The 54,959-nt window shown below is 73.8% G+C and carries 62 protein-coding genes and 1 pseudogene (2 of these 63 running past the window's edge); 35 read left to right on the top strand and 28 right to left on the bottom strand.

The features are described 5' to 3' along the window. Positions 1–395, top strand: the 3' portion of a protein-coding gene (locus tag ACIQ87_RS10100) for a sigma factor-like helix-turn-helix DNA-binding protein (protein WP_402404304.1). It extends 16 nt beyond the left edge of the window; only the last 395 of its 411 coding nucleotides appear in the window; the start codon falls outside the window, past its left edge; the stop codon is at positions 393–395. A gap of 57 nt (positions 396–452) precedes the next feature. Here the strand turns inward: ACIQ87_RS10100 and cynR are convergent, their stop codons facing one another. Then, on the bottom strand, positions 453–1,361 hold the full coding sequence (cynR, locus tag ACIQ87_RS10095) for a transcriptional regulator CynR (RefSeq protein WP_402404301.1): 909 nt from the start codon (positions 1,359–1,361) through the stop codon (positions 453–455). A 135-nt stretch (positions 1,362–1,496) separates the two neighbouring features. Between cynR and ACIQ87_RS10090 the strand changes: the two genes are divergently transcribed. The 6 genes from ACIQ87_RS10090 to ACIQ87_RS10065 all read left to right on the top strand — a co-directional run bounded on the left by ACIQ87_RS10090 (position 1,497) and on the right by ACIQ87_RS10065 (position 5,392). Continuing rightward, positions 1,497–2,081 (top strand): carbonic anhydrase, encoded by a 585-nt coding sequence (locus ACIQ87_RS10090; protein WP_402404299.1) that lies wholly within the window; start codon positions 1,497–1,499, stop codon positions 2,079–2,081. Between the two features lie 79 nt (positions 2,082–2,160). After that, entirely contained in the window at positions 2,161–2,631 is a 471-nt protein-coding gene (gene cynS, locus ACIQ87_RS10085; RefSeq protein ID WP_402404296.1) for a cyanase, read from the top strand. Between the two features lie 108 nt (positions 2,632–2,739). Next, the gene (locus ACIQ87_RS10080) at positions 2,740–3,240 is read left to right on the top strand and encodes a nucleoside deaminase (RefSeq protein ID WP_402404294.1); all 501 of its coding nucleotides are present in this window, start codon (positions 2,740–2,742) and stop codon (positions 3,238–3,240) included. Between the two features lie 194 nt (positions 3,241–3,434). Continuing rightward, the gene (locus tag ACIQ87_RS10075; RefSeq protein WP_402404291.1) at positions 3,435–3,857 is read left to right on the top strand and encodes a hypothetical protein; all 423 of its coding nucleotides are present in this window, start codon (positions 3,435–3,437) and stop codon (positions 3,855–3,857) included. Between the two features lie 78 nt (positions 3,858–3,935). Beyond that, complete coding sequence (locus ACIQ87_RS10070) at positions 3,936–4,946, top strand: aldo/keto reductase (protein ID WP_402404288.1); 1,011 nt, start codon at positions 3,936–3,938, stop codon at positions 4,944–4,946. Between the two features lie 107 nt (positions 4,947–5,053). After that, positions 5,054–5,392 carry a hypothetical protein gene (locus ACIQ87_RS10065; RefSeq protein ID WP_402404286.1) on the top strand — a complete coding sequence of 113 codons (339 nt, stop codon included), beginning with the start codon at positions 5,054–5,056 and terminating at the stop codon, positions 5,390–5,392. 20 nt (positions 5,393–5,412) lie between these two features. Here the strand turns inward: ACIQ87_RS10065 and ACIQ87_RS10060 are convergent, their stop codons facing one another. After that, positions 5,413–5,907, bottom strand: coding sequence for a DUF4265 domain-containing protein (locus ACIQ87_RS10060; RefSeq protein WP_402404551.1), 495 nt, complete (start codon positions 5,905–5,907; stop codon positions 5,413–5,415). Between the two features lie 215 nt (positions 5,908–6,122). Beyond that, positions 6,123–6,512 (bottom strand): hypothetical protein, encoded by a 390-nt coding sequence (locus ACIQ87_RS10055; RefSeq protein ID WP_402404284.1) that lies wholly within the window; start codon positions 6,510–6,512, stop codon positions 6,123–6,125. Positions 6,513–7,159: 647 nt separating this feature from the next. Here ACIQ87_RS10055 and ACIQ87_RS10050 point away from each other — a divergent pair. Together ACIQ87_RS10050 and ACIQ87_RS10045 are read left to right on the top strand one after the other, a co-directional pair. Beyond that, complete coding sequence (locus tag ACIQ87_RS10050) at positions 7,160–7,981, top strand: DUF4253 domain-containing protein (RefSeq protein ID WP_402404281.1); 822 nt, start codon at positions 7,160–7,162, stop codon at positions 7,979–7,981. A 152-nt stretch (positions 7,982–8,133) separates the two neighbouring features. Beyond that, a complete protein-coding gene (locus tag ACIQ87_RS10045; RefSeq protein ID WP_402404548.1) occupies positions 8,134–9,393 on the top strand; it encodes an SLC13 family permease in 1,260 nt (419 codons plus the stop codon). 433 nt (positions 9,394–9,826) lie between these two features. On the opposite strand, the gene ACIQ87_RS10040 is transcribed toward ACIQ87_RS10045, so the two are convergent. The 5 genes from ACIQ87_RS10040 to ACIQ87_RS10020 form a co-directional block, all read right to left on the bottom strand. Next, positions 9,827–11,626, bottom strand: a complete 1,800-nt coding sequence (locus tag ACIQ87_RS10040) for a beta-galactosidase family protein (protein ID WP_402404279.1) — start codon at positions 11,624–11,626, stop codon at positions 9,827–9,829. A gap of 96 nt (positions 11,627–11,722) precedes the next feature. Then, on the bottom strand, positions 11,723–12,187 hold the full coding sequence (locus tag ACIQ87_RS10035; RefSeq protein WP_402404276.1) for a hypothetical protein: 465 nt from the start codon (positions 12,185–12,187) through the stop codon (positions 11,723–11,725). Positions 12,188–12,251: 64 nt separating this feature from the next. Next, on the bottom strand, positions 12,252–12,959 hold the full coding sequence (locus tag ACIQ87_RS10030) for a hypothetical protein (protein ID WP_402404274.1): 708 nt from the start codon (positions 12,957–12,959) through the stop codon (positions 12,252–12,254). Between the two features lie 180 nt (positions 12,960–13,139). Continuing rightward, positions 13,140–14,216: a LuxR C-terminal-related transcriptional regulator gene (locus ACIQ87_RS10025; protein WP_402404271.1), complete on the bottom strand. Its 1,077-nt coding sequence runs from the start codon at positions 14,214–14,216 to the stop codon at positions 13,140–13,142. A gap of 118 nt (positions 14,217–14,334) precedes the next feature. Next, a complete protein-coding gene (locus ACIQ87_RS10020) occupies positions 14,335–15,273 on the bottom strand; it encodes an NAD-dependent epimerase/dehydratase family protein (RefSeq protein WP_402404269.1) in 939 nt (312 codons plus the stop codon). A gap of 122 nt (positions 15,274–15,395) precedes the next feature. On the opposite strand from ACIQ87_RS10020, the gene ACIQ87_RS10015 reads away from it, so the two are divergent. Then, positions 15,396–16,778: an ALF repeat-containing protein gene (locus ACIQ87_RS10015; RefSeq protein WP_402404266.1), complete on the top strand. Its 1,383-nt coding sequence runs from the start codon at positions 15,396–15,398 to the stop codon at positions 16,776–16,778. Positions 16,779–16,878: 100 nt separating this feature from the next. On the opposite strand, the gene ACIQ87_RS10010 is transcribed toward ACIQ87_RS10015, so the two are convergent. Next, positions 16,879–17,079 carry a hypothetical protein gene (locus ACIQ87_RS10010; protein WP_402404263.1) on the bottom strand — a complete coding sequence of 67 codons (201 nt, stop codon included), beginning with the start codon at positions 17,077–17,079 and terminating at the stop codon, positions 16,879–16,881. Between the two features lie 185 nt (positions 17,080–17,264). On the opposite strand from ACIQ87_RS10010, the gene ACIQ87_RS10005 reads away from it, so the two are divergent. Then, the gene (locus ACIQ87_RS10005; RefSeq protein WP_402404260.1) at positions 17,265–17,786 is read left to right on the top strand and encodes a peptidylprolyl isomerase; all 522 of its coding nucleotides are present in this window, start codon (positions 17,265–17,267) and stop codon (positions 17,784–17,786) included. A gap of 105 nt (positions 17,787–17,891) precedes the next feature. On the opposite strand, the gene ACIQ87_RS10000 is transcribed toward ACIQ87_RS10005, so the two are convergent. From ACIQ87_RS10000 to ACIQ87_RS09965, 8 genes are all read right to left on the bottom strand, one after another. Beyond that, on the bottom strand, positions 17,892–18,032 hold the full coding sequence (locus tag ACIQ87_RS10000) for a hypothetical protein (protein ID WP_402404258.1): 141 nt from the start codon (positions 18,030–18,032) through the stop codon (positions 17,892–17,894). 192 nt (positions 18,033–18,224) lie between these two features. Further along, a complete protein-coding gene (locus ACIQ87_RS09995) occupies positions 18,225–18,758 on the bottom strand; it encodes a ricin-type beta-trefoil lectin domain protein (RefSeq protein ID WP_402404256.1) in 534 nt (177 codons plus the stop codon). A gap of 322 nt (positions 18,759–19,080) precedes the next feature. Then, positions 19,081–19,620: an RICIN domain-containing protein gene (locus tag ACIQ87_RS09990; RefSeq protein WP_402404253.1), complete on the bottom strand. Its 540-nt coding sequence runs from the start codon at positions 19,618–19,620 to the stop codon at positions 19,081–19,083. A gap of 266 nt (positions 19,621–19,886) precedes the next feature. Continuing rightward, positions 19,887–20,441 (bottom strand): hypothetical protein, encoded by a 555-nt coding sequence (locus ACIQ87_RS09985; protein ID WP_402404249.1) that lies wholly within the window; start codon positions 20,439–20,441, stop codon positions 19,887–19,889. 114 nt (positions 20,442–20,555) lie between these two features. After that, positions 20,556–20,942, bottom strand: a complete 387-nt coding sequence (locus ACIQ87_RS09980; protein ID WP_402404247.1) for an SH3 domain-containing protein — start codon at positions 20,940–20,942, stop codon at positions 20,556–20,558. Positions 20,943–21,295: 353 nt separating this feature from the next. Beyond that, a complete protein-coding gene (locus tag ACIQ87_RS09975; RefSeq protein WP_402404244.1) occupies positions 21,296–22,318 on the bottom strand; it encodes an ArsR/SmtB family transcription factor in 1,023 nt (340 codons plus the stop codon). A gap of 143 nt (positions 22,319–22,461) precedes the next feature. Next, complete coding sequence (locus ACIQ87_RS09970; RefSeq protein ID WP_402404241.1) at positions 22,462–22,719, bottom strand: hypothetical protein; 258 nt, start codon at positions 22,717–22,719, stop codon at positions 22,462–22,464. After that, positions 22,716–23,138 carry an ATP-binding protein gene (locus tag ACIQ87_RS09965; protein ID WP_402404238.1) on the bottom strand — a complete coding sequence of 141 codons (423 nt, stop codon included), beginning with the start codon at positions 23,136–23,138 and terminating at the stop codon, positions 22,716–22,718. Before ACIQ87_RS09965 ends, ACIQ87_RS09970 begins: the two co-directional genes overlap by 4 nt. 247 nt (positions 23,139–23,385) lie before the next feature. Between ACIQ87_RS09965 and ACIQ87_RS09960 the strand changes: the two genes are divergently transcribed. The 9 genes from ACIQ87_RS09960 to ACIQ87_RS09920 all read left to right on the top strand — a co-directional run bounded on the left by ACIQ87_RS09960 (position 23,386) and on the right by ACIQ87_RS09920 (position 29,977). Beyond that, a complete protein-coding gene (locus tag ACIQ87_RS09960; protein ID WP_402404235.1) occupies positions 23,386–24,240 on the top strand; it encodes a helix-turn-helix domain-containing protein in 855 nt (284 codons plus the stop codon). Further along, positions 24,237–24,446: a DUF397 domain-containing protein gene (locus tag ACIQ87_RS09955; RefSeq protein WP_402404232.1), complete on the top strand. Its 210-nt coding sequence runs from the start codon at positions 24,237–24,239 to the stop codon at positions 24,444–24,446. Before ACIQ87_RS09960 ends, ACIQ87_RS09955 begins: the two co-directional genes overlap by 4 nt. A gap of 194 nt (positions 24,447–24,640) precedes the next feature. After that, a complete protein-coding gene (locus tag ACIQ87_RS09950; RefSeq protein WP_402404230.1) occupies positions 24,641–24,952 on the top strand; it encodes a hypothetical protein in 312 nt (103 codons plus the stop codon). Continuing rightward, positions 24,876–25,406 carry a DUF6879 family protein gene (locus tag ACIQ87_RS09945; protein ID WP_402404227.1) on the top strand — a complete coding sequence of 177 codons (531 nt, stop codon included), beginning with the start codon at positions 24,876–24,878 and terminating at the stop codon, positions 25,404–25,406. The genes ACIQ87_RS09950 and ACIQ87_RS09945 overlap by 77 nt, the downstream gene beginning before the upstream one ends. 31 nt (positions 25,407–25,437) lie before the next feature. After that, the gene (locus ACIQ87_RS09940; RefSeq protein WP_402404226.1) at positions 25,438–26,286 is read left to right on the top strand and encodes a helix-turn-helix domain-containing protein; all 849 of its coding nucleotides are present in this window, start codon (positions 25,438–25,440) and stop codon (positions 26,284–26,286) included. Positions 26,287–26,420: 134 nt separating this feature from the next. Further along, positions 26,421–27,875 (top strand): ASCH domain-containing protein, encoded by a 1,455-nt coding sequence (locus tag ACIQ87_RS09935; RefSeq protein WP_402404223.1) that lies wholly within the window; start codon positions 26,421–26,423, stop codon positions 27,873–27,875. Continuing rightward, positions 27,872–28,297 (top strand): low molecular weight phosphotyrosine protein phosphatase, encoded by a 426-nt coding sequence (locus ACIQ87_RS09930; protein WP_402404220.1) that lies wholly within the window; start codon positions 27,872–27,874, stop codon positions 28,295–28,297. Before ACIQ87_RS09935 ends, ACIQ87_RS09930 begins: the two co-directional genes overlap by 4 nt. 156 nt (positions 28,298–28,453) lie before the next feature. Beyond that, entirely contained in the window at positions 28,454–29,218 is a 765-nt protein-coding gene (locus ACIQ87_RS09925) for a lysostaphin resistance A-like protein (protein ID WP_402404217.1), read from the top strand. 99 nt (positions 29,219–29,317) lie between these two features. Continuing rightward, positions 29,318–29,977 carry a class I SAM-dependent methyltransferase gene (locus tag ACIQ87_RS09920; RefSeq protein WP_402404214.1) on the top strand — a complete coding sequence of 220 codons (660 nt, stop codon included), beginning with the start codon at positions 29,318–29,320 and terminating at the stop codon, positions 29,975–29,977. On the opposite strand, the gene ACIQ87_RS09915 is transcribed toward ACIQ87_RS09920, so the two are convergent. Further along, on the bottom strand, positions 29,950–30,687 hold the full coding sequence (locus ACIQ87_RS09915) for a helix-turn-helix domain-containing protein (protein ID WP_402404212.1): 738 nt from the start codon (positions 30,685–30,687) through the stop codon (positions 29,950–29,952). The genes ACIQ87_RS09920 and ACIQ87_RS09915 overlap by 28 nt on opposite strands. Further along, complete coding sequence (locus ACIQ87_RS09910; RefSeq protein WP_402404210.1) at positions 30,684–31,325, bottom strand: hypothetical protein; 642 nt, start codon at positions 31,323–31,325, stop codon at positions 30,684–30,686. Before ACIQ87_RS09910 ends, ACIQ87_RS09915 begins: the two co-directional genes overlap by 4 nt. 363 nt (positions 31,326–31,688) lie before the next feature. Between ACIQ87_RS09910 and ACIQ87_RS09905 the strand changes: the two genes are divergently transcribed. The 6 genes from ACIQ87_RS09905 (at position 31,689) to ACIQ87_RS09880 (ending at position 36,685) form a co-directional block, all read left to right on the top strand. Further along, a complete protein-coding gene (locus ACIQ87_RS09905) occupies positions 31,689–32,648 on the top strand; it encodes a hypothetical protein (RefSeq protein WP_402404207.1) in 960 nt (319 codons plus the stop codon). A gap of 55 nt (positions 32,649–32,703) precedes the next feature. Further along, positions 32,704–33,600: a hypothetical protein gene (locus ACIQ87_RS09900; protein WP_402404204.1), complete on the top strand. Its 897-nt coding sequence runs from the start codon at positions 32,704–32,706 to the stop codon at positions 33,598–33,600. Then, positions 33,597–34,460: a hypothetical protein gene (locus ACIQ87_RS09895; protein WP_402404201.1), complete on the top strand. Its 864-nt coding sequence runs from the start codon at positions 33,597–33,599 to the stop codon at positions 34,458–34,460. The genes ACIQ87_RS09900 and ACIQ87_RS09895 overlap by 4 nt, the downstream gene beginning before the upstream one ends. After that, a complete protein-coding gene (locus tag ACIQ87_RS09890; protein ID WP_402404199.1) occupies positions 34,457–35,497 on the top strand; it encodes a hypothetical protein in 1,041 nt (346 codons plus the stop codon). The genes ACIQ87_RS09895 and ACIQ87_RS09890 overlap by 4 nt, the downstream gene beginning before the upstream one ends. 126 nt (positions 35,498–35,623) lie before the next feature. Continuing rightward, entirely contained in the window at positions 35,624–36,337 is a 714-nt protein-coding gene (locus tag ACIQ87_RS09885; RefSeq protein WP_402404196.1) for a hypothetical protein, read from the top strand. Positions 36,338–36,376: 39 nt separating this feature from the next. Next, entirely contained in the window at positions 36,377–36,685 is a 309-nt protein-coding gene (locus ACIQ87_RS09880) for a hypothetical protein (protein WP_402404193.1), read from the top strand. A gap of 28 nt (positions 36,686–36,713) precedes the next feature. On the opposite strand, the gene ACIQ87_RS09875 is transcribed toward ACIQ87_RS09880, so the two are convergent. Both ACIQ87_RS09875 and ACIQ87_RS09870 read right to left on the bottom strand, forming a co-directional pair. After that, entirely contained in the window at positions 36,714–37,811 is a 1,098-nt protein-coding gene (locus ACIQ87_RS09875) for an endonuclease/exonuclease/phosphatase family protein (protein ID WP_402404190.1), read from the bottom strand. 11 nt (positions 37,812–37,822) lie between these two features. Next, positions 37,823–38,503: a M15 family metallopeptidase gene (locus ACIQ87_RS09870; protein WP_402404187.1), complete on the bottom strand. Its 681-nt coding sequence runs from the start codon at positions 38,501–38,503 to the stop codon at positions 37,823–37,825. A gap of 142 nt (positions 38,504–38,645) precedes the next feature. Here ACIQ87_RS09870 and ACIQ87_RS09865 point away from each other — a divergent pair, with 142 nt between their 5' ends. Together ACIQ87_RS09865 and ACIQ87_RS09860 are read left to right on the top strand one after the other, a co-directional pair. Further along, entirely contained in the window at positions 38,646–39,347 is a 702-nt protein-coding gene (locus ACIQ87_RS09865; RefSeq protein ID WP_402404545.1) for a response regulator transcription factor, read from the top strand. After that, entirely contained in the window at positions 39,344–40,474 is a 1,131-nt protein-coding gene (locus ACIQ87_RS09860) for a sensor histidine kinase (RefSeq protein WP_402404184.1), read from the top strand. Before ACIQ87_RS09865 ends, ACIQ87_RS09860 begins: the two co-directional genes overlap by 4 nt. 761 nt (positions 40,475–41,235) lie before the next feature. On the opposite strand, the gene ACIQ87_RS09855 is transcribed toward ACIQ87_RS09860, so the two are convergent. Then, on the bottom strand, positions 41,236–44,115 hold the full coding sequence (locus ACIQ87_RS09855) for an AfsR/SARP family transcriptional regulator (protein WP_402404181.1): 2,880 nt from the start codon (positions 44,113–44,115) through the stop codon (positions 41,236–41,238). 359 nt (positions 44,116–44,474) lie between these two features. Between ACIQ87_RS09855 and ACIQ87_RS09850 the strand changes: the two genes are divergently transcribed. Next, entirely contained in the window at positions 44,475–45,140 is a 666-nt protein-coding gene (locus ACIQ87_RS09850) for a hypothetical protein (protein ID WP_402404178.1), read from the top strand. A gap of 50 nt (positions 45,141–45,190) precedes the next feature. Continuing rightward, entirely contained in the window at positions 45,191–45,805 is a 615-nt protein-coding gene (locus ACIQ87_RS09845; RefSeq protein WP_402404175.1) for an RICIN domain-containing protein, read from the top strand. Positions 45,806–45,903: 98 nt separating this feature from the next. Here ACIQ87_RS09845 and ACIQ87_RS09840 read toward each other — a convergent pair whose 3' ends face one another. Next, positions 45,904–46,329 carry a winged helix-turn-helix transcriptional regulator gene (locus ACIQ87_RS09840; RefSeq protein WP_402404173.1) on the bottom strand — a complete coding sequence of 142 codons (426 nt, stop codon included), beginning with the start codon at positions 46,327–46,329 and terminating at the stop codon, positions 45,904–45,906. 138 nt (positions 46,330–46,467) lie between these two features. Between ACIQ87_RS09840 and ACIQ87_RS09835 the strand changes: the two genes are divergently transcribed. The 3 genes from ACIQ87_RS09835 to ACIQ87_RS09825 all read left to right on the top strand — a co-directional run bounded on the left by ACIQ87_RS09835 (position 46,468) and on the right by ACIQ87_RS09825 (position 48,154). Next, positions 46,468–47,508 carry a zinc-binding alcohol dehydrogenase family protein gene (locus tag ACIQ87_RS09835; RefSeq protein WP_402404170.1) on the top strand — a complete coding sequence of 347 codons (1,041 nt, stop codon included), beginning with the start codon at positions 46,468–46,470 and terminating at the stop codon, positions 47,506–47,508. A gap of 4 nt (positions 47,509–47,512) precedes the next feature. Beyond that, entirely contained in the window at positions 47,513–47,719 is a 207-nt protein-coding gene (locus ACIQ87_RS09830; RefSeq protein ID WP_402404167.1) for a hypothetical protein, read from the top strand. A 279-nt stretch (positions 47,720–47,998) separates the two neighbouring features. Beyond that, positions 47,999–48,154, top strand: a complete 156-nt coding sequence (locus ACIQ87_RS09825; RefSeq protein ID WP_402404165.1) for a hypothetical protein — start codon at positions 47,999–48,001, stop codon at positions 48,152–48,154. Between the two features lie 6 nt (positions 48,155–48,160). Here the strand turns inward: ACIQ87_RS09825 and ACIQ87_RS09820 are convergent, their stop codons facing one another. The 3 genes and pseudogenes from ACIQ87_RS09820 to ACIQ87_RS09810 all read right to left on the bottom strand — a co-directional run. Then, positions 48,161–49,054, bottom strand: coding sequence for a helix-turn-helix domain-containing protein (locus ACIQ87_RS09820; protein WP_402404163.1), 894 nt, complete (start codon positions 49,052–49,054; stop codon positions 48,161–48,163). 10 nt (positions 49,055–49,064) lie between these two features. Further along, positions 49,065–49,307 (bottom strand): hypothetical protein, encoded by a 243-nt coding sequence (locus tag ACIQ87_RS09815; protein WP_402404160.1) that lies wholly within the window; start codon positions 49,305–49,307, stop codon positions 49,065–49,067. Between the two features lie 542 nt (positions 49,308–49,849). Further along, a pseudogene (locus ACIQ87_RS09810) lies at positions 49,850–50,032 on the bottom strand (carboxymuconolactone decarboxylase family protein); the annotation flags it as partial. 134 nt (positions 50,033–50,166) lie between these two features. On the opposite strand from ACIQ87_RS09810, the gene ACIQ87_RS09805 reads away from it, so the two are divergent. Then, positions 50,167–51,411, top strand: a complete 1,245-nt coding sequence (locus ACIQ87_RS09805) for an RNA-guided endonuclease InsQ/TnpB family protein (protein WP_402404158.1) — start codon at positions 50,167–50,169, stop codon at positions 51,409–51,411. 698 nt (positions 51,412–52,109) lie between these two features. Here the strand turns inward: ACIQ87_RS09805 and ACIQ87_RS09800 are convergent. Next, positions 52,110–53,213, bottom strand: a complete 1,104-nt coding sequence (locus tag ACIQ87_RS09800) for an NADH:flavin oxidoreductase/NADH oxidase (RefSeq protein ID WP_402404155.1) — start codon at positions 53,211–53,213, stop codon at positions 52,110–52,112. 149 nt (positions 53,214–53,362) lie between these two features. On the opposite strand from ACIQ87_RS09800, the gene ACIQ87_RS09795 reads away from it, so the two are divergent. Then, positions 53,363–53,797, top strand: coding sequence for an NUDIX domain-containing protein (locus ACIQ87_RS09795; protein ID WP_402404152.1), 435 nt, complete (start codon positions 53,363–53,365; stop codon positions 53,795–53,797). Between the two features lie 248 nt (positions 53,798–54,045). Here ACIQ87_RS09795 and ACIQ87_RS09790 read toward each other — a convergent pair whose 3' ends face one another. Next, positions 54,046–54,959: the 3' portion of an MFS transporter gene (locus ACIQ87_RS09790; RefSeq protein ID WP_402404149.1), read on the bottom strand. 502 nt of this gene lie beyond the right edge of the window; 914 of the gene's 1,416 nt are visible here — the last part of the coding sequence; the start codon falls outside the window, past its right edge; its stop codon occupies positions 54,046–54,048.

Raw genomic sequence — 54,959 nt, 5'->3', positions numbered from 1 at the left:
GCCGTTCGGCCGCCCCCGGGCCCGCCCTGGGCCTGTGGGCGCTGCACGACCTCCACCTGCGCCACTACCTCGACTACGCCGGACTGCTCCTGCCGCCCGCCGACGCGCCTCTGGCCGTCCGCGCCGCCTTCGAGGAACTCGGCGACCACTGGCTCGACGCCCTGGCCACCGCCAGCCCCACCGCCTGCGCCTGGCAGGCGGTGCGCCGCCGCGTCTGCGCCCAGGCCGGCCCCCGGCCGCTGGGCCCGGTCGCCCACCTGACCGCCGCCCAGCAGGACGTCCTGCTGCTGCACCTGGTCCTCGACCTGTCCGCCGCCGAGGTCGCCGCCCTCACCGGCACCGAACCCGGCGCCGTCCACGTCCAGCTCCGTTCCCTGGCCGCCGCCCGCCGCTGACCCCCGAAGCCGTACGGCCCGGGAGCGGCCGGCAGGGAGGCCGCGCCGTAGCGGCCGCTACGGCGCGGGCGCGTACCCGCGGGCGCGGACCAGGTCGTGGGTGAGCCGGGTGAAGGCGCGGGCGGCGGCGCGGCGGTAGGCGCCCTCGCGGTGCAGGAGGACGACGGTGCGGGCGGGCAGCGGCGGGTCGAGGGGGACGGGGGCGAGGTGGGGGTGGTCGTGGGCGATGGCATCGGGCAGGACGGTGGCCAGGCCGGTGCGCCGGACGATCTCGGTGAGCGCCTGGATCGAGTTGGCCTCGACCGCGATGCGCGGGACGGCCCGGTGACGCTCGAAGTAGGCGTCGATGTGGCCACGGGTGGCGAATCCGCCGGTGAGCAAGGCGAGTTGCTCGTCCTGGAGGGCGCGGACCGGGAGCGGCGTGGGCATCGCCGCGGCGCGCGCCGTGCCGGTGACGAGGCTGAGCGTCTCGGTGAACAGCCCGGTGGCGGCGATACCGGGCAGGTGGGCGCCGGCGAACGCGATGCCGACGTCGAGGTCGTCGGCGAGCAGGGCCGCTTCGACGCGCTCCTGGGTCATCTCCGCGAGGGTGAGGCCGACGCCGGGGTGGCGGGCGTACAGCTCGGCGGTGAGCGGCCCGACCAGGTAGGCGGTGAAGGTGGGGGTGACGCCCAGGCGCAGGTGGCCGCGGGTGAGGTCCTGGACGTCGTGGACGGCGCGCTCGGCGGCGGCCAGGTCGCGCAGCGCGCGCCGGGCGTGGTCGGTGTAGACGGCGCCGGCGTCGGTCAGCCGCACGGCGCGGCCGGTGCGGTCCAGCAGCTGCACGCCCAGGGTCCGCTCCAGTTGTTTGATCTGCTGGGAGAGCGTGGGCTGGGAGACGTGCAGCTCCTCGGCGGCGCGGGTGAAGCTGCCGTGTTCGGCGACGGCGAGCAGGTAGCGCAGGTGACGCAGTTCGAGAGCGGCCATGGCACCACTGTAACCACACCTATAGATGAGGCCAATGGCTCCCATGGTCAACGGCTCTTGGACACTATAGGAGCAGGTCATGCATGGTGGATCTCACCAGCCCACAGGGCCGATCACCACCCGAAGGGAGTGACCGTGCAGGACCTCACCGACGGCGTCGCCCGTTTCCAGCGGGACGTCTTCCCGGCCAAGGCGCAACTCTTCGCGCACCTCGCCACCCACCACACCCCGGACACCCTGTTCATCAGCTGCTCCGACGCCCGCGTCGTCCCCGAGCTGATCACCGGCACCGAACCCGGCGACCTGTTCGTCATCCGCACCGCCGGCAACCTCGTACCCGCCCACAGCCCCGAGGCCGACGGCGTCGCCGCCAGCATCGAGTACGCCGTCGCCGCGCTGGGCGTCAAGGACATCGTCGTCTGCGGCCACTCCGCCTGCGGCGCGATGACCGCCCTCGCCCAGGGCCACGACCTCAGCGCCGCCCCCGCGGTCGCCACCTGGCTGCGCCACGCGGACGCCTCCGTGGCCCGCACCGCCGCCGACGGCGACGTCCCCGCGCTGGTACGCCAGAACGTGCTCGCCCAGCTGGCGAATCTGGCCACCCACCCCTCGGTCGCCCGCGCCCTCGCCGAGGGCAAGGTCGCCCTCCACGGCTGGGTCTACGACATCCCCACCGGCCGCGTCGAGGACCTCACCGCCGCCCCCACGCTCGCCGCCTGACCACCACACCCCTTCCCCCTCTTCTCACGTCGCCCCGTCCGCGGGCGACGTACCCCCCCTCCGAAAGGACGTATCGATCATGGTGCACGCCCAGGCCGGCCAGACCGCCCGCGAGGCCCTGGCCGACAAGGCCGTCGAGGCCAAGATTCGCAAGGACCTGTCCTGGAAGCAGATCGCCGAGGCCTCCGGCCTGTCGGTGGCCTTCACCACCGCCGCCGTCCTCGGCCAGCACCCGCTGCCGGAGCAGTCCGCGAAGGCCGTGGCCGAGCTGCTGGGCCTGGACGACGACGCGGCGCTGCTGCTGAAGACCATCCCGGTGCGCGGCTCGATGCCCAACCGCATCCCGACCGACCCGACGATGTACCGCTTCTACGAGATGCTCCAGGTCTACGGCACCACCCTCAAGGCCCTGGTCCACGAGGAGTTCGGCGACGGCATCATCTCCGCGATCAACTTCCGGCTCGACGTGAAGAAGGTCGCCGACCCGGACGGCGGCGAGCGCGCCGTCATCACCCTCGACGGCAAGTACCTGCCGACCAAGCCGTTCTGACACACCGACAGGACGGCACGCGACACGCCAGTCGGCACCGGGCGGGCCGGGAGCACAGCCCTCCGGCCCGCCCCTCCGCCCCTCTTCACTCAACTCCCGAGGAAAACCGTGGACTTCGCCCAGCGCACCATCGACATCGCCCGCCAGAACGTCGCCGAAGGCGGCCGCCCGTTCGCGACCGTCATCGTCAAGGACGGCAGGATCCTCGCGGAGAGCCCCAACAAGGTCGCCCAGACCAACGACCCCACCGCCCACGCGGAGATCCTCGCCATCCGCGAGGCCTGCACCAAGCTGGGCACCGAACACCTGACCGGCACCACCATCTACGTGCTCGCCCATCCCTGCCCGATGTGCCTGGGCTCGCTGTACTACTGCTCGCCGGACGAGGTCGTCTTCCTCACCACCCGCGACGCCTACGAACCCCACTACGTCGACGACCGCAAGTACTTCGAACTGGACAGCTTCTACGCCGAGTTCGCCAAGCCCTACCAGGAACGCCGGATGCCGATGCGCCACGAGCAGCGCGACGCCGCCGTCGAGGTGTACCGCTTCTGGCAGGAGCACAACGGCGGCGAGCGCCGCGTCGCGGGCGCCCCGACCGCCGTATGACGTGGGCGCCCCGACCGCCGTATGACGCGGGCGACCCGACCGCCGTGTGGCGCGGGCGACCGAGAAGCCGGCCCGGCGCCGCCCGGACAACCCGCCGGGCTCGGCGAGCGCACTGAGCCCGGCAGCGGTCCGCAGCCGTAGACGTGGAAGGGCGCCCTCTGCCGGAGCGGGCGCCGCGGCGTCAGGAGGCAGGCGTGCTCAGGTTCCACGGCGCATGGCGGATCACCGTCGTCGGCAGGAGCGCCGACTTCGACCAGCGGGCGGTCGTCCGCGGCGCACACGGACTGCGGGTGCTGCCCGGGCGGGTCGGCGCCACCATCCAGATGGACGAGGACAGCTGGACGCTCTCCCTCGAACACCACCTACGCGGCCGCGGCTGGCAGCCCAACCTGCGCACCACCCCCGGGCCCGTCACCGAACACGGCGGCCTGCGCAGCCAACTGCTCACCAGCAACGACCGCCACTGGCCGGGCAAGCCGCTCGACTACGTCAACTTCGTGCTGCGCCTGGACCAGGGCGCCGCCCGTGCGGCGCTGCGGTCTTCGCCGCTGTCGCCGCTGTCGCCGCTGTCTTCACCGTCTTCGCTGTCGGAGGGAAGCGGGTGGGCCTCCTGGTAGCCCGCCGGCACCACCTGCGGCCGCGGCGGCACGACTAAAGTCCCAGGTGAGAACCACCGCGCCCGAGGAGACCCCACCATGCCGACCGACCCCGCCGCCACCCCGACCCCCGCCCCCGCCGCCGCGCGCCCGCACCCCGCGCGCCTCGGCCTGGGCACGGCGGCCGTCGGCCGGCCCGGCTACATCAACCTCGGGCGCGACGCCGACCTGCCCGCCGACCGCACCGTCGACGCCCTGCGCGAGCGCACCCACACCCTGCTCGACGCCGCGTACGCCGCCGGCGTGCGCTACCTCGACACCGCCCGCTCCTACGGCCGCGCCGAGGAGTTCCTCGGCCAGTGGCTCGCCGAACACCCCGAGGCCGCGGCCGAGGTGACGGTCGGCAGCAAGTGGGGCTACACCTACACCGCCGACTGGCGCACCAGCGGAGTCGCCGCACACGAGGTCAAGGAACACTCCACGGCCGTCTACGACCGCCAGATCCGCGAGAGCCGCGCCCTGCTCGGCGACCACCTGGACGTCTACCTGGTCCACTCCGTCACCCCCGACAGCCCCGCCCTCACCGACCCCGCCCTGCACCGGCGCCTCGCCGCCCTCGCCGCCGAAGGCGTGCGCGTGGGCCTGTCCACCAGCGGCCCCGCCCAGGCCGACACCATCCGCCGGGCCCTCGCCGTCACCACCGACGGCCGCCCCCTGTTCACCGTCGTCCAGGCCACCTGGAACCTCCTGGAGACCTCCGCCGCCCCCGCCCTCGCCGAAGCCCACGCGGCCGGCTGGCTCGTCGTCGTCAAGGAGGGCATGGCCAACGGCCGCCTCGCCGGCCGCAACGCCACCGGCCCCGACACCGCCCCCCTGCGCACCCTCGCCGCCCGCACCGGCACCACCCCCGACGCCCTCGCCCTCGCCGCGGCCGCCGCCCAACCCTGGGCCGACACCGTCCTCTCCGGCGCCGCCACCCCCGTCCAACTCACCTCCAACCTCGCCGCCACCACCCTGCGCCCCGCCCCCGAGGACCTCGCCGCCCTCGCCACCATGGCGGAGCCCGCCGAGGCGTACTGGCGCACGCGGGCGGGGCTGCCCTGGTCCTGAGCGGTTGGCGGGACCGAGGCCGTCCCTCGGGTCCTCGCCGCCCGCCGGCGCCGTGGCGGAGCCGGCCGTGGCGTGCCGGCGCACGGGGGCGGGGCTCTCCTGGCCCCGTGGTGTCGTGCTTGCCGGCACCGGTCAGTCGAGGACGTCCGCGACCGGCTCCGGGACCCGGCCGCAGCCCGCGACATTCTCGACCTCGACGGCCTCGACCCCGGGTTCAGCAGATCGTCCTCAACAACCCCGGTGCCCGCGAGCTGATCGATAACCTCGCCGCCTACGCCAGCCTGCCGGCTGGCCCCCGGCGCATCGCCATCGGATGCGCCGGGGGTCGGCACAGGGCGTCCGGTCTCACCGAAATCCTCGCCAACGAACTCCGACAGCGCGGCCACCAGGTCGAGGTCGAGCACCTCCACGTCCACTTGCCCCGCGTCCTGAAGACGCCGCAGTGAGGCAGGCGCTGTCTGCTGGACTATGCCTCGCGCCATGCATCGGTGACACAGCCGACCTCGAAGTGCCACCACCCGTCCTCCACGCCGCGGACGAGCAGTGCCTTGATCCCGCTGAGATCTGCATCGGCTGGCACGTTGAAGGCGACCAAGGGGAACTCCTCGCTGAAGACCTCACCACCCAAGCCGAACGGCGACAGCCGCTCGTGAACAGCGTGAGCGCTTCGGCCCAGTGGACCGGACGGAACGGGCAGGACCCGGATGGTGCAGTTGCCCGACGCCTCCACCCGTTCCTTCGACCAGTGGAGACCGTCTGCATCCGTCACAAAGCGCACGATCTCGCCCTCGGCGACCCCGTTCTGCAGGAAGGGGACGTTCTCCACCCGGGCAGTATCGGAGCTCAGCCGCGTTGCCCACAGCCCCTCGGTGTCATGGGGAAGCCAGCCTTCACGCGGCACAAACCGGAACCACACCTTGATCCGGTTGTTCTCAGCGGCGAGGGGCTCGGACGGAGTCATCGAAGTCACGGTCCAGATGATCGCGCACTCGCCTTCACGCATCGAACGCAGGTCCGACTGCCCTTAGTCCGGAAAAGGGCGTCCGGTCTCACCGAAATCCTCGCCAACGAACTCCGACAGCGCGGCCATCAGGTCGAGGTCGAGCACCTCCACGTCCACCTGCCCCGCGTCCTGAAGCCGGCCAGCACGTGATCGGTCACCGCTTGGAACGGCCTTCAGGAATCCGGGCTCTGAGCAGGGCATTGCCAGTTAGCTGCGTCGATCGCGTCGCCCGCCATGCCACTGAGGTGGAAGCAATTGCCGTTGGCCCACACCGTCACCGAATCCCGCCGATGGTCGACCTGGAAGGGCTCGTCCCCACGCAACGTCCCGGACCAAGAGCCGTTTTCTGCTGGCGAGTGAGTGACAACGACGTAGGTCTGTCCCGGCAGGATCTGGTGGCTGTCTGCCCACGGCTCCACCGTCAGCTCCAGCGGCGCTTCACCGTCGTTTCCGACCAGCAGACGCGCAGTTCCCCCAGCGAACATCTCCAGCACCTTTCCTTGCTCCTGCGGGCGATTGCGCATGCAAGCGCCGTCCACAGACACCTGCTGCCTGATCTTCACACACGAGATCAGGCGCCAAGCGTCTGCACCGTCCGAGCCGCCGAACACCCGTGCTGGGACGAATCGCTGTCCGTAGTCCGGAAAGGTCACCGGCGACCGGCCTGCGCCCGATGCCCGGGCCTTGCCGTGGCGCCGCCGCCCTGGCTCCGGGGCGCCACCGTCCGCTCCGATGGTGCCGCCATCCGTGCCCAGCTCGCCTCCGTCGCCGCCGCCCTCTGCTTCACCCCGAGGGCCTCGCCGCCCTCGGGGTGGGACAGAGCCGGTCGATGCGTGCCGGCACGCGCGGGCGGTTGCCGTGCGGCGTGGGGTGCGCCGCGCAGGAAGTCGGCGGGGTCGACTTCTCGTGCCTGGGGGAGCCGGTCTGGCCCTGAGGGTTCGGCAGGTCGGCGCGCTGCCGGTGCCGTGGCGCGTCCCCGAGGCGCCAGGGGGCACTCGGGGCTGGTCCTGGTGGGGTGCCCGCAAGTTGGGGCCGAGGTGGGCCGGGGGTGTGCCGGCGCGCGGGCGGTTGCCGTGCGGCGTGGGGTGCGCCGCGCAGGAAGTCGGCGGGGTCGACTTCTCGTGCGCCCGGGGGCGCCCGGCTTCTGGCCTGACGGTTCGGCGCGGGAGCCCGACGGTCCTTGTCGGTGGTGGCGCCTACGGTGAGCCGCATGACCGAGCACCCGGACCTCGCCGTCGCCCTCGCCGCCCTGCCCGTCGACCTGCCGCCCGGCCGTACGGTCGCCGAGGACGAGGGGAGCCGGCCGCTGCTGTGGATCAGTGACGCCCCCGCGCCCGCCGGGCTGTGGCGGCAACTGCACCGCGCCCACCCGCAGACCGGGCTGTGGCCGCTGCTGCTCAGCCCGCTGGACCCCACCGACCCCGACTACCGGCCCTGGCTGTCCGGCGAGCTCTACCCGACCGACGCCGCCATACCCGACCTCTACGACCCGGCCGCCCTGCTGGGCACCTGGTGGAAGCAGGTCGACGAGGACGAGGATGGGGACGGAGAGACGGACGAGGACGCCGAGATCATCGACGAGACCCTCGCCCCCTACGGCCGCACCTGGCCCGGCCTCGCCCCCGCCGCCACCGTCCCGGACGGAGCCGCCGGCGCCGAGGCCCGGGAGCTGGCCGAGGTGCTGCGGTCCGTCAAGGACGTCCGTCTCGGCCTGGTGCGGGCCGACAGCGGCGCCCACGCACTCGCGGCGTGCGGCTGGAGCGGTCCCACGAACCACGAGAACGACATCGCCAAGATCGCCGCCGTGCTCGCCGACTGGGAGCGCCGCTTCGGCACCCAGGTCGTCGAAGTCGGCTTCGACACCCTGGTGTTGAGCGTTCCCGTGCCGCCCGCCACGCTCGCCGAGGCGCTCCCGCTGGCCGCCGAACACACCGCCTTCTGCCCCGACCTGGTCTTCCAGGGCTCCGGCAGCCTCACCGAGTACGCCGAGGAGCTGGTGGGCGCCCACCAGTGGTCCTTCTGGTGGGACTGACCTGACCTGCTCCCCGGGGGAGGGGAGGACGGGGTGCGGACCCGGACGCACGGACCCGCCCGGCGCCCGCCGCCGACCGGTGTGGCATGCTGCGCCGGGCCGCGAACCAGGCCCGCGCCCCCACCACCCCACCCGCCCCCGAGGAGCACCCCCTGAACACCGCCTGCGCCGAAGTCCTGTCCGCGGGCCTGCTGATACTCGTCCTGGTCTGCGCCGTCGCCCGCCCCTGGGGCTGGCCGGAGGCCGCCGCCGCCGTGCCGGCCGCCGCCCTGCTGGTGGTGACCGGCGCCGTCCCGTCGGAGCACGCGACGGCCGAGGCCGCCCGCCTCGGGCCGGTGATCGGCTTCCTGGCCGCCGTCCTGGTACTGGCCAAACTCTGCGACGACGAGGGACTGTTCCGCGCCTGCGGGGCCTGGATGGCGCGCAGCGCCGCCGGCCGCCCGCGCCGACTGCTGGCCCAGGTGTTCGCCGTCGCCTCGGTGGTCACCGCGGTGCTCAGCCTGGACGCCACCGTCGTCCTGCTCACCCCGGTCGTCCTGGCCACCGCCGCCCGCCTGGGCGCCCGGCCCGGACCACACCTGTACGCCTGCGCCCACCTGTCGAACACGGCGTCGCTGCTGCTGCCGGTCTCCAACCTGACCAACCTGCTCGCCTTCACCGCCAGCGGCCTGAGCTTCGGCCGCTTCGCCGCCCTGATGACACTGCCGTGGCTGGCGGCCGTCGGCGTCGAGTACCTGGTGCTGCGCCGCTGCTTCGCCACCGACCTGGACGCCGCCCCCACCGAGGCCCCCGACGCCGCACCGGCCCCCGCCATGCCGCTGTTCGCCCTGGTCACGGTGGGCTGCACGCTCGCCGGGTTCGGCCTCGCCTCCGCGCTGGACGTCGACCCGGCCTGGGCGGCGGCCGCCGGCGCCACCGTCCTGGCCGTCCGCGCCCTGGCCCGCGGCCACGCCACCCCCGCGACGGTGGTGCGCTCGGCGGCCCTGCCGTTCCTGGCGTTCGTCCTCGCCCTGGGCATCGTGGTGCGCGCGGTCGTCGACAACGGCCTGGCCTCCGGCCTGGCCCACCTCGTGCCCGCCGGGACCGCGCTGCCCGCCCTGCTCGGCACCGCCGCGCTGGCCGCCGTCCTCGCCAACGCCATCAACAACCTGCCCGCCACCCTGGCCCTGGTGCCGCTGGCGGCCCCGGCCGGGCCGGGCGCCGTCCTCGCGGTCCTGCTCGGGGTGAACATCGGCCCCAACCTCAGCTACGCCGGCTCGCTGGCCACCCTGCTGTGGCGCAGCATCGTCCGCGACCGCGGAGTGCCGGTCGAACTGCGCGAGTTCACCCGCCTGGGCCTGCTCGCCGTCCCGGCCACCCTCACCGCCGCCGTCCTGGCCCTGTGGGCCTCCCTGCAGCTGATCGGCACCTGACCGGAGCGCGATTCCCGACCCGACCCGACCCGGGCTCCGGCGGTGAGCGGCCGTACACCGAGCCGCGGGCTCACCGTCCGGGCTCGGGAACGGCCGGGCGCCGGGACTGCCGCGCACAGCGGGACCCGCGGCACCCGCTCAGGCCCCGGGGCGCCCGCGCGGAGGGGGAAGCCGGCGGATCCGACTTCCTGTGCTGCGCCCCTGTGCGGGCGGCTTCGTGCCGTTGCGGGTGGTGAGGCAGGGGGATTGGCGGGTTCGGGCCGGTGTGGTGGGCCTGCCGTGTGCAGTGGGATCGGGCACGCCGGTTTGGGCCCGCTCGCCTGCCGGGGCGGTGTGCGGGTGTGCGGGTGCTCCGCAGGAGGTCCGTACGGAGTGGGAAGCCGGCGGGTCCGACGTCCTGTGCCGGTGCGGAGGCCGGTGCGGCGGGCCGGGGTCAGTAGTCGGAGCTGGGCGCCGCCGTGACCGGGCCGAGGTCCGGTTCGTCGCGCAACTCCACTGCCGTGCCGTGCCGTTCGAGTTCCAGCACGACCAGGTCGTTGGTGCCGGCCCGCCACAGTGGGGCGGGGGCGTAGAGGGTGCGCTGGGGGCCGGCGGCGCAGTGGCGGCCGAGGAGGAAGCCGTTGAGCCACAGCAGGCCGCGGCCCCAGCCCGGCAGGGCGACGAACGCGTCGGCGGGGGAGGGGAGTTCAACGGTGAAGCGGTGGAAGGCCGGTTCCCCGTCGCCCTCCTCCCCGGCATCGGCGCCGTCCGTGAAGCGCAGCGCGGACAGGTCGGTCAGCGGCAGCGGGCGGATCTCCCAGCCGAAGAGCCGCTGGTGGCCGTGCGAGACACCGCGGGTGATGCCCTTGCGGTCGTCCATCTGCGGGCCGTAGTTCACCCGGCCCAGCGCCTCGACCAGGATGTCCAGCACGACCCCGTCGGGCCCGGTGGCCAGCGGCAGCGTCGCGCCGGGGGAGTTGCGCTCCAGCACCCCGAGCGGGCGGCCGTCCGCGAAGACCTGCGCCCGGTCGGCCAACCCGTCGATGCGCAGCGGGAGTTCGGGGCGCGGACCGGGCACCCGGGTGCGGTAGTGGATCAGGCCGCGGTCCTGCCCGACCTGCTCCATCGATAGCGGCGCCGCGTGCCGCCGCGGCCGCGACAGCGCGTCCAGGGCCCGCGCCAGGACCGCCCGCCCCCGCGCGGGCTCCAGCCGCTGCGGCGTCACCCGGGGCGCGGGGCCGGGCAGTTCGCCGTCCGGCAGGGGCAGGTAGCGGCCGATGACCTCGCGCAGGGCGTGGAACTTCTCGGTCAGCTCGCCGGCCTCGCCGATCGGCGCGTCGTAGTCGTAGCTGGTGACGGTCGGCTCGTAGCCGGCGTCCAACGGGTGGGCGCCGGAGTGGTTGGCGCCCGCCCACAGGCCGAAGCTGGTGCCGCCGTGCGCCATGTAGAGGCTGACGGAGGCGCCGGTGGCGAGCAGTTCGTCCAGCGAGGCGGCGGTCTCCTTCGGGTCGCGGACGTGGTGCGGCAGGCCCCACTGGTCGAACCAGCCGATCCAGAACTCCATGGCGGTCAGCGGCCCTTCGCCCTGGTGGCGGCGCAGGACCGCCAGCCGTTCGGGGGCGCGCGAGCCGAACGTGGCGGTGGCGAGGTGGCCGGGGATGGCGCCGCCCTGCTGCATGGTGTCGTGGGCGCCGTCGGCGGTGAACAGCAGGCAGTCCACGCCGCGCCGCACCAGGCCGTCGCGCAGGTGGGCGAGGTAGGCGGCGTCGTCGCCGTAACTGCCGTACTCGTTCTCCACCTGCACCGCCACCACCGGCCCGCCCCGGCTCGCCAGCAGCGGCAGCAACTCGGGCACCAGCGCGTCGAACCAGCCGTCCACCTCGGCCAGGTACGCCGGGTCCGCGCAGCGCAGCCGCAGCCCGTCCACCGCCAGCAGCCGGGCCGGCAGCCCGCCGAACTCCCACTCCGCGCAGATGTACGGGCCCGGGCGCAGGATCACGTCCAGCCCCAGGCCCCCGGCCAGCCGCACGAAGTGCGCCACGTCCCGCCAGCCGGTGAAGTCCACCGTGCCGCCGGGCAGTTCGTGGAAGTTCCACGGGACGTAGGTGTCCACCGTGTTCACTCCCAGCGCCCGCACCCGCCGCAGCCGGTCGTCCCACAGCCGCGGGTGCACCCGGAAGTAGTGCACCGCCCCGGCCACCACCCGGTGCGGTGCCCCGTCCCGGACGAACCCGTCCGCGTCGTACCCGAGCATGCGCGTACCCGCCTTCCCACCGGAGACCCCGAAGGCCCCGAGGGCCAACGGCACCGCCGAGCCTAGCGAGGAACGGGCCGCGCGCCCCGCTTGCGCTCAGGTGTCGTAGCAGCCGTCCCACGGGGCGCAGAAGCCCAGGCCGCCCGGATGGAACTCCATCCACACACCGTCCTCCTCGTCCTCCTCCACCTCCGGGACCAGGCCGAACAGGGCACCCTCGAACCGCACCTCGAACGGCGCGACGGCGATGTCTCGGTAGTGCCGCCCCGGCAGGGCGTCCAGCCACTCCTCCAGCAGCAGCCGCGCCGCCGCGACCGCCCGCTCCTCGCCGTCCGCCGTCGTGCCGGTGGACCGGATGCGCGAGTCCAGGTGCCTGCCGGCCTCGTCGAACCGGTGCAGCACGGCGTACCAGCGCTTCTGCGGCTGCCAGTCGTCGCCGCTCCACCCCTCGGGGAAGGCGGCCACGACCCACGCGAAGAACTGGCCGCCGTCGCACCGCCCGATGGTGCGGGTGTAGTGGTCGGGATCGTGTCGGATCGGGATGACCTCGGGAACGTTCACGGGCGAACCTTAGGCCCCACCTGCGACAACGCGCCCTGCGACAACGCGCCGCGGCCGCCCGGGGTCAGCCCGTCGGCCGCACCACGGGAGGGAGCGTGATGACCGGGCCGATCGGCCGGCAGCCGTCGTAGGTCATGGCCTGCAGCGGCGGGCAGTGGGCATTGGTCGGAACCGACGTGGGCGGGGCCGGCAGCTCCGGGCGCGGCGGGATCGTCCAGTACGGGGACGACTTGGCGGCCGGCGCCTGCGAGCGGCCCGCCGACTGCTCCCCGGCCGACTGCGCCCCGCTCGTACCGGCGGCCGCGGCGGTGGGCGCGGCCTGGGACCGGGGACGGGAGCCGGCCGGCCGGGCGGACGGCTCACCGGCCTCGGCGCCCTCGGCGTCCTGCGTCGCCGCGCCCGCCGCCTCGGGCGGGACGGAGGCGGGGTCGGGCGCGGGGGCCGGGTCGGTGTTCGCCGGAGCCGTCGCCTCCGGGGCGGCCGCAGGCGCGGCCTGTGCCGGGGCGCTGGGCGAGGGGTCGGCCGAAGGGCCGGCCGACGCGGCCGGGCTCGCCGCGCCGCCCGGCCCGGCCGAGGCGCCGCCCGGGGAGGAGGCCAGGAGCGCCGCGCCGATCCCGGCCGCCCCGAGGACGCACACCCCCGCCGCGACGGCGAGGGACCGCCGCCGACGGCGTGTCACCTCGCCGCCCTGCGCCGTCGACGCGTCCCGCACTGCCGCCGCGTCCTGCGCCGCCGCCGCGCCGTGCGGCTGCTCGCCGGTACCGTCCTGCATCCGGACCCCACCCTGCTTTTCCTGTGATCATGCCGCTGAACTGCGCGGATGCTAGCAGGCGCCGCGATGCGCGGACACTGGCGGGGCGCGGGCACAGCGGTTCGGCCCGGTGGCCGAGAAGGCCGACCGGACAAGGCCGACCGGACAAGGCCGACAGGAGAAGGGTGCCCGCGGGGCCCGCTACTGCGGCGGCAGGCCGAGGGTGGGGAGGTGGTCGGCCATCAGCAGGGCGACGAGTTCGCGGCGGCTGCCCACGCCGGTCTTGTGGAGGATCGCGGTGACGTGCTGCTGGACGGTCGGCACTGTCAGGTGGAGGAGGGCCGCGATGTCCTTGGTGCTGGCGCCGCGCACCGCGTGCAGGGCGACCTGCTGTTCGCGCGGGGACAGGCCGTGGGCGAGGATCGCCAGCGGCAGGCGCTGGACGGGGGAGGCCGGGGAGGCGACGACGGCGACGCCGCCGCGGCGGCCGTCCAGCGGGGAGGCGTGCAGGGCCAGCCACTGGCCGTCGGGGGTGCACACCCGCATCTCCGTGGGGCCGCCGCGGCGGGCGGCCAGGCGGGCGACGGTGAGGAAGCCGCTGGGCACCCCACCGGTGTGGGCGGTGGGTTCGGCCATCCGCCCGATCAGTTCGCGGGCCGCCGCGTCCGCCGAGCGCAGCCGCCCGTACCCGTCCAGGATCGCGACGGCCGGGGTGTGCGCGGGCTGCGGCGGGCCGGCGCTGCGCAGGGCGGCGAGGTGGGTGCCGCGCAGGGCGGCGCCGATGGGCGCGGCGACGCGTTCGGCCAGGCGCAGGTCGGACAGGTCGTAGCGGCCGCGGGCGCGTTCGCGCATGAATGCCGCGGAGCTCCAGCGGCCGCCGCCGAGGTCGAAGTTGATCCGCAGTTCGTCGCCGTAGCCGCAGGGGTTGAGCAACTCCCGGTAGCGGACGCTGCGTTCGGGGCGGCCGTCGGTGGCCCGGTCGATGGTCTGCACCCGGTGGCCGGCGGTGCGGATCGCCGCGAAGGTGGTGGCGTCCCCGCCCTGGAGCTCCAGTTGCACGGCCTGCTCGAACTGGGCGAAATCGAGGCCGTCGGCGACGGTGGAGGTCGGGAACCCGGTGACCGGGTCGTTGCCGTGCCAGCAGCCGCCGTCGAAGCCGAGCGGTTCCTGGAGCAGGGCGTGCAACTCGCGGAACAGCTCGGCGGCCGGTAACCCGGAGGACGCCAACTCACCGATGGATGCCAGGACTTCCCGCTCAACGTCACGTCGTTTGGCCACGGACGGAATACTACGGAAGCCGCGGCCCGGCGTCCGGTGAACGGACGAGGAGGACGGGTACGGGCGAGGAGACGCCGGTACGGACGAGGAGAGGCCGGTACGGACGGTGGACGCGGACCTACAGCCGCTCGCGCCACCAGGCGACCGTCGCCCGTACCTGCTCCTCCAACGGCGTCGCCCGCACCGCGAACGCCGCCTCGTACGCGGAGCAGTCCACCACGAACGACCGGTCGAACTGGTAGCGCACCTCCCACAGTTCGCGCAGCAGCGGGGAGAACAGCCCCGCCACGGCCAGCACCGCCGCCGGCAGACGGCGCACCGCGACCCGGCCGACACCCGCCTCGGCGGCCAGCCGGTCGACCATCGCCCGCACCGGCAGGGCGGGGACGGTGGGCACGTGCCAGGCCCGGCCCCAGGCCCGCTCCTCACCGGCGAGTTCGACCATCGCCCGGGCCACGTCCGGCAGGTAGGTCCAGCTGTGCACGGCGTCCGGGTCGCCGACGACGCCGAGCGGGCGGCCCTTCAGCAGATTGGGCATCACCCGCGCGCCCAGGTGGCCCCCGTCGGTGACGCCGGGGCCGAAGAAGTCCGAGGCCCGCACCTCCACCGCCCGGATCCGCCCGGCCTCGTGCAGCGCCCGCGCCCGCTCCCAGGCCGCCGCCCGCACCCGCCCCTTGGGGCCGGTCGCGGCGAGCGGCAGGTCCTCGGTCATCGGGCCGGCCACCGGCCCGTAGCCGTACAGGTTGCCGAGCATGACCAGCACCGCGCCGCTCTCCTCGGCCGCCGCGCACAGCGAGTCGGCCAGCGCCGGCCACAGCCGCGTCCAGCGCGGCAGCGGCGGCGCGGCGCAGCCGTGGACGGCGACGGCGCCGCGGGCGGCCTTCGCCAGCCGTACGGGGTCGCTCGCGTCCAGGGCGAGGTGCTCGACGCCCGGGACGGCCGGCCCGGCGGGGGCCCCGGTACGGGTGACGACCCGCACCTCGTGGCCCTGTTCGGCGAGCAGACGGGCGGTGGCGGCCCCGGCGGGCCCGTGTCCGACGACCAGGTGGAAGCTCATCCGCCACACCCTAGCCGCGTTCCAGGACAGGGCCGTGACACATAATCGGTAGGGCAATCGTAAAAGTGGATCTATGCTGTCGGGCGTTCATAACCCCTTCACACGAAGCAGGTCTGCCCTCGATGAAGTTGCCCCGGGTGTCCGCCGTCGTCGCTGCCGCCGTCCTGGCCCCCGCCGTTCTCTTCCCCACCGCGGCCTCGGCCTCCGAGGCCCCCAAGCCGACCGGCATCTCCGGCCCCGACACCGGCTCGGACTCCGCCAAGGACACCGCGCCCGAGCAGGGCGACGCGCAGGAGCAGCGCGACCGAGCCGAGGTCGAGCGCATCCTCGCCGAGTCGCCGGCGGAATCCTGGAGCAGGGTGCACGAGGGCGCCGAGAAGGCTCTCAAGGGCACCGCCGCCGACCTGCGGCACTTCCTGGAGGTCGAGCTCGACGGCCTGCGGAAGTCGGACAACCGGCTCCTGACCGCCCGGATCCACAGCGCCGGCGGCCCGGCCGTCAAGGCGGCCGCCCGTGCCGCCATCAACGGCGGCGACGACGCCATCGCCGAGTTCCTGAAGACCGGCCAGTACACGGCCCGCGCCGAGGACGAGGACCGCGCCCGGGTCGAGGCCATCCTCGCCGACCCGAAGACCGGCCCCGGCGTGCGCAAGGGCGCCGAGCAGGCCCTCCAGGGCGGCGCCGCCGAACTGCGCCACTTCCTGACCGCCGAGCTGCCCAAGCTGCGCGGCGACGACAACCGGCTCAAGCTCTCCCAGCTCATGTCCGCCGGCGGCCGGGCCGTGCGCGAGGCGGCCGGCAGGGCGCTGGACGCCGGCACGGACGAGGCCGTCGAGGCGTTCCTCAACGAGGGCTTCGCCAAGGCCCAGTTCGAGGACGACCGGGTCGACATCCTGCGCGTCATCGCCGACAAGGAGAGCAGCTCGTACACCGTCGAGGCCGCCCAGAAGGCCATGGACGGCAACGCCGAGGCCGCGCGGCACTTCATGACCGTCGAGCTGCCGCGCCTGCGCGCCGACGACAACCGGGTGAAGCTCTCCCGGCTCATGGACGCCGGCGGCCCGGCGGTGCGCGCTGCGGCCGGCAAGGCGCTGGACGCCGGTACGAACGAGGCCGTCGAGGCCTTCCTCAAGGAGGGCTGGGCCAAGGCCCGCGCCGAGGACGAGGCCGCGGCCGCCAAGCCCGGCAACGGAACCGGCAGCGGCAACGAAACCGGCAGCGGTACGGGCACCGGCACGGGCACCGACGGTTCCGGGCAGCAGCCGCAGACCGTCCAGCCCGCCGGCCTCACCGAGACCACCACCGGCACCGGCACCGGGACCACCGCCCGTACGGGCAGCACCGGCACGGGCAGCACCGGTACGGGCACCGGCACCGGCACGCTCGCCGCCACCGGCACCGACGGGCTCGGCTGGGAGGCCGGCGGCGCCGCCGCCGCCCTCGCCGCGGGCGCGGCGCTGGTCGTGGCCGCCCGCCGCCGCTCCACCGGCTCCACCGAGAGCTGACACTCCCTCGCGTCCCCGGCCGCCGCCGAGCACCACTGCGGCGGCCGGGGACGCGCCACGTCCGGCACCGCCACGTCCGGCACCGCCAAGGCCCGACGGCTCAGTCGCCGTCCCCGCCGTCCCCGCCTCCGCTCACCCGGCGGGGCCGGTTGCGCTGGTAGCCGCGCACCGCCCGCCCGGCACCGAGGGTGAGCGCCGCGACCACCCGGGCCCAGCGCGGCCCGCCCCGGTCGGCCCACACCACGCAGCCGCACCCCGCGACGACCAGGACCAGCACCCCCACCAGAACCGCGCCGACCACCACGACCACCCGCCCTCTCGCGCAAAGTCTCTCTGTCCGTGTGACGGGTGGATCGTCCCACCCGGTTCGGCCGCGCGGGCGCACGCTGTGCCAGGATGCGGTAGCCGAACGGCCCAGGTCACCGCATCGGCCGTCCGCCGCACCGCCCCGCACTGCCCGTACCAGCCGCACCCGAGGAGACACCCGTGGCCACTGCCCGGTTCGCCACCCTGCACACCACGGCGGGCCCGATCCGCCTGGAGCTGTTCCCGTTCCACGCGCCGAAGACGGTCCGCAACTTCACCGAACTCGCCGAGGGCACCCGGGAGTACACCGACCCACGCACCGGCGAGCCGGGCCAGGGCCCGTACTACGACGGCACGCTCTTCCACCGGGTGATCGCGGGCTTCATGATCCAGGGCGGCGACCCGACCGGCACCGGCACCGGCGGCCCGGGCTACACCTTCGCCGACGAGTTCCACCCGGAGCTGTTCTTCACCAAGCCCTACCTGCTCGCGATGGCCAACGCCGGCCCGGGCACCAACGGCTCCCAGTTCTTCATCACCGTCGGCACCCCCACCCACCTCAACCGCCGCCACACCATCTTCGGCCAGGTCGCCGACGCCGCCTCCAAGGCCGTCGTCGACGCGATCGCCACCACCCCCACCGCGGACGACCGCCCGCTCGAGGACGTGGTGATCACCTCGGTCGAGATCGAGCACTCCTGACCCCGGCGGCCGGTTCTTCGGGAACGCCGACGACCGGACACGATCGAGGGGCGGTCCCATGGAGACCGCCCCTCGATCGGGCATCAGCCCACTGCGCACACCGGGTCACTTCGGCGGGAGCGGGCAGGCGATCCAGTTCACGCCGATGTCGTTGGCACTGGCGAAGTCCGGTGCCAGCGCCGCCTGGTCGCTGCGGCGGACACCGGCGGTGAACCCGGTGCTCTTGGCGTTGTAGATCCCGGGCACGCACAGCTCGGCGGCTATCCCGCGGTGACCCCGGGCTTCGTGGTGCCGGGAGCCGGCGATCGGGAGGCGTCAAAGGGGGCGTCAAAGGGGGTCGTCACAGGGGGCGTTCACGCACGCGGCCCTGCCCGACCGGGGTCGGGCAGGGCCGCGGGGTGGGTCGGCGTGCCATGGGGTGGGCGCTCGTCCGGGGGATCAGAACCCCGGGGGCACCGCGGCCCAGTGCTGGGCGAAGGTCGAGGTGTAGATCCTGATGGTGACCTCGGTGCCGATGGTCGCGCCCCCGGTGAGGTAGAGGGCGGGGCGGGCCGTGAGCGAGACCGTGAACAAGCCCTGCGACCAGTAGCGCACGTTCCACTGCTGGTTCACGTTGTTCTTGTCGCAGGTCTGGAGCGTGACGCGGCTCCCGGCACCGCTGGTCGGCGCGGTCAGGCACGTGCCCGTCGCCCTGTTCTCGATGAGCTGCTTGCCGGTGGGGCCGCTCATGCTCCAGAACTGGCGGTTGTTGTTCGGCTCACGGTCGGCCATGACGACCGTGCCGCTGCTGTTGACCTCCATGGCCTTCACGACGCTGGGGGAGGTCGGCGGCAGGACTTCGAGCCGGAACCAGTTCCGGGCCTGCGGGGCCGGCGGGGCGGTCGGCGGGGTGGCTGCCGCGGCCAGGCCGGGGGTTGCGGCCAGCAGTGCGGCGGTGACGGCCGCGGTCGCGATGCGCTTGGCGGGAGACACGGTTGTCACTCTCATGTGGGTTGTCCCTTGTGGGGTGTCCGAGAGGAGTGCGGGTTCGTCGGCGGGGGATGGTGCCGGAAGCCCTGCGGTGACGGGGTCGCGCCGGGGGCCGCCCGAGCGATCCGGGCGCTGACCGCCCCGGCTGCCGGGCCTCCTGGGCCCGTGGGCACGGAGGTGCCTCGTGCCCACCCGACCAGGCTAGCCAGATGTCCGGCGGCCCGCAGCTCAGCGGGAAGGCGCAGTCGCGGGCGCGCGGGGGTGTCGAAGGGCCTGCCGGGAGCGGGGGACGTCCGGGGGCGTCCGGGGGCGTCCGGGGGGATCGCTACTTCACGGTGCGGAAGAACCACTGCTGGTTTTCCTGCGCCGCATAGGTCCGCAGGACGGCTCTGTTGCTGCCGGCTCGTGCGCCCCCGGTGAGGGCGAGGGAGGGGTGGTCCCGGGGCGAGACCCGGACCTCGCCGGGCCTCACGGAAACCAGGACCCACTGCTGGTGCGTGTTGTTCTTGTCGCAGGCCTGGACGGTGACGGGGCTCAGGGTGTCGCTCGGCGCGGTCAGGCACGTGCCCGTCGCCCTGTTCTTGATGAGCTGCCTGTTGCCGGTGCCGCTCAGGCTCCACTGCTGGTGTTGGCTCTCGGGGTCGACGGCGGACACGACGACCTTGCCGCTGCTGTCGACGTTCAGTTGCCTGGCCGGGGTGTTGTTCGGGTGGATCCTGAACTGGTGCCAGGTCTGGGCCTGCGGGGCCGGCGGGGCGGTCGGCGGGGTGGCTGCCGTGGCCAGGCCGGGGGTTGCGGCCAGCAGCGCGGCGGTGACGGCGGCGGTCGCGATGCGCTTGGCGGGAGACAGGGTGATCGCTCTCATGTGCTGTCCCTTGTGGGGTGTCCGAGAGGAGTGCGGGGCGGGATCCTCGACGGGTGGCGTCGGAAGCCCTGCGGGCCACGGGGGCGTCTGAGGGGGCGGATCGCTGACCGCCCCGGCCGTTGGGCCTCCGGGGGCCCGGCAGGCACGGCGGTGCCTCGTACCCACCCCGACGACAAGGCTAGCCAGCTGCCCGGCCGCCCGCAGCTCAGCGGGAAACCACAGGTCGCGGACGTGCGGTTTCCCGCTGAGCCGCAGGCAGCGGTCCGTCAGCAGATGGGGCAGCCGGGAACGGCCGGAATCACCGGAGGGGTGTGGTCGCCGCGGAGCCAGTCGGTGAGCCACTCCGCGAGGGTGAGGTCCTGCGGTGCCAGCCAGTGGCGGTCGCAGGCGTTCTCGTCCCCGCCCCACATGCGGCCTTCCGGGGTGCTGAGGTCGATGCACCACCAGATGACACCGCCGAGGGTCGCCAGCGGCAGCACGTTGCGCGGATGGAACCCGTCCTCCCCGGGCGGCTGGGAGAGCCACGTTCGGTAGAGGGTCGTCAGGGACACCTCGTTGCTGAACCGCTGCTTGGTGTCGGTGAGTGACACCACACCGCACGGGACGCTGCCGCGACGGCGGAGGGCGCCGCCGTAGGGGCCGAAGCCCCCGTCGGCCGCCTCGCAGTAGATCCTCCGGAGCAGCGGCTGCATCGGAAACCCGGTGAGGGCCTCGAACTCGTCCGCGGCCTGTGCCGGTGCGGGTCGGGGGAGGCGGCGGACCTTGGCGAAGTCGCGGATCCTCGCGACGATCTCGTCGTCGGTCCAGGCAGGTGAAGTCACGGAGGAACCGTAGCGGCAGCCGTCTTGCACCGCTGACGGCGCCGGCGACCGCGACCACACGTCGGGGCTCCGGCCGGCCGGAACCCCGACGCTCATGCGACGCCCCGGCTCAGGTCAGCACTCGTACAGGCTGCCGCCGTCCGGGAGCAGGGTGTCCTTCACCCAGCCCTCCAGCGAAGTGCCGCTCTTGCGCAGGTGCGTCCACGTCCCTTCGCTCTGCGTCGTCGTGTAGCAGTGGTAGAAGACCTGGTCGCCCGGGTTGAGGACGCCCACGATGCCGCACGTCGTACCGGCCGCCGCGTGCGGGCCCGAGCGGATGTTCACGCCGCTGCGCGTGATGGTCTTCGGGTTGCTGCCGTCGGGGTCCAGGTTCGACCACGCGTGAGAACAGCTGAGGAGACCGGCCTCCCCGGGGGTCCCGGCCGTGGCCACCGTCGGGGCCAGCCCCAACGCCGTGCCGGCGACCAGGGCGGCGGCCAGCAGGGCCGCGCTCTTCCTCATCGACATGTGCTCCCTCTCTCTCGCTCTCGGAACCGTGGCCGTCTGCGGTGCGTGGACGGTCACGGTTCGCGGTGGGGCGGACGCGGGGCCGTGAGGTGCGCTGCTAACCCCCGGCGCCCGGCATCCGTGTTCAGGCTGCACGCCGGCGCGTCCGCTCCCCAACGCGATTCGGTCTGGCCCGAACACCAGTTGGTCCGAACATCGGTTGGTCCGAACACCGGTGGTCCGGGCGACCGCGCGGTCCGTGGCAGCGCGGACGTGCGGAACCCGCGGAGTGCTCGGCGGCGGCCCGGGAATGTCGACGGGCGCTGTTGCGGGACCGGGACCGGGACCGGGACCGGGGCCGGGGCCGGTCAGGGTCGTGCGAAGGGCGCATTGAGCAGCGCGATGCCGGTGGGGGTGGCGACATGGGCGGTCGACTGGCGGTCCCGGTGGGTGTCGATCAGGCCCGCGTTGCGCAGTGTCGTGGCGTGCTCGCTGGCGCTGGCCTTGGCGATGCCGACGAGCGCGGCGAGTTGCTGGGTCGAGCAGCCCGGGTGACGGGCGATGGTGCTGAGCACCGCGGCCCGGGTGTGGCCCAGTACGGACCCGACGGCGTCGACCGCCGGCGCCGCCCGGCCGTCGCCGGACGGGAGGGCCGCGAACAGCGGTGTGGCCGCGCCCTCCTGGAGCTGGGCCACCGGATAGCTGAGGACGGGTTGCGGCACCGCGTCGACGTCGACGACCGGGGCCTCGACTCCGAACACCGACGGCTGGAGCAGCACCCCCTGTCCGGCCAGGTGCACGTCGGCGTCCAGGCCGGAGACCATCGCGATCTCCAGCACGGGTGCCCGCCAGCGGACCCGTCGCGGGTTGATGCGCGCGAGAACGGCTTCGACGCCGCCGCCGAGCAGCTGGCGGGAACGCACCGCGGCGTCGGCGGCGGCCATGGCCTGGACCTCCCGCCAGTGGGGGAGGAGGGCGTGGTCGGCCACGTGTTCCAGGCTGTCGCACAACTGCCGTAGCAGCAGCGGGTCGTCGGGCAGCCGGTGGGCCCAGGAGGGCATGGCCTGGTGCTGGGCGGTGTTCTCCAGGCTGGTTCGCAGGCGGTTGCGGGGCGTGGAGCGGATCTGTTCGATCAGCTCGGCGGGTGTCGCGGCGTTCGTGCCGCTCAGGAAGTCGGTGATCCGCCCGCGCGGGGGCATCAGCGCGAAGACCATGCGCGAGGCGGGACGCAGGGCGGACAGCGTGCGGTGGCGCCAGGCCCCGAGCCGTACCGGATGGGTGCGTTCCTGGAGTTGCCGTGCCGCGGTGCCCAACTCGATGCAGGGCGCGGGTCTGTCGGCGATGCGGGTGCGCGCGAGGTCCTCCACGGTGAAGTGCATGCGTAACGGCACGTCGTCGCCCTCTCCCGCTCGCCCGAAGCCTGGCCGGTCCCTGCCGGGTGTGCTGCCCGCGCTTCCGCTCCTGACGGCCATCCTCGCCGAGAGCGGGCACGTGGGCCAGAGGGGCGGGGAGGCGAATTCCCGTTCAGTGAGGGTCAGTTGGCCCAGGTGATGCGGAGTTCGCGTTCGCCGAGGGGGAGGGTGAGGACGGGGGCGTCGTCGAGGTCGCGGATGATGTCGCGGCTGGCACAGGGGCCGGTGAGGCGGCGCTCCAGGACGTGGTGCTGGAAGCGGGACATCGGCAGGCGGTGGAGGGAGTTCCAGATCCGTTCGAGGCTGTCGGCGTTGCAGGTGTGGACGGTGGGCGGGCGCAGGCCCGGGATCTCCACGCGGATGTCGTGGTCGGCCCTCACGCGGCGGTCACCTCGGACCAGACGATCTTGCCGATCGGCCGGCGCGGGGAGCAACCCGTCTCCTTGGAGAGGGACTTGACGAGGTGCAGGCCGCGTCCGGCCTCGCCGTCGAGGGTGAGGGCGCGCAGGACGGGTTCACGGTCCCGGCGGGCGTCGTGGACTTCGATGCGCAGGCAGGTGGGGGCGGGGTCGAAGTCCGGGTCGTAGTCGAGGGAGAGGGAGAGGTGGATGCGGTGGCCCGGCGGGGTGCCGTGCAGGAGGGCGTTGGTGACGAGCTCCGAGACGATCACGAGCCCCGAGTCGAGGAACTGGTCGCCGTTCGGGGCGGAGTCGAGGAGCGAGGAGAGGAGGGTGCGCCCCTCGCCGGGGGCGCGCCGGCTACGCGGCAGCCAGATGGCGGAGCAGGGGGTGGAGGACATGGCGAAGACACCTTCCGGGAACGGGGTTTGAAGCCATGCGGAGGCCGGGCGGAAGCATGGGAATGCCCGGCGGTAGGCGGTCGCGGTCACTCAGACGACCCGAAGGACTACTCCCTGTAGATTGCCCTAGTGGGGCAATTGCATGCAAGCGCTTCTGTCATGCAATTGCATGATCATGGGGTGAGACTGAGCCCCCAGGAGGGGTGGCAAACTATGCAAGGAAGCGAACGGCCAGGGAGTGTGACGCATGGGCAGTCCGACTGTGCTGCGGCGTAGGCTCGGCGGCGAGCTTGGCAAGTTGCGCGCATCGCGCGAGCTGAACGCCAAGGACGTGGCTGCCGCGCTGGGTTGGTCCGCTTCGAAGCTGAGCCGTATCGAGAGCGGCCTGGTGCCACTGCAGGAGCGGGACGCTGCGAAGCTCTTGGCGCACTACGGGGTGACTTCAGCCGATGAGGTGAAGCACTTCCTCGGCTTGACGCGCCAGAGTCGCCAGCAGGGCTGGTGGCATGCTTACGGCGATGCTCTGCCGGACTGGTTCCGCGCCTACGTGGGCTTCGAGTCGGACGCGGCGAAGATCGTGACCTATCAATGCGAGCTGGTTCCAGGACTTCTCCAGACCGAGGCCTACGCGCGAAGCGTCATCCGGGCCATGAATCCGACCGAGTCCGCCGAAGACGTCGAGAGGCGAGTTGCACTGCGGATGGATCGTCAGCAGATCCTGGATCGCCATGAGCCACCACAACTGTGGGCCATCATCGGCGAGGCCGTCATCAGGCGGCCAGTCGGCGGAAGCCAGACCATGGCTGAACAGTTGAACCACCTCGCGGCGATGGCAGACGAGCGGCCCAACATCACTATTCAGGTCCTGCCGTTCTCTGCTGGCGCGCACGCCGCTATGGGCTCCTCGTTCTCCATTCTCTCGTTCAACGACATCCCCGGCAGTGTGGCGTACTCCGAGGCGACCACCAGCAGCATCTACTCGGAACGACCTCATGAGATCGCCCGCCACCAGGATTCCTTCGACCGTCTCATGGCGTCGTCGATACAGCCTGAGAGGTCAATCGCTTGGTTGAAGGAAGTCGCAGAGGAGAACTCCCGGTGAGTCACGAGCACCACGACGCCAATTGGCGCAAAAGCACATACAGCAATGGCCAAGGTGACTGCATAGAGGTGGCCGGCGGCATTGCCGGCATCATCCCGGTTCGCGACAGCAAGGACCCCGACGGCCCGGCCCTCGTCTTCTCCCCCGAGGCGTGGTGGGCCTTCGTGGTGGGCGTTCGGGCGGGCGATTTCCCGGCCGGCTCCTGAAGTCCCTCTCACGGGCGGCGTGCTGGGTCTCCACCTTGCACGATCGCGGTGAGGAGCCGGTCTGGCCGGTCTGCTGAGCAGGCGTTTCATCGGGAGATGAAACGCCTGACAAGGCGGCCTCGAGCGCGGGATGCTGACAGGCACGTCTACTCCGGGCGCAAGGATGCGCAAGCTATGCGACAGGAGAGGTAGCCATGGGCCTGGAGTTCTTCGGAATCGACCCTGAGACCAACGAGGAAGGCTCGCCCACCGTCTGGGCGGACGTGGCTCAGCGTCGGCTCGTGATCCAGAGCGACACCGTCACCGGGGCCGAGTTCGCGGAAGTCAACGAGACCGAGTGGGTTGCCGGGCACAAGGTCGGCGTACCCGACCACGAGTCCGTGATCAGTATCCCCGAGCGAATGATCCCCATCATCAGGAAGGCTTGCGATGCCATCGAACGTGCCGGACTTCAGGACCCTGCTCCGGGAGACGAAGAAGTCGGCCGTGCATCTGGAGATGCGTGATCAGTACAGCGTCGGCGACGAGGCCGACCAGTTCGCCGCATGGAAGGCCGGACACCGGTACTCCCTGGAGAACCGGGCCGAGTGGTGGCATCCGTTCCATGACTTCGTGGTGGAGACCATCGCCCGTGGGGTGACGATCCGGCGTGCCCGGATCGTGTCGGAGCCTGTCACCGAGTACATCCGCTACGAGCACTCCCACACGTTCACCAACATCGCGGCCGGTGAGCAGATCCGATGGCTGCCCCGGAGCCGGGCGCTGGACCTTGCGTTGCCAGGAGCCGACTTCTGGTTGTTCGACAGCCGGATCGTGCGGTTCAACCTGTTCACGGGCGACGGTGAGTGGGCTACTCCCCGGAACGTGATGACCGAGGAACCGGCCACCGTGGATCTGTGCGCGAAGGCTTTCGAAGCCGTGTGGGAACGAGCGGTACCCCACGAGGACTTCGAGGTCTGAGTCAGCTCCGAACCGCCCGGGTGGACAGCACATGCCATCGTCGTCTTCGTCCAGCGTCGTCGCCGCACGGAAGGCCATCGCCGACCAACTGGTCGAGATCCGCAAGGACGCCGGACTCAAGGGGAGCGAGCTGTCCACCCTGTGCGGTTGGCATCCGGCCAAGACCTCTCGCATCCAGTCCGGCAAGGCCGCCCCGTCGGAAGACGACATAAGGGCCTGGTGCACGGCCTGCGGCGCCGGCGACCGGATCCCCGACCTGATCGCGGCATCCCGCGCCGCCGATTCGATGTACCAGGAGTGGAGGCGCCGGAACAGCTCCGGCATGAGGCTCGCGCAAGAGAAGGTCATCAGCGACTACGAGCGCACGAGGCTCTTCCGGATCTACGTCTCCAACGTGCTCCCCGGCTTCTTCCAGACCGCCGAGTACGCCACGGCGCTCATGCAGTCCATCACGGACTTCCAGGGCACCCCGAACGACGTCGCAGCGGCCGTACCGGCGCGCTTGGCGCGGGCACGGCTCATGTACACGGGGACGCGCCGGTTCGCGGTCCTGATCGAAGAGTGGGTGTTGCGAACCAGGATCGGCAGCGCGGAGGACATGGCCGCTCAGCTCCGCCACCTGCTCACGTTGATGTCGCTGCCCTCAGTCTCCATCGGGATCATCCCGGCCGGCGGCCCGCGAGCCATCTGGCCCCTTGAAGCCTTCTACCTCTTCGACGATCAGCGGGTGGCGGTGGAGACCCTGACGGCGAAGGTCAACGTGCTCCAGCCCAGAGAGATCACCGACTACATCCGGGCCTTCATGGGACTGTCGGGCATGGCCGTGTACGGGGCGCAGGCCAGGGCGCTGATCGCCGCCGCCGTTGCCTCTTTGGAGTGATGAACCGCAAGAAGGCGCAAGTTCGTTGAGAGCGCCACACCGGGGCTCCTACGGTCTGTCACGCACCCCGCCGCCGGCGGGCGCACTCGCACCACCTCACCTGCCGCACCATCCCGACCCGAGGGAGGCGCACCATGACCGCTTCGTCATTGAGGTCCCCGAACACGGTGCTCGCCAACGCCGTCGAGGACGCCGTGGACGTCCTGCGGCCGCGCATCGCGGACTCCGACATCGAGAACGTCAGCTTCTCCGTGGGCACCCAGATCAACGGGCACCCGCACCTCGGAACCCACCTCGTCCAGAGCCTCGCCTTCCTCCTCGCCGAGCGCGCCCGCGACGAATTCGGCCTCGACACCGGCGTGGAGTTCTGCGCGCTCGACAACTCCCCGGCGGAGACGACCAACGTCGGCGGGCGGTGCTACCAGCGGGCCTACGCCCACCACCTGGGCGCCGACGCGATCTCCTCGCTCGTCGCCCGGCACTACCTGCCGCTGTTCGACGCCTGCCGCGCCCGGACGAACGTGCCGTACACGGTCACGACCTACACCCGCCAGCAGGACACCCCGGCCTTCCGGGCCGAGTTCCTGCGGACGCTGGAACTCCTCGACGAGATCGGCGCCTGGCTGTCGCCGAACAGCGGCACCGCGCACATCCGGCTGCCCTGCCCCGACTGCGGGTGGGCGGAGAAGTACGCGGACCGGACGCGGCTGCTGGAACTGGACGGCGCCGGCGGCCTGTTCGAGGCACACTGCTTCGAACACGGCCCCTACGAAGCCGACATCACCCCGCTGGGCGGCGGCTACCTCGACCTCGCCACGCTCTACCGCAACGTCGTCAAGGAACGCTCCTGCCGGCCCGGCGACCGCACCCTGCACGTCATGGTCAAGGGCGGCGACTGGGCCTTCGGCTGCCAGCTCGTCGACGGCGCGCACGCCGCCCTCGGCCTGCCCGCCGGACCCCTGCCCGTCCGGATCTTCACTCCCCAGATCCTCGGCAGCGACGGCGGCAAGCTCTCGAAGAGCCTGCTGCGCGAAGCCGCCGACGCCGGATTCGCCCGGGACGACACCACCCCCGCGTGGCTGCTCGACCCCTCGGCCTGGCCCGGCACCCGAGAGGACTACGTCGAAGCGCTGACGGGCCTCGGCGAACTCGTGCTGAGCGACCCCAGGCACTTCTTCCGGTCCTACACCACAACCGCATTGGAAGACCTGATGAGCACCCGCCAGCCCGCCACGTACGACTCCCAGGCGAAGCGCCCCCGCACCATGCCGATCTACCGGCAGTACTTCGACCTGATCGCCAAGGGCGAGAAGACCGTCGAAGTCCGGGTCGCCTACGAGTCCGTGAAGCGGATCAGGGTCGGAGACCTGATCAACTTCACCTGCCGCGAGTCGAGTTGCCTGACCAGGGTCACGCGGATCGGGAAGTACCGTACCTTCAGGGAGATGTTCGGCACCGAGCGGGTGGAAGCCGTCAACCCCCACGCCACCGAGGCCGAACAGCTCGAAGCGATCCACGCCATCTTCCCGCCCCACAAGGAGGCGCTGGGCGTGCTCACCTTCGAGATCGAACGGGTGGACCCCCGGTGAGCTCCCCGCGCCGCCGCAATGTCCTGGTGATCTGCAAGGGCAACCACTGCCGGTCCCCGATCGCCGCGCTGATCATCGCCCAGCAGGCCGGGGGCACCCTCCACGTGCGCTCGGCCGGTACCAGGGACTGGCATGTCGGCAAGCCTGCCCACCCGCTGATGATCCAGGCCGCCGCCGGCTTCGGCTACGACCTGACCGCGCACCGCGGCATCCTCCTCGACCGGCATCAGCTCGACTGGGCGCACGACCTGCTCGCCATTGACGACGAGACCGCCGACACCGTCCGGGCCCTCGCCGGACCCGACCGCCCGGTGCACGTCCTCGGCGCCGGCATCACCGACCCGTGGGGCGGCGAACTGGAGGACTTCGTCCGGGCCGTCGCGGAGATCCAGGACGCGGCCCGGCTGTTCCACACCGCCTGACCGGCACAACACGTACTTCCTGCCGGGCGGCCCCGCGGAGCACGCGGGGCCGCCCGGCCTGGCCGGTGTGCCGGGCCCTGCACTGCTCGCTTCGCGGATTGGCCCAATTCGGCTGAGCTGACGCTGACTTGACTTCTTCCCGCCTACCATCGAGGCGTGCTGACGCGATGGGGGAGTCGGGTGCGCCGGAACCCGGTGCCGGGGGCGGTCGGGGTTGCGGTCCTCTGGCAGGCGACGATCGTGGTGGTGGCGAAGTCGCTGCCGCCGATGGAGCCCGGATGGTTCCCGCAGCTGGGGCCGACCGTGGTCAACCTGGCGGGTGCGGTGGTGGTGCTGGTGCTGCTCCGAGCCTGGGGGATGTCGGCAGCCGGCGGGGTGACGAGCCTTGGCGTCATGGCGCGCTGGCCGGCCCTGCTGCCGGTGGCGGTGCCGGCGGGCCTGGCGGCGCTGCCCGGGATCGAGGGCAGTACGGCGACCCTGGTGGGCGGGGTGGTGCTGATGCTCAGCATCGGGGTCAGCGAGGAACTGGGCAGCCGGGCACTGGTGCTGGAGGTCGCGCGGCCACTCGGCCCGGTGCGTGCGGCGGGGCTGACGGCGGTGCTGTTCGGGGTCGGGCACCTCGACAACTGGCTGTTCTTCGACGCCCCCCTGGGCAACACGCTCTGGCAGGTGGTGGAGGCCGGTGCGTTCGGCTTCTGCCTGTGCGGCGCGCGCCTGTACATCGGGAGCATCTGGCCGCTGGTCCTGGTGCACGGGCTGTCCGACTACCTGCAGATCTACTCGCCCGGGAAGACGCCCGACTGGCTGCAGGCACTGGGCGTCGTCGTCGACCTGGCGCTGGGACTGGTACTGCTGCTCCGAGCTCCGACCGCTCCGGTTCCTGACCCGCCGGGAACGGTGCGCCCCCCGGTCCAATCCTGACGTGCTCCCTCGGGCGGCCCCGCGGAGTGCTCGGGGCCGCCCGAGACCGCGAGCGAATCGTTCAAGACTCCGCCCCGACCACCCGCCCACACTGGCCGGATGACCACGACCGACACCTTCACCCCCGCCGCCGGGCGCCTCGCCCTCGGGCTCTACGACCCGATCGTCTCGCTCACCCGCGAACGCCTCTGGCGCAGCCTGCTCGCCATGCACGCCGCACCCCGACCCGGCGACCTGATCGTCGACGTCGGCTGCGGCACCGGCTCCCTCGCCCTCCTGCTCAACCGGGCCGAACCCCGGGCCACCGTCATCGGCGTCGACCCCGACCCCGCCGTGCTGCGCCTCGCCCGCCGCAAGGCCGCGGCGGCGGGCGCCACCGCCGACTTCCGTCACGGCATGGGCGACGCGGTGGACGGCCTGGTCGGCCCCGAGACGGCCGACACCGTCGTCTCCAGCCTCGTCCTGCACCAGTGCCCGCTCCCCATGAAGCGGGCGATCCTCGCCGCCATGCACCGAACCCTGCGCCCCGGCGGCAAGTTGGTGATCGCCGACTACGGTAAGCAGCGCACGCCGGCGATGCGCCTGGCCTTCCGGATCGTCCAGCTCGTCGACGGTAAGCAGGACACCCAGCCCAACGCCGACGGCATCCTGCCCCGGCTGATCGCCGAGGCGGGCTTCGAGGACGTGCGCGAGGTGGAGAGCGTCGCGACGGTCACCGGCTCGATGTCCTTCTACACCGCGCGGCGGGCCGGCGGCTGAACGTCCCTGCCCCCGACGTCCGTTCCGCGCAGGGCGGGCAGCACCTGCGTGGGCGTCAACCCGGTCAACTCCCGCATCCAGCGGGTGAAATGGGCCTGGTCGGCGAACCCGCCCACGGCCGCCGCCTGCGCCGGCGAGCAGCCGTCGCCGAGGGCCAGCGCCGCCCGGGCCAGCCGCTGCCAGCTGCGCCAGCGCGCCAGCGGCACCCCCAACTGGCGCTGCGCCAGGGCCCGCAGACGCTGCGGGGACAGCCCGACCCGGGCGGCGAGACCCTCCAGCGGCACCTGGTCGTCGGTCAGCGCCGCCATCGCCGTACGCAGCCTCGGGTCCAGCCCGGTGGCGGGCCGCCCGCCACCGGGCCTGACCTCCCGCTCGGTCAGGCCGTGCCACTGCGGGGCCACGGTGACGCCCTCGCCGCAGCCCTGGCGCAGCCGGTCGGCGAAGGCGCAGTGCGGGTCGACGAAGAAGACCAGCACCTCCCGGACCGGGCACATCCGGTGGCGCACCATCGGCGGCACCACGATCGCGGGCCCGCGGTGGCGCTGCCCGGCCGCGTCGTCGATCGCCAGCCGCCCCGAAGCCCCGCCCGCGACGGCGACCTGGAAGGTGGCGTGCCGGTGGAAGGCGCTGTCCGCCAGCGGCCCCCGGTACAGCGCGTACCCGGGGCCGACGGCGAACCGCGACCCGGCCCCGGGCGCCGCCGCCCTCACAGGCCCGACTCCCGGGCCCGCCCGGCCAGGCGGACGGCGAAGTACGGTGCGGCGGCCAGCCCGAGCAGGGCCAGCACGATCCAGAACGGGACCCCCAGCGGGCTCGGACGGCCGGTGACCATCCGCCCGCCGTCCTCCAGCCAGACCCGGGTCTCGTGGCCGTCCGGGTACGGCCCGTCGACCGGGCGCTCCTCGCTGAACCGCTGTCCGTCCACGCTCCAACGGTAGGTGCAGCCGTACGTCCTGGCGCCCAGGCCGCCGCCCTCCACCGGCAGTCGGCCCGTCACCCGGCAGTGCGTCACCACCGCCGGCACGCTGCGCGGCTCGTGCGCCCGCACCCGGACGGTGTGGACGGCCTGGGCCGCCGCGAACGCCGTACCCCAGACGGCGGTCAGCAGCAGTACCGCCCACAGGCAGATCGCCGTGTGCGCGTCGCGGCCGGCCCTGCGGCGCAGCGGGACCGAGGCGGCCACGCCCACCGCCAGCGCGGCGGCGCACAGCCACGCCGGCCACCCGTCCGCCGGCTCGTCCTGCGACCACGCCCACACCGCCGGCACTCCGGCGGCGGCCGGCACCGTGAGCGCCGCCGCCGCGGCCGTCCGCGCCCACCGGCGGTCGCGCTCCTTGCTGCTCGCCACGGTTCGTCCCCCTTCCCCCGGTTCCCCTGCCCGTTTCCGACGCCGTGGCGGCCCCGCGGCGGGCCTTCGTGCCGAGCGGTGACGGGACCGCGACATCGTCACGGGCCGGGGGCGGGGAAGGCGATGTTCGAATCGATGTGTCGACTCTGTGTCATCACCGCAGGACAGCGGCCCATTGCGGTTCGATCACGGTGTGTCCGATTCGTCGAACATTGGGGGAAAGTGTGGTGGTTGATTTTGTTGGCAGTGGTGTCGGCGGGCTCTCATAATTCCTGCCGACACGCGTGACGGAAGCCCCGGAGAGCCCCGATGGGGGAGTGGGGCCCGCGCGTGAGATTCCGCATTCTTCCTGGGGGGATCCCTTTGCCCGAGCCCGAGAACGAGGGCGCCGCCGCCGGGCCACCGGCACCGGCCGAACCGGCTGTCGCCGACACCGCCGCCGACGCTGCCGGCGGTGCCGGCGGTGCCGGCGGTGCTGCAGCTGACGCCGCTGTCGCCGACGCCGCCGCGCCCGCGCCGGAGCAGGCGCCCGTACCGCAGCCCGCCCCGCGCCGGCTGCCGCGCGCCGTGGGTGTCGCGCTGGCCACCGCCGGCCTGCTCGCCGTCACCGCGGCCAGTGCCGCCGTGACGGTCGCTGTCGGCAAGCCCGACGCCCGCCCGGCCGTGGCCGCCTCCGCCCCGCCGAAGGCGGTGGCGAGTGCGAGTGCCAGTGCGAGTGCCGGCGCGAGTGCCGGCGCGAGTGCGACGCCCTCGGCGGAGCCCGTCCCGGTGCCCACCGCCGTCCCGGCCGAGCCCGCCCCGGCCAGCACCGTCAAGGGCACGGTCAAGAACGGCCAGCACGAGGGCGACCTGCGCTACTTCCTGCTGCCCATCCCGGCCGGCGGCGAGTCCTACGGCCCCGCGGACGGGATGGCCCTGACCAACGACGACGTCTCCGCGCTGTTCGGCAAGCAGGACGGCATCATGGACATCCTCGGCTCGTACGGCTACAAGGGCGGCGCGACCCGGATGTACCGGACCGCCGACGGCAAGGCCGAAGTCACCGTCACCATCCTGCAGTTCGGCTCCACCGCGATGGCGCGCGACTTCGTCAAGGGCTACAAGATCAAGTCGCTGGAGCCGTTCGACATCGACGGCGACCCGGGCGGCCACGGCTACCTGCAAACCCCCAAGCACGAGTCGTACACCGGCTCGATGAGCGGCATCTCCAGCCAGGGCGACGTCCAGTACACGATCGACGTCGACGTGAAGGGGACACCCGACAAGGCGCTGCTGTACGAGCTGATGAAGCGCCAGCGCGAGTGGCTCACCACCGGCGGCTGAGCCCGGCTCCCGTCCGCCCGCCCTTTCCCCTTCTTCCTCCTCTGGAGCCACTTCCGTGACCACCGAACCCGCGGAGCCGTCGCCCGCCGCGCCCGCCGTTCCGCCGTCGCCCGTCGCGCCGCCCGTCGCGCCGCCCGTCGCGTCGCCCGTCGCGTCGCCCGTCGCGTCGCCCGTCGCGCCGCCCGTCGCGCCGCCCGTCGCGCCGCCCGTCGCAGTGGAGAACAACGAACTCACCGTCCCCGCCGAGCCGTTGACGGACGAGGCCGCCCCCGCCCCGCGCGCCCCGCGCCGCCCCCGCCCCGTGCTGCTGAGTGCCTGCGCCCTGGTGCTGGGCACCCTGGTCGGCGGCGGCGTCGGCTACGCCGTGCAGGCCCAGCGTCCGCCCACGCCGCTGCCGCCGCTCCAGGTCGCCCACCCGTCCTACCCGGCCGACACCGTCGACCCGGCCGCCCTCGCCGCCGAGCAGCCCAAGCCGCTCGCCATCGACGGCGACCTGACCAAGCTGCTGGTCAGCGCCCCCGAGGGCAGCACCCCCTGGGGCGACTTCCCGGACAAGCCGGCCTGGATCTCGATCGGCGAACTCGCCGAGGAGAGCGGCAACGAGGCCAAGGTGTTCAAGGAGCTCGCCTCCAGCGGCTTCCGGCGCGCGGCCGAGGTGGCCTGGAAGAAGGACGACGTCCGCTACCGCGTCACGCTGATCCAGTACACCGCCGACCACGCCGAGATGGCCAAGTCCCTCTCCTGGCCGGCCTTCGCGGACGGCGCCAGCGGCGGCTACAAGGTGGACGGCATACGCTACCCGTGGGCGGACAGCAACGACTCGTACTACCTCGGCGAGGCCTACGCCAAGCGCGGCCCGCTGCAGATGAAGGTCGAGGTCTTCGGTGCCCAGCCGGTGAACCCCGACATCCTCAAGGACATCGCCAAGCGGCAGTGGGAGCGGCTGGTATGAACGACGACACCGTGACTGCCGCACCCGCCCCGGGCGCGCCCGAGCCGGCGCCCGACGCCGTGACGGTCGAGACTGCCGACCCCACGATGCCGGTCGACCCCGCCGGGCCCGCCGGGCCGAGCCCCGCCTCCCGCCGGCTGCTGCGCGCGGGTGCCGCGACCGCCGCGGCCGCGCTGGTCGGCGTGGCCATCGGCATCGGCATCATCAAGACCCAGTACGACGACCCCGCGCAGGCCACCGCCGCCGCCCCGTCCACCGCTCCCACTCCCACCGCGACCGCCACGCCGTACGGCGCCAAGTCCAACGGCAGCCACTTCGGTTCGCTGCGGGACCTGCTGCTGCCCGTCCCGGCCGGTTACGAACTCGGCCCGGACGACGGCGGCTACGGCAACGACACCGAGCTGAACGGCGAGCAGCTGTCCGCCGAGCTGGAGTCCGACCTCCAGCAACTCCCCAAGGAGAAGCGCGACAAGATGCGCTCCTACTGGGAGAGCATGCACGTCAAGGCCACCGGTGTGCGCACCTACCGGGCCGCCGGGGACGACCTGGTGGTGGGCCTGCGGCTGCGCCAGTTCAACCAGCAGGAAGTGCAGCGGATCAACGAGTACACCGCGGTCTTCACCGGCGACACCGGGCTGTTCCGGATCGGCCCGGCCATCCCCGGCCACCCCGAGGCGCACTGCTACCTGATGCCCGCGCCGCCGTCCGCGCCGATCGACTACCTGGAGTGCTCGGCCGCAGAGGGCGACCTCCTGGTGATCATGAGCGCCGAGGGCGTGGCGCCGCTGCCCAAGGACAAGATCGTCGCCCTCTTCACCCTCCAGCTCGACCGCCTCGCCCGCCCGGGAGCGTCCGTATGACCGACCACGCCACCCCGCCGCCGCCCGCGCCGCAGGATCTCCCCGTCCCGGACGCGCTCGCCGCAGCCGAGGCCGCCCCGGCGGGACCCGAAGCCCCGGCGGGACCCGAAGCCCCGGTGGGAGCCGAGGCCCAACCGGCCCCCGAGGCCCCGCTGGACCCCGCCGTCCTCGCGGAGCAGGAGGCCCGCCGCACCCGCCGCCGCAAGGCCGCGGTGCGCTGGAGCTGCGCCGCCCTGGTGTTCGCCCTCGCCGGCACCGGCACCGCCCTGGCCGTCACCGCGCCCGAGCGCACCGACCTGCCGGGTCTGGCCACCGCGAGCGACGGCCGCTACACCTTCGCGCCGCTGACCCTGCCGCCGCTGCCCGCCGGCAAGAACGCGCCGGACGGCCGGGGCACGTCCCTGCACCACGCGGACCTGCGCCACCTGCTGCTGCCCGCGCCCAAGGAGGCCGGCGGCTCCCTGACCCCGCCCGTCTTCCCGGCCCCCACCCCGGCGCCCACCGCCTCGGGTTCGCCCACCGCCTCCCCGGCGCCGACGCCCTCGGCCTCCGCCGCCGCGCCCTCCGCCACGCCCGCCCCCGGCTCCGAGGTCGCCCCGTGGGTGCCCTGCGACGCGCTCGCCGACGAGCAGCAGGACGCGGTCAAGACCCGCGTCCTGCTGCTGGAGGACGCCTGCCGCGCGGCCACCGTCCGGGAGTGGACCGCCTCCGACGGCACCCGCACCCAGATCCGGCTGCTGCGCTTCAGCTCCTCCAAGGAGTCCTGGGACGCCTTCGCCGACCTGCGCGGCAAGGGTCGCCCCAAGGCCGCCGCCGACACCAAGAGCACCCCCCGCGACGACTGGGACACCCTCGACGGCGTCAGTCTCACCACCGTGGAGTCCACCGCGGCCGGCACCAAGGGCACCCCGACCGCCCGGGTCGCCTACCTCTCCGCCTCCGACCTCCTCGCCGTCGTCACCATGACCAACCCCACCGGCGTCCCGATCGCACCCTTCCGACAGGTCGTCACCCTCCAGTCCGATCTCCTGGCCTGACCCCACTTCAGCCACAGGGCCGGTTCCCCCCGGGGGAGCCGGCCCTGCCGCGTTCCCCGGCGCTCCGCCCCCGGCCGTCCGTCCCCGCCGTCTGGAACAAGACCGGGATATTTCCCCCACCAGCCCGTGAACGACCCCCACTTACGGTGGTCACACGCCGGAGAACCGCACACCCGAACGACCACAGGAGAGCCCACGCGCACGCGCCGCCTCGTCCTCACCGCCACCGCCACGGCCTGCGGACCGGACAACAGCGACGCGGCCGCACCCGCCGCCACCGGCCCCGCCGCTACCGGACCCGCGGCCACCGCCGCGGCACCCGCCGCCACGGCGCCCGCCACGCCCGCCCCGGGCCAGGCCGCACCGACGAAGACCGCCGCGCCCAAGTCCTCCGCCGCCCCCGGCGCCCCCTCCGCGCCCGCCGCCGACAAGAGCGGGTACGGCCACGTCTGCGGCGCCAACGACCTGGACTTCGGCGCGAAGAGCGAGACCCAGGCAGGCGGCTACATCCTGATCAGCGCCAAGGCCAAGCCGGGCATCACCTGCACGCTGCCCGCGAGCCACCCCGTCATCGCGTTCGGCTCGCGCGGCATCGAGGCCGCGCCCGTCGAGCACGGCACCGGGGAGCAGATCACCCTCAGCGGCGCCAAGACCGCGTACGCGGGCGTCATGGCCAAGACCACCAAGGGCAACCAGGCGGTCGAGTTCACCGACGTCATCATCGGCATCGGCAACCCCGACCCCAACCCGGCGAGCGTCCCCGTCGGCACCACCCCGGTCGACAAGCCGGCCGTCACCAACTGGCACACCGCGCCGAAGGACGCCGTACCGGTGAGCTGACGTCACGTCATATCACGGGGCTCTGGCCGGAAGATGGCGGTGATCCGTCGAGGCCGGCTACGACCGCCTCCTCGAACCCTCGCCGAGGCGGGCGCCGGGCTGATCCTCGTCGAGCCGTTCCTCCTGCCGATCCACGGCGTCGTCGAGGCCGGCGACGACCTGGACCCGAAGATCCAGACCGTGCGCAGGCTCGCCCGCCGGTACGGCGCCCAACTGCTCGCCGCCGACGGCAGGTTCGCCGAACTCGCCGTGTCGAGCGCGCCGGAGCACTGGTCCGCCGACGGCGTGCGCCCGAATCCGGCCGGTCACGCCGCGCTCGCGGCGGCCTGGCCGCGGCTGGTCGCCTGACCGGGCCGGTCCTCCGGGGGCCGCACCGCTACGCCGACAGCCGTGCCGCCACCGGGCGGTGGTCGCTGGGCGTGGCGGGGAGCGTCCAGGTGGCGGTGGCGGCGAGGCCCCGGGTGAGGACGTGGTCGATGCGGACCAGGGGGAGGGCGGCGGGCCAGCTGAAGCCGAAACCGAAGCCCAGGCCGGATTCGGAGTCGCCGCGGGCCGCGGTGAGGCGGCTGGTGAGCGGGGCGAGCGCCCGGTCGTCCGCGGCGGTGTTGAGGTCGCCCAACAGCAGGACCCGGCGCAGCGGTTCGGCGTCCAGGGCCCGGGCGAGGGCGGCGATGTCACGGTCGCGGTGGGCGGTGGCGAAGCCGGTGACGCCCGCCCGCACCGAGGCGAGGTGGGCGACGTACACGGCCAACGGCCCGCCGGGGGCGCTGACTTCGGCCCGCAGGGAACGGTTCCAGCCGGGGTCGATGACCAGCCGCCGGGACTCCGTCACCGGGTAGCGGCTCCACAGCGCGACGGTGCCGGTGCGGGCGTGGTGGGGCAGCGCTCGCTCCAGCACGTCCCGGTAGGCGGGCAGGGCCGCGTCGGTGACCTCCTCCAGCGCGACCAGGTCCGGCTTGGCGGCGAGCAGGGCGCGGGCGGTGCCGGCCGGGTCCGGGTTGGCGGCGTTCACGTTGTGGGTGACCACCGTCAGCCCCGGCCCGCCGGCCCCGCCGCCCGTCGGCGCCGGACCGCCGGCCGTCAGCACCGGCCCGAACACCACCGCCCACACCACGGCCAGCGCCCCGCCCGCGCAGGCCGCCGCCGGTGCCCGGCGCAGCGCCGCGCACAGCAGCGCCGCCACCGCCACCAGGCCGCTCCACGGCAGGGCGCTCTCCCACAGGCTGCCCAGGCCCAGGCCGAGGCCCGGTACCAGGCGGTGGCCGCCGAGGGCGAGGGCGGTCAGCAGCCCGAGCGCGGCGGGCACGCGCCCGCGCCGCCACGTCGGTACGGCCCGCCACCGGGGCGCGGCGCGCCGGGCGGGTGCGGGTGAGGGTGCGGCGGATGCGGGCGCGGGTGCGGGCGCGGGTGCGGGCTCGGCGGGTGCGGCCCGGCGCCGTCGGCCCGGCGGGTCGGCCTGGACGGGAGCGGTCACGGTGCGCCCCCTCACCCTGCGGCGTCCGGCAGCGGAGCCGGGCAGGTCCCGCCGGGCCGGGTGAGCAGCTCGAAGTGCCAGATCTCGTTGTTGTACACCTGGCACAGCCCGTACCGGGCGCCGTGCTGGATCAGCCAGTAGTCCGCGTTGGTCGGCCCGACGTCCACCGCCTTGCCGGAGACGTGCGCGGACTTCTCCGGCGTGTTGACGAACTTGCGGGCCTGCTCCACGCTCCCGTACTTGCTCACCGCCTTGTCCAGCAGCCGCTGCTGGTAGGCCTTGTTGCGCCAGCCGGAGGTGACGGTCATCTCGATGCCCTCGGCCCGGGCGTCGCCGGCCGCCCGCCGCAGGGCCTCGAGCAGTGGCCCGTCCAGGTTGCGCACGGCCGGGGCCTTGGTGTCGAAGGGGCTCAGCGTCCGGCCGTCGGGTATCTCCCCGTCCGCCTCGGCCCCGTCCGCCTCGGCCCCGGCCGCGGTGGGCTGGGCGGTGACGGTGGCCGCCAGGGAGCGCAGGACGGCCTCGGTGCGGGGCGGGTCGGCGGCGCACGCCCCGGCCAGGGCCAGCACCGCCGCCGCGGAGGCGCCCGCGGCCAGCCGCCGCCGTTTGCCCTGAGCCACCGCCGCCGCCTCGGCCCGCGTCGGGTCCGTGATCTGCGTCGGGTCCGTCGTCTGGGTCGTCCGTGTCGGGTTCATTCCCGCCTCCCGGTGTGTTCGTCCGTTGCCGGACCATTGGAGGAGACGCGGTGTTGCGAGGACGTTTGCGCAGGCCGATACGTTTTCGATACACCCCATGGGGTCCAATGAGGTGCGAACGACGACGACGGGAGAACGGCACGTGCGGGTCCTGGTGGTGGAGGACGAGATCTACCTCGCGGAGGCGGTCCAGGCCGGCCTGCGGCTGGAGGCGATCGCCTGCGACATCGTCACCGACGGCGACGCGGCGCTGGAGCGCCTGGCCGTCCACAGCTACGACGTCGTCGTCCTCGACCGCGACATCCCCGGCACCCACGGCGACGACGTCTGCCGCAGCATCGTCGAGCGCGCCCTGGGCTGCCGGGTGCTGATGCTCACCGCCGCCGCCCGCCTGAACGAGAAGGTCGCCGGTTTCGAACTCGGCGCCGACGACTACCTCACCAAGCCCTTCGACCTCGCCGAGCTCGTCGTACGGCTGCGCTCGCTGGCCCGCCGCCCCGCCCAGGCCGCCCCGCCCGTCCTGGAGCACGCCGGGCTGCGCCTGGACACCTTCCGCCGCGAGGTCTACCGGGACGGCCGCTACGTGGGGCTGTCCCGCAAGCAGTTCGCCGTCCTGGAGGTCCTGATGTCGGCACGCGGCGGCGTCATCAGCGCCGAGGACCTGCTGGAACGCGCCTGGGACGAGAACGCCGACCCCTTCACCAACGCCGTCCGCATCACCATCTCCGGCCTGCGCAAACGCCTCGGCGACCCGTGGGTGATCCACACCGTGCCGGGGGTCGGCTACCGCCTCGCCGACCCGCTCGGCGCCCCCGGCACTGCCCCCGGCGAGGGCTCCCGGTGACCGCGCGCAAGCGGCCCCACCGCCTCACCGCCCGGATGCGGCTGACCCTCAGCTACACCCTCTTCGCCGTCACCGCCGGGCTCCTCTCCCTCGCCGTCGTCTACGTCGGCATGCGCTACGTCCCCAACTACCCCCTCACCTCCTCCAACCCGCGCTACCGCTCCGATGCCCCCTCCCGCCAGGAGATCCTGCACTCCCTGCTCACCGCCAGCGGCTACGCCCTGGCCCTGCTGACCGCCGTCGGCCTGGTCGGCGGCTGGCTGATCGCCGGCCGGGTGCTGCGCCCGCTGCAGGACATCACCCGGGCCGCCCACCGCGCCGCGAGCGGGGCGCTGGAACACCGCATCGCCCTCGCCGGGCCGCGCGACGAGTTCACCGACCTCTCCGACGCCTTCGACGAGATGCTGGCGCGCCTCCAGCGCTCCTTCGAGGCCCAGCAGCGCTTCGCCGCCAACGCCTCCCACGAACTGCGCACCCCGCTGGCGATCACCCACACCCTGCTCCAGGTCGCCGCCGCCGACCCGGCCGGCCAGGACTGGCGCCTGCTCGTCACCCGCCTCCAGGACACCAACCGGCGCGCCATCGAGATCAGCGAGGCCCTGCTCCAGCTCGCCGACCTCGGCAATGCCCCGCCCGACCTCGCCCCCACCGACCTCGCCGTCACCACGGGCGAGGCGCTGGCCGCCGTCCGCGACGAGGCCGAGGCCGTCGGCATCACCCTCACCGCCGACCTGCGCCCCGCCCCGACCACCGGCAACGCGGTGCTGCTGCGCCAGGCGGCCGTCAACCTGCTGCACAACGCGCTGCGGCACAACCTGCCGGCCGGCGCCGGCGGACGGGTCACCGTCGCCACCGGGGCCGACCCCGAGCGGCCCGGGCGGATGCACCTCACCGTCGCCAACACCGGCCCGCAGCTGACGGCGGAGGCCGTGGAAACCTTCACCGAACCGTTCCTGCGCGGGCGCGGCCGCACCGCCGAGACCGACCCCTCCCGCCGCGGCCACGGCCTGGGCCTGGCCATCGTCGCCGCCGTCGCCGAGGCCCACCACGGGGAACTCCACCTGACCCCCGAACCGTCCGGCGGCCTGCGGGTGACGCTCAGCCTGCCCGGCCCGGCCGAGGAGTAGGGGCTCCCTCGAACTGCCCGACCGCTGGGGCCTTGCCGCCCGGGCCGCCCGAGCGTTGGGGCCCTGCCGCCTGGCCGGTTCGTCTGCCCGACTCTCCCGCCCGCCGCCCGGCCGCCCGGACCCGGCCGCCCGGCCCTGCCCCCGGCCGCCGGGACCCTGCCGCCTGGTCGCCCGGCCTTCTCGCCTGACCTCGCCCGGCCGGTTCGCCTGTCCGCCCCGGCCGCCTGCCTACCTTCGGACGCCTCGCCCGCCTGCCCGCCAGGCCCCCGCTGCCCGCCCGGCCGCTGGGGCCTGCTGCCCGGCCGCCCGGGCTTCTCGCCTGACCTCGCCCGGCCGCCCGGCCGCCGGGACCCTGTTGCCTGGCCAGTTCGTCTGCCCGACTCTCCCGCCTGCGGCCCGGCCGCCGGGGCCCTGCTGCCCGGGCCGCCTGCCCGCCGGGGCCCTGCTGCCCCGGCCGCCGTCCGCTGGGGCCCTGCTGCCTGGCCGGTTCGCCTGTCCGCCTCGGCCGCCCGCCGCCCGGCCGCCCGGACTCGGCCGCCCGGCCCCGCCCCTGGCCGCCGGGACCCTGCCGCCTGGTCGCCCGGCCTTCTCGCCTGACCTCGCCCGGCCGGTTCGCCTGTCCGCCTCGGCCGCCCGCCTGCCCTCGGACGCCTCGCCCGCCTGCCCGCCAGGCCCCGCCGCCCGGCCTTCCCGCCTGACCCCGCCCGGGCGCCCGGCCCCGCCCCGGCCGCCCTCGTGGTCGTAGGCGGCCGGGGGCAGGGTCAGGGGAGGTCGGGTGGGGTGAAGCCGAGGGTGGTCAGGAGGGCGACCGGGCTGCGGTAGTGGGCGGGGAGGTCCTGGTACAGGTCGAGGGCGGCGGCCCAGGAGCGGCGGGCGGCGGCCGGGCGGCCCAGGGCCTGCTGCGCGGCGGCCAGTCCGGCCAGGGAGTTGGCCCGCTGGTCGGTGAACCCGGTGACGTGCCGGCCGACGGACAGGGACCGCGCGAAGTGGCGCAGCGCCTCGTCGGGCCGTCCGGCGGCGTAGCGGGCGAGGCCGAGGACGTTGCGCAGCGAGCAGCCCAGGACGGTGTCGTGGAGGCCCAGTCCGGGTGCGAGCAGCCGTTCGGCCAGGGCCCGCGCGTCCTCGTACCGGCCGAGGAAGAGGTGGACCGAGGCCAGGCTGGTCTCGCACAGGCGGATCGTCCAGTGGTCGGCGTCCGGCCCGTCGGCGGGCAGCAGCCGCAGGGCGCCCTCGTAGTGGCGGGCGGCTTCGGCGTAGTCGCGGGAGAAGAAGTGGAGCGCGCCGAGGTTGGCCAGTACCTGGCCCTCGGCCGCCGGGTCGGCGGCCGTGCGCACCAGGGCGAGGGCCTGTTCGTAGTGCCGTCGGGCCCGGACCAGGTCGCCCACGGTGCTCCAGGCGTGGCCCTGGTCGTTGAGGGCGCGGCCCTCGGCGAGGGGGTCCGCGAGGCGCCTGGCCGCGGCCACGGCGGTGCGGCCCAGGGCCAGCCGTTCGGCGTGCAGGCCGCTGCGGTGGAGGTGGATCCACAGCAGCGCGGGGAGTTTCCAGGCGGTCTCGTCGTCCTGGTGCTCGTAGGCGTGGCCGGGGGTGGCGAGCAGGTTGTCGCGCTGCCCGTCGCACCACCGCATGGCCTCGTCCGGTCCGGCGAAGGCCGTGGTGGGCAGGCCCTCGGGCGGGGGCGGCAGCGGCACCCGGGGCCGTCCGGGTATCAGCATCCGGGCGGCGGCCGACGCCTGGTGCAGGCACCAGGCGTACCAGCGGCGCCGGGCGAGGTCGTGGGAGTGCTCGCTCTCCTGCTGCGCGGCCCGCTCGGCGGCGAACAGCCGGACCAGGTCGTGGAAGCGGTAGCGGCCGGCGGAGTGCTCGGCGAGGAGGTGGACGTTGGCGAGCCGGCGCAGGAGCCGTGCGCTCTGCGGGCCGTCCAGTCCGCCGACCGCCTGGGCGACCGGTGTCGACAGGTCGACGGCGGGGCTGGTCGCGAGCAGCCGCAGGAGGCGTCCGGCGGGCGCGTCGAGGGCGCGGTAGGACAGCGCGAACACCGTGCGCAGCCGGGTGGACGGGTCGTCGCCGTCCGCTTCGAGGACGTCCAGGCGGGTGCCCGCGGCGGCGAGTTCGGCGGCGAAGTCGGCGAGGTCGTGGTGCGGGCGGTCGCGCAGCCGGGCGACGGCGAGGCCGACGGCCAGCGGGAGGTGGCCGCAGGCGTCGAGCAGCCGGGTGACGGCGTGCTCCCGGCCCCCGACGCGTTCGGCCCCGAGCACCCGGCGCACCAGCGCCCGTCCCTCGGCGGGGCTGAAGTCCGCCAGCTCGATCCGGTGGGCGCCCTCGCGCACGACGAGCCCGGTGAGCCGGTCGCGGCTGGTCACGACGACCGCGCAGCCCCCGCTGCCGGGCAGTAGCGGGCGGACCTGCTCGGCGTCGAGCGCGTTGTCAAGGACGATCAGGACCCGGCGGCCGGCCAGGACGGAGCGGTAGAGCGAGGCCGCCTCGTCGAGCCGGCCCGGGACCTCCCCGGTCGGCACGCCGAGGGCCCGCAGGAAGGCGGCGAGGACGGCGTGCGGCTCCTGCGGGCCGGCCGGCGACCAGCCGTGCAGGTCGGCGAAGAGCTGGCCGTCGGGGAACCGGTCGCGGGCGCGCTGGGACCAGCGCACGGCCAGGGCCGACTTGCCGCCGCCGGCGATGCCGGTGATCACGGTGACGGCCGTGGGGGGTGGGGGTGAGCCGGTGGGGCCGTCGGCAGGGTCGGTGGCGGGGTCGGTGGCGGGGGTGCTGCCGGGGCCGGTCAGGTGGCGGTCCATGGTGCGCAGGTGGTCGTCGCGGCCGACGAAGGACGGCAGCTCCCAGGGGAGTTGAGCCGGGCGCGGACGGGGCGGTTGCGCGGGCGGGGCCGGCGGTTCGGACCGGTGGGGCGTGGACGGACCCGCCGCTCCCAGTAACTCGCGCTGGAGCGAGCGCAGTTCGGGGGAGGGGTCCAGGCCCAGCTCCTGGGCGAGGTGCCCGGCGTGACGGCGGTAGACCGCCAGGCCCTCGGCGTGTCGGCCGGAACGGGCCAGGGCCGTCATCAGGTGCCGCACCAGGCCGTCGCGGATCGGGAACTCGGTGACCAGGGCGGTGAGTTCGGAGACGATCCGGTCGGGCCGCCCGGCCGTCAGCTCCAGCTCGTAGAGCAGCTCCAGGGCGGACATCCGCCGCTCCTCCAGGCCGGCCGCGACCGCCGCCAGCGCCCGGCCCGGCAGCCCGTCCAGCGCCGGGCCGCGCCACAGCGCCAGCGCGCCGCGCAACCGGGCGGCCCGGTCGGCGCCCGCGGTGGCGGCGGACTCCACCAGGGCGACGAACTCCAGGGCGTCCACCCGGACTTCGGGCCCGTCGAGGAGGTAGCCGGGGCCGTCGGTGCGGATCGGCGGGGCCTGCCCCGGGCCGGGGGTGAGCGCCCGGCGCAACAGGCCGACCATGTTCCTGACCTGGCGGTCGGCCGTGGCCGGCGGCGCCTCGTCCCAGACCGCGTCGACCAGCCGGGACACCGACACCGTCCGCCCGGCATGGGCCACCAGTGCGGCCAGCAGGGCCTGTTGGCGCCGCCCGCCGACGGCGAGCACCGTGGAGTCCGGGGCCCGCACCTCCAACGCCCCCAGGATCCTGAACTCCACGCCCCGCCCCTCCGGTGGGCCGGCCGCCGTGGTGGCGCACCGGCACTGCCGCGCTTCTGCTCTTCCGCGCTTCCGCTCTTCCGTCGCGCCCGTTCGCGTCCCTGGGCGCGCTCGGTGCCGCCGCCCGACCGGCCGTACGGGCACGGACGACGGCGGGGCAAGGTCATCTTGGCCCGGGCGACGTGTCCTGTCCATGGCATGTCGTCGGGCCGCCCGTGCGTACGTCGTGATCCGGTCATGAGGAATTCGTGACGGGCCGCGGCAGGATCTCCACCAGTCCGGGCGGCACCCGCACGGCACCGCCGCGCACCCAGCGGGTGCCGCGACCGGCCGACCCCACCTCCTCGGAAGGAGACCCCGTGAGCTCCCCGCACCCGCCGAACCGCCGGCGCCCCCTGCGCCGCGCGATGGCCTCGAGCGCCGCACTGCTCACCGCCTTCACCTCGTTCGGCCTGGTCGGCGCCACCGCCGCCGCCGCGGCCCCCGTGCCGGCGCCCCCGACGGCCTTCTGCAATCCCGCCGTGGACACCGAGTGGACCGAGGTCCTCAGCAGCAAGGTCGAACCCCTCGTCACCGACTTCCTGGCGGTCAACGTCGCCGACGGCACCACCGGTCAGCGCACCGAGACCCTGACCCGGGTCGACTCCGTCACCACCACCGTCAACAACAGCACCACGATCTCGGCCTCCGCCGGCTTCCTGTTCCTCAAGGTGTCCGCCAAGGTCGGCTTCGACGTCCAGAAGACCACCTCCTCCACCACCACGAGCACCGTCTCCACCACCTGGTACCTCAACAAGCCCGGCTACTACGGCCTCTACCGCGGCACCAAGAAGGTCAGCGGCGAATGGGTGCAGTACACCTGCGCGCGCGCCACGGGCACCACCGGCTTCTGGGTGAACACCAGCCCCGGCGGCAAGGGCACCTACACCACCTACGACGTCCCCGAGCTGGGCACCGTCTCCTGCGCCTCCCCGGAGCCGGCCGGCACCGTGCGCGGGGCCGCCCGCCAGCGGCTGTCCTGCTGACCGGCTGCCCCCGCCGCCCCCGACCACCCAGCCGCGAAAGCGAGTTCACGATGCCCACGGCACTTCGCCCGGGACCGCGCCGCCGCGCCGCGCGCCCGTCCGGACGGCTCCGACGACTGACCGCGCTCGCCACCACCGCGCTCGCCGGCGCCCTGCTGCTCACCACGGCACCGGCCGCGGTGGCCGCGCCCGCCCCGGCCCCGGTCCCGGACCGGGGGAGCGACTTCGCCTGCGACGCGGGCTACTACCGCATCAAGGCCCCCGGCGACAGGCAGTACCTGACCGTCGCCCTGTCCTCCTGGAACCACGGCTCGGTCATCCAGTACCAGTGGGAGGACCAGGACAACCAGAAGTGGCAGGTTTGCCGCAAGCGCCAGGGGGACGGCAGCGAACGGGTGGTCTTCCGGGACGGCTGGCGCCACTGGTGCATGGCCGTCGACCGCGGGTTCCGCGACCCGGGAGCCTGGCTCCTCACCGTCGGCTGCGACGACGACTACGTGCCCGAGCACCAGCAGTTCTCCATGCTGAAGGTGCCGGGCACCGACCTCTTCGCCCTGCGGATCCAGCACACCAACCTGTGGTTCTCCGCGCAGTACCACGACACCAACGGGAGCCAGATCCTGCAGAACACCGTCCCCGACCTGTACACCCTCGAACTGGCCTGACACCGCCGCCCGCCATCGCCCGCCGCCGCCCGCCGCCGCCCGAAGTGCCCCGGGGCGGCGGCGACTTGCCGTCCCGGGGCACTTCGGGCCCGCCGGGCTCAGGCGGGGCCGGGAAAGCGGTCGATGTTGCGCTCCACCCAGGTGCGCAGGTGCGCCAGCGGGACGCAGGCGTCCACGCCCAGCGCGGTGAGGCTGTACTCGACCCGCGGAGGGACCTCGGCGTGGATCTCGCGGTGGACCAGGCCGTGCTCCTCCAGTCGGCGCAGGGTCTGGGTGAGGACCTTGGGGCTGACACCCTGCAGGCGGGTGCGCAGCGCGCCGAAGCGTTGCGGGCCGTCCTCCAGGGCTCCCAGGGCGAGGGCGCTCCACTTGTTGGCGAGCAGGTCGAGCATGTCGCGGCAGGGGCAGGCCGCGGCGTAGACGGACTTGGGGTCGGTGCAGTCGGGGGCGTGGGTCTTCGGCGGGTGGGTCGTCGGCGGGTGGGTTGTCGTCGCGAGGGTCGTCGTTGTGCGGGTCGTCGTCACCCGCCGATGGTACCCATCGGGTACTGCTTTGGTACCCGATGGGTACCAATGGTCCTTGCGGGTAACCACTACCTCTCGCATACCGTCGCCGACGTGCCCGGACGGCGGTGAGCCGCCCCGACGACGAGGAGACCCCTGATGCCCGCGACGACCACGATCCCCGTGACGATGCCCGCCGTCGCCTACCGCCGGAGCCTGCCGGTCGACGACCCGCAGAGCCTGCTCGACGTCGAGCTGCCCGTACCCCAGCCGGGCCCGCGCGACCTGCTGGTGCGGGTGGAGGCGGTGGCCGTCAACCCGGTGGACCACAAGGTCCGGCAGAACGCCGACCCGGGCGGAGAGCCGCGGGTGCTGGGCTGGGACGCGGCCGGCACCGTGGTCGCGGTCGGTGCGCAGGTGGAGCTGTTCGAGGTCGGCGACGAGGTGTACTACGCCGGCGCCCTGGACCGGCCCGGCGCCAACTCCCGCTACCACGCGGTGGACGAGCGCCTGGTCGGCCACAAGCCGGCCACCCTCTCCTTCGCCGGTGCCGCCGCGCTGCCGCTGACCGCGCTGACCGCCTGGGAGGGCCTCTTCGAGCGCCTCGGCCTGGGCGCGGGCGGCCCGGAGCAGGGCGGCACCCTGCTGGTGACCGCCGCGGCGGGCGGCGTCGGCTCGCTCGTCACCCAGCTCGCCCGCACCCTCACCGGCCTGACCGTGATCGGCACCGCGTCCCGCCCGGAGTCGGCCGAGTTCGCCCGCCGCATGGGCGCCGACCACGTGATCGACCACACGCTCCCGCTCGGCCCGCAACTGGCGAAGGTCGCCCCCGGCGGTCTCGACCACGTCTTCGGCACCGTCGCCACCGACCGCAACCTCACCGCCTACGCCGAGGCACTGAAGCCCTTCGGCGGCATCGTCGCCATCGACGACTTCGATTCCCTGGACATCGGTGTCCTCAAGGGCAAGAGCATCTCCTTCCACTGGGAGTTCATGTTCACCCGCTCCCTGCACGCCACCGCCGACCAGGCGGTGCAGCACCGGATCCTCGACCGGGTCGCGCGCCTGGTGGACGCGGGCGTCCTGACCACCACCGCCACCCGCGACCTCGGCCCCGTCACCGCCGCCAATCTCCGGGCAGCCCACCGCCTCCAGGAGTCCGGTGCGGCGATCGGCAAGACGACCCTGACCGGGTTCTGAGCCGATGCCCCGGCGCACCGGCCAGGTCGAGGCCCTGCTCGCCACCGGCGGCGGGGCGGTGGCGGCCCTGGCCGCCAGGGTCCTGCTGTCCGGGGTGTACCAGCACCACGGGCAGGACCCGGCCGCACTCGAAGGGGTCGACGTCGCGGTCCTGGCCGTCGGCGTCGTCACGGCAGTCCTGATCTACCGCTGGCTGCTGCGGCGGGACTGACGCCCCGGCCGCCCCGGCCGCCCCGGCCGCACCGCCCGCCCCGGCGGATCCGGTGACCACCGCACCGCCCGCCTTGGCCCGCCTCGGCGAAGGACCTCCCCACCCCGTACCTCGACGGAGCACTGAGGAACGCGGACTACGTCCACGTCGGCTCCCGGCAGGACAGCCATCCGGCGCGGTCGCCGCGGTCCGGCCGCTGCCCCGGTGCCAGGGTCTTCGACTGGTTGTCCCACCGCGGGACCATCGACCGCTTACCAAGTGCCGCTTCTCGAAGCCCGTTTGCGGGATGAACGCATCGGGCTCTACCAGCCCCGCCCGGCTGACCTGCCTGCGGAGTCCACCGACGCGGAGGCGATCACCACGTTCCTCACGGCGCACCTCGGCCGGCACCTGCTGCCCGAGGAGGAGCCACCACCGATCCCGCCTTCGCCGTAGGCGCCACTACCCGCTACGGCACGGGAAGTCGGCCGGACCGACTCCTCGCCGCGGCTCGGTGGGGGCGTCGAGGGTCCGCTCCGGTGCGGGAGGCAGGGGCCGTCGGCCTCCCGCGTTCGTGCGCGGGGCTCTTGGCCGGGGGACGGGCCGTCCCGTCAGCCGGCCGACGCGGCGCGGGAAGTCGGCCGGGCCGACTTCCCGCGCGGGGCGGTCGTCGAGGGCACGGCGCAGGCGCCGGATCTCGGCGTGGGCCTCGGCGAGTCGGCGGTGGACGTCGGGCGGCGGGGGAGGAGCGCCGGCGGTCCGGCGCAGGGCCGCGACCCACTCGGCCTCCTCCACCGGGCCCACCCCACAGGCCCGGACGAACTCGACGAGGACCCGCTCGGTGCAGTCCCGCTCACCCGCCAGCACCCCGTGCAGAGTACTGCGCGGCAGGTGGCTCACCGCGCCCCGCGCCGCGCGCTTCTCCAGCTCGCGCAGGGACGGACTTCCGGCGCGCACCCGCAACCGCCGCATGGCGACGAGCAGTTCACAGCGCTGCGTGACGTACGGCAGGGCCCGACCCGCGCCGGCCGCGGCGGGTGCGACCGGCACGGCCTTGGCCCCGCTCCCGCGCCGCCCGGGCCGGTCGGCGTCGGCACGCAGCCACAGCCGCTCGGCGGTGCGCACCGAGCCGCCGCAGGCCCGGACGTAGGCCTCGGTGACCGGCCAGGTCGGCACCGTGCGGCCCTCGTCCGCGCGGGAGAGGGTGGCGAGGGAGACGGGCCGGGCGAATCCGGCGGTCTTGCGCGCCATCTGGCTGTAGGTGAGGCCGGAACGCTCGCGCAGGGCACGCAGCCACTGGGCGAGCCTCCGGATGTCCTTGCCCCCTGCAGCCAGGACGCTGTTCAGGCGCCCCACCGGCCGCCTCCTAGCGGACCCGGCGGGCGGTGAGCGCCTCGGCCAGGCGGCGCACCAGCTCTATGCCGAGCAGCCCGGCGCCGGCCAGGGTGGCGACGGCGGTGCGGGCGGGGGTGCCGCAGGCGGTCAGGGCGGTGGTGAGGAGGAGGACGACGACCACGAGCACGGCGGCCGGGACGGGCACCGGGGCCCCCGGCGCCGTCCGGACCTCGACGCACGCCGCGTGCGCGGCCGGGGTGTACTGCTGTTCCATGCGGTCTCCGCTTCGCTGGGTTGCGGCTGTTGCCACTCGACCGGGGTCCTCGCGCGCCCGCCCGGCCTTCCAGAGCCGGGCGGGCCGGACACCCACGCACAGGGTCGCCGTGGGCCGCGGGGGCGGTCCAACGCTTTACGCCCCCGTTTCTCGCTTTGTCCCACTCGAAGTTGAGAACCCGTCGGGACGAATCCGCAGCTCACGGCCACAGGCCCGGCCAAGCCCCGGGGCCCGGGCACCCGCCGTGTCCGACCCTCCGGGCCCCTTCGGGCTTGCCGCGAGGAATGCGAAACGCCATCCTCTGTGGATATCGGCGGGGTGAGCGCCCCGCACAGGCCCCGCCCAGGGCCAGGGCCCGGGGGCGCCCGGCTCCCAAGCCCCACGTCTCACGCACGCGGTCTCCCCGGCCGTTGCCACTCGACACCACCAGGGGATCCGGCTTGCCCTGTTCCAGCAGGGCGGGCCAGGTGCGGCACCGCCGTCGCACCGGAGCACATGCACCACCGGGCCGCTCGGCCGGCTGCCGACAGCCGGTCCATCGGTCAGCCGGTCAGCCGGTCAGTCGGCCGGGCGGCCGGGCGGTCCGACGTGACCGGCAGGAGACCGCGCTCGCCGAACACCTTCTTGGCGACGAAGGTGGCGTTCAGCGCCTTCGGGAAGCCGCAGTAGGCGGCGGAGTGCAGCAGCGCCTCGACGATCTCCTGCGGCGTCAGCCCGACGTTCAGCGTGATCCTGCGAGGAACCCAGGCCGTTCACGGCCGGGAGGAATCGCGTCCGGGGTCCTTCGACGCGGAGTGCTCAGCGGCGTTCCGGAATGCTGGACGGCTGATTGTCGGAGGCGGTTGTTACGGTTTTCTTCGTGAAGGTCGTGGTGCAGGTCAAGCTGCTGCCGGACGTCGACGCGGTGGCCGCGTTGCGCTCGACCCTGCACGTGGTGAACGAGGCTGCGTGCTGGGTGTCGGGGGTGGCGTTCGAGCGCGGTGTGCCGCGTGAGTACGAGCTGCGCAAGCACACCTATGCCGAGTTGAAGGCGCGCGGGCTGGGGGCGCAGGCCGCCCAGCACACCATCAAGAAGGTCCGCGACGCCTACACCACGTTGAAGGCGAACATCCGTGCCGGGAACCTCGGCAGACCGGGCTCCAAGCGGAGGGACAAGGCCGAGTCCAAGCCGATCGCCTTTCGCCCCGAGGCGGCTCAGCCCTATGACGACCGGTGCCTGTCCTGGCAGTTGGACCGGAAGGCCGTCAGCATCTGGACAACGGCCGGACGGCTCAAGGGCGTGCGCTTCGCGTGTTCGGCCGATGCGCTGCGGATGCTGCGCGAGCACCGCAAGGGCGAGTCCGATCTGGTCGAACGCGACGGCGAGTTCTACCTGATCGCCACCTGTGACGTGCCCGAGGCGCCGCTGAACGACAACCCGGCCTCCTTCATCGGGGTGGACCTCGGCATCGCCAACATCGCCACCGCCAGCACCGGTTACCGGGCCGCCGGGCGCGGCCTGAACCGGCACCGCAAACGGCAAGCCGACCTGCGCAGGAAACTCCAGGCCAAGGGCACCAAGTCCGCCAAGCGGCTGCTCAAGAAGCGCTCCCGCAAGGAAGCCCGGCACACCGCCAACATCAACCACATCGTCTCCAAGACCGTCGTCACCACCGCTGAACGCACCGGCTGCGGTATCGCCCTGGAAGACCTCACGGGCATCCGCGACCGGGTACGGCTCCGCAAGGACCAGCGGACCACTGTGCACTCGTGGAGCTTCCACCAACTCGGCCAGTACATCGCCTACAAGGCGAAGCGGGCCGGTGTGCCGCTGGTGTACGTCGACCCGGCGTACACCAGCCAGCAGTGCTCCCAGTGCCATCACATCGACCGGAAGAACCGCGTCGATCAGGCAACGTTCGCCTGCCGGTCCTGCGGGACCGTCATGCACGCGGACGACAACGCGTCCCACAACATCGCCCGCAAAGGCGAGAGCGTGTGGACAGCGGGGCGTGAGTCACGCGTCCCAGCCACCACAACCCGGGTGGCTCAGACGTGGGAGGCCTCGCGGCAGCCAGCCGCGCCCTACCCACAAGCCCGGCCGTTCACGGCCGGGACAAGTTGACCGAGGCGTTGACGTGGACCTCCAACTGCGGCTCGCACCCGCCCAGCGAGCTGCTCCTCTCCCGTCGTCCCGACCGCCGACCACTGGCGGCGGCGACCACGGCAGAACCGTAGAACTTGGAGCACACTCCAACTCAAGCCTGACACGCTGCCCGCCTTCACAGGAAAATTTGCGGCCAGACCCCCCTGAAATGGCATCACTGCGCCCTGCCCGAGCCGAAAGATTTCCTGTGACCCCCCATCCGAAGGAGCAACACCAACACGCCACACCCCTTCGCCGACCCCCACCCGGGAAGAACCGCCGGCCACAGCCCGACCTTCCGCGCCGCACCGTTCCGGCCGGCTTCACCCGCGTGGAGTAGGAAGTCGGCGGGTCCGACCGCCGCGCCGCGCCGGTCGGCCGGGCCGTGTTCCGTTGCGGGCGGGGGCGTACGGGTGGGGAGTGGAAAGTCGATGGGTTCGACTTTCTGCGCAGTCGCGCGCCCTGACCCTTCGCCCGGAGCGCGTCTGACACCGACTGGGGCAGAGCCGCCGGCCGCAGCCGGGCCTTCCGCGCCGCGCTGTGTCAGCCGGCTTCACCTTGGGTGGAGTGGGAAGTCGGCGGGTTCGACTTTCCGTGTTGTGCTTGGGAGTTGGTGTGGCGCCGGGGGTCAGGAAGCCGGGGTGGTCGGCTTCCTGATCCCCGGGGGCTTGTGAGGGTCAGGCGAGGTGGTACTGGGTGGGGGTGGGGACCTCGACGTCGAGGGTGGTGGCGGCGTGGCGGGCCCAGTAGGGGTTGCGGAGCAGTTCGCGGCCGATCAGGACGGCGTCGGCGCGGCCTTCGGTGAGGATGGCCTGGGCCTGGGCGGGGTCGGTGATCAGGCCGACGCTGGCGACCGGCAGGTCGGTCTCGCGGCGCACGGTCTCGGCGAAGGGCACCTGGAAGCCGGGCCCGGCCTCGATGCGGGCGTCGGGGACGATGCCGCCGGTGGAGACGTCGAGCAGGTCGACGCCGTGGGCCTGGAGCTCCTTGGCGAGGCGGACGGTGTCCTGCGAGGTCCACCCCTCCCGGCCGTCCTGCGGGTTCTCGGTGATCCAGTCGGTCGCGGAGACGCGGAAGAAGACCGGCAGGTCCTCGGGCCACACCGAGCGGACGGCGTCGACGACCTCCAGCGCGAAGCGGATGCGCCCCTCGAAGGAGCCGCCGTAGCCGTCGGTGCGGTGGTTGGCCGCGGGGGAGAGGAACTGGTGGACCAGGTAGCCGTGGGCGCCGTGGACCTCGGCGACCTGGAAGCCCGCGTCGAGCGCGCGCCGGGCGGCGTCGGCGAACTGCCGGACGATCTCGCCGATCTGCTCCTGGGTCAGCTCGTCCGGCGTGGTGTGGGCGGGGGAGAAGGCCTCGGCGCTGGGGCCGACCGGGGTCCAGCCGTGCTCCTCGTCCGGGGTGACGGGCCGTCCGCGGTCGACCCAGGTGCGCTCGGTGGAGCCCTTGCGGCCGGCGTGGGCGAGCTGGATCGCCGGGACGGTGCCCTGGCTCTTCAGGAAGTCGGTGATCCGGCGGAAGGCCGTGACCTGCTCGTCGTTCCAGATGCCGAGGTCGTACGGGGTGATGCGTCCCTCGGGGCTGACCGCGGTGGCCTCGGTGATGATCAGTCCGGTGCCGCCGGCGGCGCGGGCCGCGAGGTGGGCGAAGTGCCAGTCGGTCGGGACGCCGGCCGCGTCCCCGTCCGGGGCGGCGCTGTACTGGCACATGGCCGGCATCCAGATCCGGTTGGGGACGGTCAGGGACCGCAGGGTGAACGGGTCGAAGAGGGAGGTGCTCATGTCGGACTCCCGATGGGGTCGGCGCCAATGCGAAGGGGAGAGCGTGCAACTTTTGCAGCTGCACTTACATTCGCAAACAATAATTGCGCGTGCAGACATCTGCAAGGGTGCTCCGTCAGCACGCCCTCCCGCCTGCGAGAATCAATTCCATGATCGACTCCGCAGCCACCGGCACTCCGGACTCCCCCCTCACCCCGCTCACCGTCGCCGCCGCCGCGATCATCCGGGACGGCCGACTCCTGGTCGTCAGCAAGCAGGCCGCCCCCGAGGTCTTCTACCTTCCCGGCGGCAAGCCCGACCCCGGCGAGGACGCCCTCCAGGCGCTGGCCCGCGAACTGGGCGAGGAACTCGGCGCGGCCCCGGTCGACCCCCGCCACCTCACCGACATCCGCGCCACCGCCGCCCTCGAAGGCGTGCCCATGCTGATGACCGTCTTCACCGCCACCCTGGACCGCGAACCCGTCCCCGCCGCCGAACTCGCCGACCTGCGCTGGACCGACGGCCGCGACGACACCCTGCGCCTGGCTCCCGCCGTCCGCGACCACCTCCTGCCGCTGCTGCGCGAACGCGGCGACCTGGCCTGACGGGGCGATCCGGCCTGACGGGGCGTCGTGGCGGGGCCCGGGGGTGACGGAAAACCCGTTGGCCCCGGCCCGTCGGGCCCGCGATACTCGCCCACCGGCGCCGCCCCAACCGCTGTGAATTCGGCGGCCGGGTAAGGGAGTCGGCGCCCCGGGACGCCGGACGGCGCCGCCCGGGAGGACCGGGCGGCGCCGTCGATGCCGTACGCGCGGGCCGTACGTGGGGCCGTACGCGGGCCGTAAGTGGGCCGTCAGCGTGCCGTCTGTGGGACGCGCTGGCTCGGGACGGCGCCCCGGGCGGCGCGCGGCGCATCCCCGGCGCCGGAAGCACCGGCGGCGGCAGCCGCGGGGGAGGCGCCGAGGGCGGTGCCCCGGGTCTCCTCGGCCCACATGACGCAGACCAGCAGTCCGACGGCCGTCGTCCCGGCCGCGATCAGCATGGTCGGGCCGGTGCCCAGCCCGGTCAGCGACAGCGGCAGCAGGTAGGTGCCGACGGCCGCGCCGATCCGGCTGACCGAGGTGGCGACGCCCACCGCGGTGGCCCGGATCTCGGTCGGGAACAGCTCGTTGGGGTACGTCCAGTCGAGCACGTTCGGCCCGCCGCACAGGAAGGCGTACGCGCACAGCGCCAGCAGCGCGACGGCGGCCGGGGCGGTGGGCCACACGCCCAGCAGCGCCAGCGGGACGGTCATCAGCGCGAAGGACCAGATGATGACGGGCCGGCGCCCGCGGGTGTCGATCAGGCGCAGCGCCGGGTAGCAGCCGAGCAGGAAGACCAGGCTGATCATGCCGGTGCCGAGGGTCTCCATCACGGTGCCGCCGGGCATGCCGAAGGAGGAGAGGATCTGCGGGCCGAAGGTGAGCATCGCGAACAGCGGGCCGACCTGGCACAGGAAGAACAGGCCGCAGAACAGGGTGCGGCGCCGGTAGGGCTGGGTCATCAGCAGGCGCAGTCCGGCGGGGCGGCCGCGCTCGGCCGGGTCGGGCATCAGCTCCCGGCCGTCCACGCGCACGCCCAGGTGCTTCTCGACCACGCGCACCGCGTCACCGACCCGCCCGTTGGCGGCCAGCCAGCGCGGCGACTCCGGGGAGCCGCGCCGGATCACCAGGAACACCACGCACAGCACCGTGGAGCTCGCCAGCATCCACCGCCAGCTGCCCGGCC

The sequence above is a fragment of the Kitasatospora sp. NPDC096204 genome (assembly GCF_044763205.1).
Classification (GTDB): Bacteria; Actinomycetota; Actinomycetes; order Streptomycetales; family Streptomycetaceae; genus Kitasatospora.
Note: the sequence above shows the minus strand (reverse complement) of the source record. Positions and strands in the feature narration are given on the sequence as shown.

Bases quoted from the DNA above. Each gene is read 5' to 3' on its own strand.
- cynR (WP_402404301.1), bottom strand. From the start codon at position 1,361: ATGGCCGCTCTCGAACTGCGTCACCTGCGCTACCTGCTCGCCGTCGCC.
- cynS (WP_402404296.1), top strand. From the start codon at position 2,161: ATGGTGCACGCCCAGGCCGGCCAGACCGCCCGCGAGGCCCTGGCCGAC.
- ACIQ87_RS10070 (WP_402404288.1), top strand. From the start codon at position 3,936: ATGCCGACCGACCCCGCCGCCACCCCGACCCCCGCCCCCGCCGCCGCG.
- ACIQ87_RS10060 (WP_402404551.1), bottom strand. From the start codon at position 5,907: ATGACTCCGTCCGAGCCCCTCGCCGCTGAGAACAACCGGATCAAGGTG.
- ACIQ87_RS10050 (WP_402404281.1), top strand. From the start codon at position 7,160: ATGACCGAGCACCCGGACCTCGCCGTCGCCCTCGCCGCCCTGCCCGTC.
- ACIQ87_RS10040 (WP_402404279.1), bottom strand. From the start codon at position 11,626: ATGCTCGGGTACGACGCGGACGGGTTCGTCCGGGACGGGGCACCGCAC.
- ACIQ87_RS10030 (WP_402404274.1), bottom strand. From the start codon at position 12,959: ATGCAGGACGGTACCGGCGAGCAGCCGCACGGCGCGGCGGCGGCGCAG.
- ACIQ87_RS10020 (WP_402404269.1), bottom strand. From the start codon at position 15,273: ATGAGCTTCCACCTGGTCGTCGGACACGGGCCCGCCGGGGCCGCCACC.
- ACIQ87_RS10015 (WP_402404266.1), top strand. From the start codon at position 15,396: ATGAAGTTGCCCCGGGTGTCCGCCGTCGTCGCTGCCGCCGTCCTGGCC.
- ACIQ87_RS09990 (WP_402404253.1), bottom strand. From the start codon at position 19,620: ATGAGAGCGATCACCCTGTCTCCCGCCAAGCGCATCGCGACCGCCGCC.
- ACIQ87_RS09980 (WP_402404247.1), bottom strand. From the start codon at position 20,942: ATGAGGAAGAGCGCGGCCCTGCTGGCCGCCGCCCTGGTCGCCGGCACG.
- ACIQ87_RS09965 (WP_402404238.1), bottom strand. From the start codon at position 23,138: ATGTCCTCCACCCCCTGCTCCGCCATCTGGCTGCCGCGTAGCCGGCGC.
- ACIQ87_RS09960 (WP_402404235.1), top strand. From the start codon at position 23,386: ATGGGCAGTCCGACTGTGCTGCGGCGTAGGCTCGGCGGCGAGCTTGGC.
- ACIQ87_RS09950 (WP_402404230.1), top strand. From the start codon at position 24,641: ATGGGCCTGGAGTTCTTCGGAATCGACCCTGAGACCAACGAGGAAGGC.
- ACIQ87_RS09945 (WP_402404227.1), top strand. From the start codon at position 24,876: ATGCCATCGAACGTGCCGGACTTCAGGACCCTGCTCCGGGAGACGAAG.
- ACIQ87_RS09940 (WP_402404226.1), top strand. From the start codon at position 25,438: ATGCCATCGTCGTCTTCGTCCAGCGTCGTCGCCGCACGGAAGGCCATC.
- ACIQ87_RS09935 (WP_402404223.1), top strand. From the start codon at position 26,421: ATGACCGCTTCGTCATTGAGGTCCCCGAACACGGTGCTCGCCAACGCC.
- ACIQ87_RS09920 (WP_402404214.1), top strand. From the start codon at position 29,318: ATGACCACGACCGACACCTTCACCCCCGCCGCCGGGCGCCTCGCCCTC.
- ACIQ87_RS09895 (WP_402404201.1), top strand. From the start codon at position 33,597: ATGAACGACGACACCGTGACTGCCGCACCCGCCCCGGGCGCGCCCGAG.
- ACIQ87_RS09890 (WP_402404199.1), top strand. From the start codon at position 34,457: ATGACCGACCACGCCACCCCGCCGCCGCCCGCGCCGCAGGATCTCCCC.
- ACIQ87_RS09870 (WP_402404187.1), bottom strand. From the start codon at position 38,503: ATGAACCCGACACGGACGACCCAGACGACGGACCCGACGCAGATCACG.
- ACIQ87_RS09845 (WP_402404175.1), top strand. From the start codon at position 45,191: ATGCCCACGGCACTTCGCCCGGGACCGCGCCGCCGCGCCGCGCGCCCG.
- ACIQ87_RS09835 (WP_402404170.1), top strand. From the start codon at position 46,468: ATGCCCGCGACGACCACGATCCCCGTGACGATGCCCGCCGTCGCCTAC.
- ACIQ87_RS09830 (WP_402404167.1), top strand. From the start codon at position 47,513: ATGCCCCGGCGCACCGGCCAGGTCGAGGCCCTGCTCGCCACCGGCGGC.
- ACIQ87_RS09815 (WP_402404160.1), bottom strand. From the start codon at position 49,307: ATGGAACAGCAGTACACCCCGGCCGCGCACGCGGCGTGCGTCGAGGTC.
- ACIQ87_RS09800 (WP_402404155.1), bottom strand. From the start codon at position 53,213: ATGAGCACCTCCCTCTTCGACCCGTTCACCCTGCGGTCCCTGACCGTC.
- ACIQ87_RS09795 (WP_402404152.1), top strand. From the start codon at position 53,363: ATGATCGACTCCGCAGCCACCGGCACTCCGGACTCCCCCCTCACCCCG.